Origin of the sequence: Pantoea latae (assembly GCF_002077695.1) — a bacterium.
Taxonomy (GTDB): domain Bacteria; phylum Pseudomonadota; class Gammaproteobacteria; order Enterobacterales; family Enterobacteriaceae; genus Pantoea; species Pantoea latae.
Genome location: NZ_MWUE01000012.1, coordinates 1 through 57,045 on the forward strand (window position 1 = coordinate 1; position 57,045 = coordinate 57,045).

Genomic DNA, 57,045 nt, shown 5'->3' on the forward strand with positions numbered 1-57,045 from the left:
GATGGCCGTACCCGAACGGTCCGTCCGGCACGACGTTGCAGCCGAAGGCACCGCGAAGCGGCGCGAGGACGGCCCGGCAGCAGAGGAGGTGCAGTGGCCCGCACCAGCATGCTCACACGCCTATAAGAAAAGGCCGCCATTTAGAGAAAATAGCGGCCTTACCTGACCAGCATTACGAATGAACCGGGCGTTTTTCTGTTTACAGGCCGAGCACTTCGCCGACCAGCAAATAGCCGTTCAGCGCCACCACCAGCACCACGATGGCGCGGCCGGCGTTCTGCATCAGGCGTGAATTGACCATCTCGCCCATGATGGCGCGGTTGCCGGTAAAAGAGAGCAGCGGCACCAGCGCCAGCGCAATACCGAAGCTGAGCAGTACCTGGCTCATCACCAGAATGCGCGTCGGATCCCAGCCCGCCATAATCACGATAAACGAAGGCAGCATAGTCACCAGTCGGCGCACCCACAGCGGAATATGAAAGCGGATAAAGCCCTGCATCACCACCTGCCCGGCCAGCGTGCCCACCACGGTCGAGGAGAGACCCGCCGCCACCAGGCTGAGACCGAACACCGTCGCCGCCGCATGGCCGAGCAGCGGCGTCAGCGTCAGGTAGGCCTGGTCGAGTTCGGCGATGCCGCTGTGGCCGCTAAAGTGAAACGCGGCGGCGGCGGTCGCCATCATCGCCAGATTAACAAAGCCTGCGATGGTCATGGCGATCGCCACATCCAGCTTCGTTGAGGAGTAGCGCTGGCTTTTATTGCCGCTCTCGCCACCCTGAGTCAGCGCCGAATGGAGATAGATAACGTGCGGCATAATGGTCGCGCCCAGCACGCCCGCCGCCAGGAACACCGCATCCGACGTCGGCAACGAAGGCAGCGCCATGCCGGTCACCAGTTCGCTGACTTTCGGCTGGGAAAAGAACAGCTCGACGATATAGGCCGCCGCGACAAACAGCAGCAGGCCGCCAATCACCAGCTCCAGCGGCTTCTGGCCGCGGCTCTGCAGCATCAGGATCAGAAAGGTTGCCACGCCGGTCAGCACCGCGCCCTGCAACAGCGAGATGCCGAGCAGCAGCTTAAAGCCGAGCGCCGCGCCGATAAACTCCGCCAGGTCAGTCGCCATGGCGATAATTTCCGCCTGCACCCAGTAGAACCAGACCGCCGGACGCGGAAAGCGATCGCGGATATGTTCCGCCAGGTTTTTACCGGTGGCGATGCCGAGCTTGGCGGACATCAGCTGAATGATCATCGCCATGATATTGGCCCAGACCACTACCCACAGCAGCTTATAGCCATAGGCGGCGCCCGCCTGGATATTGGTGGCGAAGTTGCCGGGATCGATATAGCCGATCGCGGCGATAAACGCCGGACCCAGCAGCGCGAGCTTGATTTTTCTGGCTCCGCGAGCGGCGCGCTCGGCGGTACGACTCTCAAACATAATTCTCTACCTGTCTGAACGCGTGTTAACCCTGCCAGATTATGGCCTGATCGCGGCAAGTGAAATGAGGTTATCGTTATCGCTGTAATAGATACTGCTATAAAGTATAGCCATTGCTATACATTGCGGTAAAGCGAGACTTGCTAAAAAATGTGCAATATCGCTTACCCTACACGGTGGACAGTTTATAGACAATAAATTTGTGGGTATTTGCTGTGAACGTTTTGTGAACAGGCTGTGACTGATGAGAGTTTTCTGAGAAAAGGGGTGATAGCGAATCCTTATAATGTGGATTTGATCTCGTTTTTAAGTAACGCGTTACATAGAATACGCAGCAAATTACAACCCTCCTCAAATCTGGAGCAAGCATGTCCCATATTTTGCACTTCCTTTTAGCACTGGTGGTGGTAGGCGTGCTGGCGTTACTCGTCAGCCACGACCGTAAAAGTATTCGTATACGCTACATTGTCCAGCTTCTGGTCATTGAAGTGCTGCTGGCGTGGTTCTTCCTGAATTCCGAGGCTGGGCTCGGGTTCGTTAAAGGCTTCGCCGGACTGTTCGACCATCTTCTCAAGTATGCCGGCGAAGGCACCAACTTCGTGTTCGGCAATATGAACGACAAAGGCCTCGCCTTCTTCTTCCTTAACGTGCTCTGCCCGATCGTTTTTATCTCCGCTCTGATCGGCATCCTGCAGCACTTCCGCATTCTGCCATGGGTGATCCGCGGCATCGGCACCGTGCTGTCGAAAGTCAACGGCATGGGCAAGCTGGAATCCTTTAACGCCGTCAGCTCTCTGATTCTGGGACAGTCAGAAAACTTTATCGCCTATAAGGATATCCTCGGGAAAATGTCGCAGCGCCGCATGTACACCATGGCCGCAACCGCGATGTCCACCGTATCCATGTCGATCGTCGGCGCCTATATGACCATGCTGCAGCCGAAATATGTGGTCGCCGCGCTGGTGCTTAATATGTTCAGCACCTTTATTGTGCTGTCGCTGATTAACCCTTACCGCGTCGACAGCGAAGAAGATCTGCAGCTGCAGGATATTCACAAAGGCCAGAGCTTCTTTGAGATGCTGGGCGAATATATCCTTGCTGGTTTCCGCGTGGCGATTATTGTCGCGGCGATGCTGATCGGCTTTATCGCGCTGATTTCCGGCCTGAACGCCCTGTTCGATTTTATCTTCGGCATCAGCTTCCAGGGCGTGCTGGGCTACGTCTTCTATCCGTTCGCCTGGGTGATGGGCGTGCCGGCGCACGAAGCGCTGCAGGTCGGCAGCATTATGGCCACCAAGCTGGTTTCCAACGAGTTCGTGGCGATGATGGATCTGCAAAAGCTGGCGGGCCAGCTGTCGCCACACTCAGAGGGCATCCTGTCGGTGTTCCTGGTCTCCTTCGCTAACTTCTCCTCTATCGGTATTGTGGCGGGCGCCATCAAGGGTCTGAACGAAGAGCAGGGCAACGTGGTGTCGCGCTTCGGCCTGAAGCTGCTCTACGGCTCAACGCTGGTCAGCGTGCTCTCCGCTGCGATTGCCGGGCTGGTACTGGCATTCTGATGAAAAAGGGCGAGACGAGTGCTCGCCCTTCTTCTTAATTATTCCTGCTTGTTATAACGCCTGCCACGCCCTCTCAGCCGCGCCGCGCCGCCCTTCCCCGTATCCCGCAAATCCTTTGCACAATATCGAATTTCATCTCGCGCTCGCTGCCCCGTAGTTTTTTCATTACTTAACATCGGGAGAAGCGTATGAGCATTCAATTCCTTGGCATGATCGGCCACCGCCTGGCCTCTGAAATCATTCCGGCCAGCGGGCCGCTGTTCGATAAAAACTACATTGCTGATTTCGCCCGCGCTCATGAAGCGGCAGGATTTGACCGCATTCTGGTGGGCTACTGGTCCGATCAACCCGACGGTTTTTTAGTCACGGCGCATGCCGCCGCCCATACCTCACGCATTAAATTTCTGCTGGCGCATCGCCCTGGCTTCGTCGCGCCGACGCTGGCCGCGCGCAAGCTGGCGACGCTCGATAACCTTACCGACGGGCGCCTGGCGGTGCATATCATCAGCGGCGGCAGCGACAGCGAGCAGCGCCGCGATGGTGACTTCCTCAGCAAAGCGGAACGCTACGCCCGCACCGACGAATTTCTCAGCGTGCTGAATAACAGCCTGACCGCCACTGAGGCGTACGACCATCAGGGCGACTTCTATCGTGCTGAACGGGCCTTCTCCGCCATTAAACCGCTGCAAAGCAAGCTGCCGGTCTACTTCGGCGGATCCTCGCCAGAGGCGATCGAAGTCGCCGCGCGCCACGCCGACGTCTTCGCGCTGTGGGGAGAACCGTTGCAGGGCGCGGCGGAAACCGTGCAAACCGTGCGCGCCGCCGCGGCGAAACGGGGCCGCGACATCAAATTCAACATCTCCTTCCGCCCGATTATCGGCAAAACCGAGAAAGAGGCCTGGGAGCGCGCAGAACATATCTATGAAACGGCGCAAAAGCAGCTGGCCGAGTCGGGCTACACCTTCGGCCTGCCCAAGCCGCAGAGCGTGGGCGCCCAGCGCCTGCTGGCGGCGGCCAACGAAAGCGACCGCCACGATAAAGTGCTGTGGACCGGCGTGGCGAAGCTGGTGAGCGGCGGCTACAACTCCACTGCGCTGGTCGGCACCGCGGACCAGGTCTCTGACGCGCTGCTGGACTACTACCACCTCGGCATCGACAGCGTGCTGATCCGCGGCTTCGATCCGCTGAACGACGCCGTAGAGTATGGCCGCGAACTGCTGCCGCTAACGCGTGAGAAAGTCGCGGCGCTGAGCCGCGGCAAAAGGAGCGCCTGATGCGCCTGGCCGCTCTGTTCGCCGGCGTCGCGCTGGCGCTCACGCTTAATTCCGCCTTTGCCGCCGAAAAAGTGACGCTGCGTCTCGGCGATGTCAAAGGGGATCGCTTCGCCTCGCTGAAAGCCTCTGGCGAGCTGGATAACCTGCCCTATGAGCTGAAGCTCACCGCATTCGACTCCGGCGCGCCGGTGCAGGAGGCGCTGAACGCGGGCGCGCTGGACCTCGGCTTTACCGGCGATCTGCCTTTTCTGTTCGTTTATGCCGCCGGCGCGCCGGTAAAAGCGGTCGGCGCGTGGCAGAACAATCCCGACAGCATCGCGCTGCTGACGCGTCCCGATGCCGGTATCCATCGCCTGCAGGATCTGAAAGGCAAGCAGATCGCCGTCAATCGCGGCGGCTGGGGACACTATCTCATCCTCGGCCTGCTGGAGCGCGCCGGGCTGAAGCCCGATGAGGTGACGCTGCGCTTTCTCGGCCCGGTGGACGGCCGCGCGGCGCTGACCTCCGGCGCGGTCTCTGCCTGGGCGCCGTGGGAACCCTATATCGCCACCTCAACCCAGGTTGACGGCACGGTGCGCGTGCCGCAGGGCGGCGGCAGCGGCATTATGTCCGGCTACTCCTATGCGCTGGCACGCAAAGAGGCGCTGGCCGATACGGAAAAACGCAAGGCGATCGCCGATCTGCTGACGCGACTGGCGAAGGCGCAGGTCTGGGCGGCGCAGCATCCAGAGCCGTTCGCACAGGCGCTGGGCAAGTCGCTCAATATGCCGACCGCCATTACGCGCAGCTGGATCGCCGACGCGCGCATTCGCCCGCTGGTGTTCGATCCCTCGCTTATCGCGACGCTGCAAAAATCCGCCGACTTCTTCCATCGCTATCAGGTGCTGCCCAAAGCGGTCGACGTCAGCGGCGCCTTTGACTTCAGCCTGGCGAGCGGCGCCAATCAGGTGGCGCAGCACTATAAGGAGAATAAATCGTGAGCGAACGTCAACACCATCGCCTGCGCGATTTTGTCGCGCAGCTCGCCGCGCTGCTGGATCAGCAGCCGGATGAGGCCGTAATTCTGGAGCGCGGCAGCGAACTGCTGCGGCCGCTGTTGCAGCATGACGACTGGCTGGATGACGCGTTTGCCCAGCCGCACCCGCAGCACTATCAGCAGTATCTGCTGTATGCCGACGCGCAGCAGCGCTTCTCGGTGGTGAGCTTTGTCTGGGGTCCCGGCCAGCAAACCCCGGTGCACGATCATCGTGTCTGGGGCTTGATCGGCATGCTGCGCGGCGCGGAAGTGTCGCAGGGCTTCAGGCTGGATAACGGTGGGCTGGTGGCGGATGGCGCGCCGGTTCGCCTGGAACCAGGCCATATCGACGCGGTCTCGCCGCGCGTTGGCGATATTCATCGCGTCAGCAACGCCTTCGACGATCGCGTCTCCCTCAGCATTCACGTCTACGGCGCCAATATCGGCGCGGTGTCGCGCGCGGTCTATGGCGAAGACGGCAGCGAAAAACCTTTTATCTCCGGCTACAGCAGCCGCTACTTACCTAACATTTGGGATCTTTCACATGGCTAAACATTTTCCTCTGCGCGACGCCGCAGAGATCCAGCAGGCGCTGCGCCAGCAGCAGGAAGTGGCGCTGGTCGACGTGCGCGATGAAGCGCGCTATGCGCAAGGGCATCCGCTATTCGCGGTCAATATTCCACTCTCTAAGCTGGAGCTGGAGTGGCTGGATCGCATTCCGCGCCGCGACACGCCAGTGACGCTGTACGACAACGGCGAGGGCCTGGCGCAGGCGGCGGCGGAACGCGCGGCCGCCTGGGGCTACAGCGATATCGCCCTGCTAAAGGACGATTTGGCGGGCTGGCGGGCAGCGGGCGGCGAGCTGTTTATCGATGTGAACTCGCCGAGCAAAGCGTTTGGCGAGCTGGTGGAGCATCATAACCAGACGCCGTCGCTGGCGGCCGAGCAGGTCGACGCGCTGCTGCGCGATAAGGCGGACGTGGTGGTGCTCGACGCGCGCCGCTTTGATGAATACCACACCATGTCGATTCCCGGCGGCATCAGCGTGCCGGGCGGCGAGCTGCTGCTGCGCGTGCGCGATATCGCGCCCTCGCCCGACACCACGGTGATCGTCAATTGCGCAGGCCGCACCCGCAGCATTATCGGCACCCAGTCGCTGGTCAACGCCGGCATCCGCAATCCGGTGTATGCGCTGCGCAACGGCACCATTGGCTGGACGCTGGCGGGCCTGTCGCTTGAGCAGCAGCAGAGCCGCCGCTATGGCGCCACCAGCGAGACCGCGCAGCGCCATGCCGTGGCGCAGGCGCGTCAGGTGGCGGATCGCGCCGGCGTGGCGCGCATCGACGCCGCGACGCTGGCGCGCTGGCAGCAGGAGGCGCGCACCACCTATCTGTTCGACGTGCGCGACGCCGAGGAGTATGCCGCTGGCCATCTGCCGGGCAGCCGTCACGTGCCGGGCGGCCAGCTGGTGCAGGAGACCGACCACTACGCCAGCGTGCGCGGCGCGCGTATCGTGCTGGTGGATAACGACGGCGTGCGCGCCAGCATGACCGCCTCCTGGCTGGCGCAGATGGGCTGGGATGTCGCGGTGCTTGACAGCCTGCAGCCGCGCGACTTTAGCGCGACAGGCGGCTGGTCGGCGCAGGTGCCCGCCGCGCCGCGCGCCGAGACGGTTTCGCCGCAGCAGCTAAGCGACTGGCTAAAACAGGGCGATACTCAGGTGCTGGACTTCACCACGCGCGCCAACCACGTCGCCAGCCATATTCCCGGCGCCGCCTGGCTGCTGCGCTCGACGCTGCAGCAGCAGGGACTGGCCGCGCTGCCCGCAGCGGAACGCTATGTGCTGACCTGCGGCAGCAGCCTGCTGGCGGGCTATGCGGTTGAACAGGTTGCGGCGCTGACCAGCAAGCCGGTTTATCTGCTGGCGGGCGGCAACAGCGCCTGGCGCAACGCCGGACTGCCGACGCAAGCCGGCGATGAGCAGCTGCTGTCGCCCGCTATCGATCGCTATCGCCGCCCGTATGAAGGCACCGATATCGATGCGGCGACGATGCAGGCCTATCTTGACTGGGAGTTTGGTCTGGTGGCGCAGCTGGATCGCGACGGCACGCACGGCTTTCGCGTGCTGCAGCCGGAGAAGCAAAGCGCAACGGCATAAACGTGCGAAAAAGGGGCGGCAGCGATGTCGCTCTTTTTTTGCGGCAGAACCAGGATTTTGAAAGGTGCCTGAGAAGTCAGGACTTAGAGAATGGTGGAGATAAGCGGGATCGAACCGCTGACCTCTTGCATGCCATGCAAGCGCTCTCCCAGCTGAGCTATACCCCCACATCTGGAATCGTTTTTTCAGTGCCAAATCGTTGGGATGCGATTTGGTGGAGCTAAGCGGGATCGAACCGCTGACCTCCTGCATGCCATGCAGGCGCTCTCCCAGCTGAGCTATAGCCCCGAACCGAAAAAACCGTCGGATGTTCTCGACGGACGGCATAATATGAAACCCCTTTCGGAGTGTCAACGTCAAATACTCAAAAGGCGGTTCGATCGCTGAAAAAGGCGGCAACTCGCGGAGTGCGCTGTTTTTAAGCCGCTTTTATCGCCAGCAACGCGCGCCGCCGACGCGTGCCTGGGTTATTCGCGTGCGCCGGCTTCTTTAAGGTTAAATTACGGTTACATAGCCTTTAGGATTTTTCTTGTTTTCCGTTAAAAGCCGTGTAAAACTTAGCCGGCTAACTAACGTGGACATCGCTGCCCACGCCTTTTTACAACACCATCCCTGTCACAACTATCAATAATATTCGAGATACTATGTCGCTGCATTCACCTAAAGAGATCGCCCAACTGGCGATTCAGGCTGGCGTCACTAAAAGCCGCGCCTCCATTCCCACTTTATTAATTCTTGGCTTTATGGCGGGCGCCTTTATCGCCACCGGCTTCCTGCTTGACCTGCACGTTATCAACTCGCTGCCGGCGGACTGGGGCTCGTTTGGCGGCCTGCTGGGCGCGGCGGTTTTCCCGGTCGGTTTGATCCTGACCGTGCTGGCGGGCGGCGAACTGCTGACCGGCAACATGATGACCATGCCGGTCGCCTGGTTCGCGCGTCGCATCAGCGGCTTTGCCGTGCTGCGCAACTGGTTCTGGGTCACTATCGCCAACTTTATCGGCAGCCTGGCTATCGCCTGGTTCTTCGGCCATATGCTCGGCATGACGGAAGGCGACTACCTGAAGAAGACCGTCGCTATCGCCAGCGCCAAAGTGCACGCGGACTTCCTGCACGCCTTTATCTCCGGCATCGGCTGCAACTGGCTGGTCTGCCTGGCGGTGTGGCTGGCGTTCGCCAGTAAAGATGTGGTGGGTAAAATCTTCGGTATGTGGTTCCCGGTCATGGCCTTCGTGGCGATCGGCTTCCAGCACGTCGTCGCCAATATGTTTATCGTGCCAGCGGCCATTTTTGCCGGTCAGCTGAGCTGGGCAGAGTATCTGCCGAATTTCGTCGCCGTGTTCCTGGGCAACGGCGTCGGCGGCGCGGTCTTTGTTGGCCTCGCCTACTTCCTCGCCTTCCGCCCTTCTGCCGAAGCCGTCGGCACCGCGCAGTAATTTTTTTGCCTTTTGTCGCGAGGCAAAAGGCAAATTCCCTCTGTGTTACTTTATCGCGTAACGATTTGCTGTAATATGTAGAACTAATGTATTAAACAGGGACAGCATCGTGAAAAAGGAATGGTTAACCCCCGAAGAACTCGCGAATGAAACGGGTTATAGTCGCCAGACGGTGAACAAATGGATCAAACGAGAGAACTGGACCACGACGCCGAAGCCCGGCGTACAAGGCGGTAAAGCGAGATTGATTCATATTGACGAGCGCGTGAAAAGCTTTATTCAGTCCATGCGCAACCTGAACGAACCCAACGCCTCGTATACTTCGCAACAGCATTCTTTACCTGCGTTACTATTAAGTTCTGTACAGCAAATGACGCAGAACGAGCAGGATCTGCTGGCGGCGATGATTTTGCGCGAAGGAATTAAAGGCGTGCTGCAACGGCTGGGGATCAGCGAAGAATAAAGAAAACCGGAAGCATCGCGCTTCCGGTTTTTGTTTGTCAGGCCTGCGCCTCGCGCTCCGCGATAAAGGCCAGCGCTTTTTCAATGCGCGCCACGCTGCGGCGCTGTCCAATCGCTTCCACGGTTACGTCCAGGCCAGGCGACTGCCCTGCGCCGGTTACAGCGACGCGCAGCGGCATGCCGACCTTGCCCATCCCAACTTCCAGCTCGTCCGCCGTGCTCTGAATCGCATGGTGCACGTTTTCCGCCGTCCAGTCGGTGATGGCGGCCAGTTTGTCGCGCACCACTTCCAGCGGCTGACGCGCCACCGGGCGCAGATGTTTCTTCGCCGCGTCGGCATCGAATGCATCGAACTCTTCATAGAAGTAACGGCAGGAAGCCGCCATCTCTTTCAGGGTCTTGCAGCGTTCGCTCAGCAGCGTCACCAGCTTCGCCAGCTCCGGGCCGGTGCGCGTGTCGATATTCTGCTGTTCAATGTGCCACTGCAGATGGGTCGCCACATATTCCGGCGCCAGGCTGTTAATGTAGTGATGGTTCAGCCACTGCAGCTTTTCCGTGTTGAACGCGCTGGCGGATTTGCTCACGGCGTCCAGCGTAAACAGCTCTTTCATCTCTGGAATTGTGAAGATCTCCTGATCGCCATGGGACCAGCCCAGACGCACCAGGTAGTTGAGCAGCGCTTCCGGCAGGTAGCCGTCGTCGCGATACTGCATCACGCCCACCGCGCCGTGACGCTTAGAGAGTTTTTTGCCGTCGTCGCCGAGGATCATCGAGACGTGCGCGTACACCGGCACCTGCGCGCCAATCGCCTTGAGGATGTTGATCTGGCGCGGCGTGTTGTTGATATGGTCTTCGCCGCGGATCACATGGGTGATGCCCATGTCCCAGTCATCGACGACGACGCAGAAGTTATAGGTGGGCGAACCGTCGGTGCGGCGGATAATCAGGTCGTCGAGTTCCTGGTTGCTGAACTCGATGGGGCCGCGGATCTGGTCGTCGAAAATGACCGAGCCTTCCTGCGGGTTGCGGAAGCGCACCACGCACGGCTCATCCGCCGCGTGATGTTCGTGACTGTCGCGGCAGCGGCCGTCGTAACGCGGCTTTTCGCCGTTGGCCATTTGGGTTTCGCGCAGCTGCTCCAGACGCTCTTTCGAGCAGTAGCATTTATAGGCGGTGCCGGCGTCCAGCATCTCGTCAATGACCGCGTTGTAGCGATCAAAGCGTTTGGTCTGGTAGTACGGGCCTTCGTCCCAGTCCAGGCTCAGCCAGTTCATGCCGTCCATAATGGCTTCGATAGCTTCCGGCGTCGAACGCTCGAGGTCGGTGTCTTCGATGCGCAGGACGAATTCGCCCTGGCTGTGACGAGCGAAGAGCCAGGAGTAGAGCGCGGTACGTGCGCCGCCGACATGCAGGTAGCCGGTTGGGCTGGGCGCGAAGCGAGTTTTGATTTTCATTCAGCAGTGCCTTAGATGCGCGGGTTCGTTGTCTGGATGACAAAAAACGGGTTAGACGCGAAAAACAGTGCGCACATTCTAGCACCTGGCGTTGAATCCTCAATGACTGCGCGTCGGCGCAAAGGGGTAAAGAGGCGGGTTTCTGCTAATAAAACCAGCACATTGGCTAAAAGCAGTGCGGGATGCCTAATTTTGAAGCGAACGCGCATTTTAGTTTTAAAAAGCGTTGACTCACTTCGAAGGATCCCTATAATGCGACTCCACACAGCGGGGGTGATTAGCTCAGTTGGTAGAGCATCTCCCTTACAAGGAGGGGGTCGGCGGTTCGAGCCCGTCATCACCCACCACTCTAAAGGTGGCCCGCAGTGAACAAGAGATAAGATATGGGTGATTAGCTCAGTTGGTAGAGCATCTCCCTTACAAGGAGGGGGTCGGCGGTTCGAGCCCGTCATCACCCACCATATCTTAGTCAGATGACGCTCTTGTTAAGCAGTACCGAAGTGGGTGATTAGCTCAGTTGGTAGAGCATCTCCCTTACAAGGAGGGGGTCGGCGGTTCGAGCCCGTCATCACCCACCACTTCGGGTCGTTAGCTCAGTTGGTAGAGCAGTTGACTTTTAATCAATTGGTCGCAGGTTCGAATCCTGCACGACCCACCAATTCAGAGAAAAGCGCCTTTAAGGCGCTTTTCTCGTTTCTGCGCGCTGTGGGTTAGTGCCTTTCAGGCGCACGGGATGGGCCGTTACGTAAAGTCGGCGTGAACACGTCCGTGTGGCCTCGGCCGCCGCTTCCCTGCGGCGGACGCTTTACTTCACGGCCCATCCTGCGCGCCTTTATGTGGCATCGTGCGGCGTTTGAGAAAAAACAGGGTTCGACTGAATCGCCCGGAGCGATTCAGGCTGATGCGCAGCATCACCCGCAGGGCGAGGCCCCGGACGGGCCGAGGCTAATCCTGCACGACCCACCCATTCAGAGAAAAGCGCCTTCCAGGCGCTTTTTTCGTTTCTGCGCGCTGTGGGTTAGTGCCTTTCAGGCGCACGGGAGGGGCCGTTACGTAAAGTCGGCGTGAACACGTCCGTGTGGCCTCGGCCGCCGCTTCCCTGCGTCGGACGCTTTACTTCACGGCCCCTCCCGCGCGCCTTTATGTGGCATCGTGCGGCGTTTGAGAAAAATCAGGAGTAGCTTTCCCAATCTTTTCCAAACCTTAACGCTTTCCTGCCTCAAGCGTTTTTCTCCCGAACCGATAACGATCATGTCTATTTGCAAGGAGAAAGACCATGTCATCAATATCCGCTTTATCAGCCAGTACAGGCAGTAGCGCCGGCAGCAGCAGCGCCAGCGTATCGTCGCAGATTTCTGCGCTCAACAAGCAGATCCAGAGCATCACGAAGCAGGTCAAAGAGCTGTCGGATAATCAGGATCTGACCGACGAGCAGAAGTCCGAAATGGAGCAGATGTACCAGTCGCAGATCGCCATGCTCGAAGCGCAGATCGCCCAGCTTGAGCAGAAGCAAACTGAGCAGGCGCAGCAGAACAGCGAACCGGCAAAACAGGTGAGCGGCGTGCAGGCTGCTGACGGCGTTAACCGCCCCACAGAAACCAACAAGATTAACGTCTATATCTAAAACGCCGGATTGATCGCGCGTTGTTGCGTCAGCAGCGTCGCCTGCTGACGCGCTTCCTGCCAGATCGCCTGCGCCGCTGGCGTCAGCGAACGGTTTTTCCGCTTGACCAGCACCAGGCTGCGGTTGATTTCCGGATAGAGCCGCCGCACAGTCAGCGCCCTGCCCGCTGGAAGCGGCAACGCCAGCGCCGGCAAGATACTGATGCCGATGCCCGCATCGACCATGGGAAACAGCGTTGCCGGATGGCCGATATCCTGCACCACGTTAATCTCAACCTCCTGCTGACGCAGCGCCGCGTCAATCAACACCCGACTGCCCGATGCGTAATCCTGCAGCACCATGTCGCGTCCCGCCAGCATGCGCCACTGCGCCTTAGCCACGGCGGCCAGCGGATCGTCGCTGCGGCACAGCAGCAAAAAAGGCTCGTCCAGAATCGGCTGACAGTCGAGATCGCTGCTGTTAAGCGGCCCGATAACGATGCCGAAATCGACCTCGGCATTGCGTACGCTCTGCAACACTACCTGCTGCATCCGGTCATGCAGAATCACCCTGATGTCGGGATAGCTTTGCTGGCTGGCGGCGAGGCACTGCGGCATCAGGTGCGCGGAGATGGTCTGGCTGGCGGCGATGCGCACCGTGCCGCTGCGCTGCTCGCCATAGCTACGAATATCGAGCAGCGTAGAGTTCATCTCCTCCAGCAGGCTCGCCATGCGCGACGCCAGCTGCTGCCCCGCCTCCGTCAGCATCACCTCGCGCGTGGTGCGGTCCAGCAGCCGTACGCCGATGGCCGCCTCCAGCTCTTTAATACTGTGGCTGACCGCTGACTGACTTAGCCCAATCGCCTGCCCGGCCTGACTAAATCCGCCGTGATGGGCGACGGCGACAAAGGTGCGCAGCTGACGTAGCGTGTAATTCATCTAAATAGCTCATAGATTAATGCAATAAATCAATTTTATTTCTAAACCCGCTTCGCGCACAATCACTGCATGTAATTTTTAACCGGATTTTAACAATGGGATTTCTGCGACTCGATCCGATGATGATCAAACTGATCATCACGGTGCTGCTGGCCACCTTCTTGCCCGCTAAAGGCGTCTTTGTCGACATCTTTGAATACCTGACCACGGCCGCTATCGCCCTGCTCTTTTTTATGCACGGCGCCAAACTGTCGCGCGAAAAGATCATTGCGGGCAGCAGCCACTGGCGGCTGCACCTGTGGATTATGTTCAGCACCTTTGTGCTCTTCCCGATAATCGGCCTGCTGATCGTCTGGTGGCATCCGGTGAACGTCAGCGCGGAGATCTATACCGGCTTTATCTATCTCTGCATTCTGCCCGCCACCGTGCAGTCCGCTATCGCCTTTACCTCCATGGCGGGCGGCAACGTCGCGGCGGCAGTGTGCAGCGCCTCGGCCTCTAGCCTGCTGGGCGTCTTTATTTCGCCGCTGCTGGTGAATCTGGTGATGGACGTGCACAGCAGCGCGCCGACCAACGGGCTTGAGCAGGTCGGCAAGATTATGCTGCAGCTGCTGGTGCCTTTCGTGCTGGGTCATCTGTCGCGTCGCTGGATTGCCGGCTGGGTGGAAAAACATCGCGGCCTGATCGGCAAAACCGACCAGACCTCGATTCTGCTGGTGGTCTACTCCGCCTTTAGCGAAGCGGTGGTCAACGGCATCTGGCATCGCGTCGGCATCGATACGCTGCTGTGGATTCTGGCGGGCTGCGTGCTGCTGCTGGCGCTGGTGCTGGCGATCAACATCGCCGCCTCGCGCCTGTTCGGCTTTAACCGCGCCGATGAGATCGTGGTGCTGTTTTGCGGCTCGAAAAAGAGCCTGGCGAACGGCGTGCCGATGGCCAATATTCTGTTTCCAGCCAGCGCGGTGGGGATTATCGTGCTGCCGCTGATGATCTTCCATCAGGTGCAGCTGATGGTCTGCTCCTATATCGCCCAGCGCTATAAAGCCAGCCACGACAAGCAGCTGGCGCAGCAGGTGAAGCCAACCGTGGTCGAGTCGCAGAAGTAACAAAAAGCCCGCCGAAGCGGGCTTTTTTACGTCGTGCGTTTAAGCGGTTTTACCAGGCCTTCCAGCCCTTCCACCTTGATGGCAAGCGTAAGCTGCATCAGCTCGCCTAAGCGCCCTGAGGGAAACTCCGCCTTGCGCGCAAACCACAGCAGATAGGGCTCCGGCAGATCGATCAGCAGGCAGCCTTTATATTTGCCGAACGGCATCGCCGTATTGGCGATTTCAACCAGCTGTGCCTTGTCCATATCAGGCGTCCAGCAGGCGGATCATTTCGGCTTCGTCGATCACCTCAATGCCCAGCTCCTGCGCTTTGACCAGCTTAGAGCCCGCCGCTTCGCCCGCGATAACCAGGTCGGTTTTTTTCGATACGCTGCCGCTGACCTTCGCGCCCAGCGCGGTCAGGCGATCTTTCGCCTCGTCGCGCGTCAGCTGGGTCAGCGAGCCGGTCAGCACCACGGTTTTGCCGGCGAAGGGGCTGTCGATCTCCTCCGCCTTCACCACCTCAATAGCCGGCCAGTGCACGCCGATCTCCTCCACCAGCTGGCGAATGATTTCGCGGTTGCTCTCCTCGTCCATAAAGTTACGCACGTGAGTGGCGACAACGGTGCCGACGTCCTGCACCGCGATCAGCGCCTCCAGATCGGCATCCATCACTTTTTGCAGCTCGCCGAAGTGGTTCGCCAGGTTGGCAGCGGTCGCCTCGCCCACTTCGCGAATGCCGAGCGCATAGAGGAAACGCGCCAGGGTGGTCGACTTCGCCTTCTCCAGCGCGTTCACCACGTTCTGCGCCGATTTCGGTCCCATACGATCGAGGCCAAGCAGCTTCTCCGGCGTCAGCCGGAAGAGATCCGCCGGGGTTTTGACATATTCGGTCTCGACCAGCTGGTCGATAATTTTGTCGCCCAGCCCCTCAACGTCCATCGCGCGGCGCGACACAAAGTGCTTCAGCGCCTCTTTGCGCTGTGCGCCGCAGATTAGCCCGCCGGTGCAGCGGGTAACCACTTCGCCCTCGACGCGCTCAACGTCCGATCCGCACACCGGACAGTGGGTAGGAAACACCACCTCGCGCGCGTCTGCCGGACGCTCAGAGAGCACCACGTTCACCACCTGCGGGATAACGTCACCGGCGCGGCGGATCACCACTTTGTCGCCGATACGCAGCCCCAGGCGCGCGATCTCATCGGCGTTGTGCAGCGTGGCGTTGCTCACCATTGCGCCCGCTACCAGCACCGGCTCCAGCCGCGCCACCGGCGTCACCGCGCCGGTGCGGCCCACCTGAAACTCGACGTCGCGCACCACGGTCATCTGCTCCTGCGCCGGAAACTTGAAGGCCACCGCCCAGCGCGGCGCGCGCGCCACAAAGCCGAGCCGCTCCTGCAGCGCCTGCGAGTCGACTTTAATCACCACGCCGTCGATATCGAAGCCCAGGTCGGGACGCGTCTCCTCGACATGGCGGTAGAAGGCCAGCGCCTCTTCCGCGCTGTGCACCAGCCTGATGCGGTCGCTCACCGGCAGGCCCCAGGCTTTGAACTGCTGCAGACGCGCATAGTGGCTGCCCGGCAGTTCGCCGCCTTCCAGCAGGCCGAAGCCGTAGCAGAAAAAGGTCAGCGGACGCTTCGCGGTAATGCGCGGATCGAGCTGGCGCAGCGAGCCGGCCGCGGCGTTGCGCGGGTTGGCGAAAATTTTGCCGTCGGTGCGGCGCGCTTCGGCGTTTAGCTTCTCGAAGCCGCGCTGCGTCATAAAGACTTCGCCGCGCACTTCCAGCCGCGCAGGAAAGTCATCGCCCTTCAGGCGCAGCGGGATGGCGCCAATAGTGCGGACGTTGGTGGTGATGTTCTCGCCGGTGGTGCCGTCGCCGCGGGTGGCGGCGCGCGTCAGCAGGCCGTTTTCATACAGCAGGCTCACCGCCAGGCCGTCCAGCTTCAGTTCACAGCAGTAGGCGATATCGTCGCCTGTTTTCAGGCGATCCTGCACGCGCTTGTTAAAGGCGAGGAAGCCGGCTTCGTCGAAGGTATTATCGAGCGACAGCATCGGCACCTCATGGCGCACCTGCTCGAATACCGTTAGCGGCGCGGCGCCGACGCGCTGGGTCGGCGAGTCGGCGGTGATCAGCTCGGGATGCTGCTCTTCCAGCGCGCGCAGTTCGCGCATCAGGCGGTCATATTCAGCGTCCGGTATCTCGGGCGCGTCCATAACGTGGTAGAGGTACTCATGATGGCGCAGCGTGGTGCGCAGTTCGGTGATTTGGTCCTGAACGGATTTCATATTGCCCCATCAGATAAAAAACCCCCGACAGGCGGGGGTTTGGTGAATCAGGATTAACGGTCTGGCTTATTCTCGGGATTCGATCACGTCGCGAATGCGGTTTTTATAGGTTTCCAGCTTCTGCGGCGTCATCATGCGGCGCTCATCATCCAGCACCACGCCGCCAACATCATCGGCGATACGCTGTGCGGACTGCAGCATCAGCTTAAAGTTTTGGTTCGCATCACCGTAGGAAGGCACCATCATAAAGATGGAGATGCCTGGCGTGGCGAAATCGGACATTTCATCCGGGTTAAACGAGCCTGGCTTCACCATATTGGCGAGGCTGAACAGCACCGGGCCGCTGCCCGCCGGGCTGAGATGACGATGGAAAATATTCATTTCGCCGAACTGGAAGCCCGCCTGCAGAATGCCCTGCAGCAGCGCTTCACCGTTCAGCGTGCCGCCCGCGTGAGCCGCAACGTGCAGCACCAGCACCGTCTCTTTCGGCTTGCCTGGCGCTTTCGGCGCGTCCTGATGCACCGGCTCAGCAGGCTGCGGCGCAGCATGCTCATGCGGGTGAGAAACGGGCTGCTGCGGCTCTGCCTGGTACTCTGGCTCTGGCTGGGCCGCTTCCAGCGGATCTAAATCGAGCAGCGGATCGGCCTGAATCGGCTGAGCGGGCGCAAAGCGCGGCGCGGGCTCCTGCGGCGCTGGGGGGCGAACCGGCTGAGGTTGCGCACGCGGCGGCTGAGACGGCTGGCGCGGCGGTTGCGGCGCCAGCAGCGGATCGTTTTCCGGCTGCGGCTGAGACTGCGGACGCGCGGCGGGCTGACGCGGCGTCTCCGCCGTGGCGCTAAACACCGGCGCATCGTCCTGCTGCTCGTCCTGGAAAGTGTCGATGCGCGGCTCCTGATGCGGTCGCTCATGACGCACGCGAACGTCGCCGACGCTCTCTTCGTCGTCGGTCAGACCCTCTTCATCGTCGCGCTGGTCGCGCTGTTTGAGCCTTTTGTGCGGGCGATCGCGGAACACTGACGAACGCTCTTTACGGCTGGTCCACAGCCCGTGAAGAAGGAGCGCTATAATGGCGATCGCGCCAACAACGATTAATATCAGACGCAAATCCTGCATCATTGTATTCTCTGTTGTTCCAATACCTTGCCACCGCGGCAAACTTTATCCTCTAACTGTATTTGCCCAGCTAAACAAGTGCAAGCTCGTGCAGTATTTTCTGACAAATAAGATAGTCACCCCACGTTTTTTTGCTGTTTTTTCACACAATCGCCTCATGGTCAGGAGAAAAAGCCAGGTTATCATGGTCTCGCCTGATTATTTCCTGGAGAGTTGCCTGTATGGCCCGAGAGAACACTGTCTCACGTTACAACGGCGTGCACTATTTTAGCGAGGGCTGGAGACTGGTTCGTCTGCCAGGTATCCGGCGTTTCGTGATTATTCCGCTGCTGGTCAATATCCTGCTGCTGGGCGGCGCTTTCGTCTGGCTGTTTTACCAGCTGGGCAGCTGGATCCCGCGGCTGATGGCGCAGATCCCCGACTGGCTGCAGTGGTTGAGCTATCTGCTCTGGCCGCTGTCGGTGATCTCTATCGTGCTGGTGTTCAGCTACTTCTTTTCTACTATTGCCAACTGGATCGCCGCGCCTTTTTGCGGCCTGCTGGCAGAGCAGCTGGAGGGCCGTCTGACGGGCAAACCGCTGCCGGACAGCGGCTGGCTGGCGATGATGAAAGATTTGCCGCGCATCATGAAGCGCGAACTGCAAAAGCTCGGCTACTATCTGCCGCGCGCGCTCGGCCTGCTGCTGCTCTATTTTATTCCTGGCTTCGGCCAGACGGTGGCGCCGGTGCTGTGGTTTCTGTTTAGCGCCTGGATGCTCTCCGTGCAGTACTGCGACTATCCGTTCGATAACCATAAGGTCAGTTTTCAGCAGATGCGCGGCGCGCTGCGTCGCCATAAAACGGCCAATATGCAGTTCGGCGCGCTGGTGAGCCTGTTCACTATGATCCCCATCCTTAACCTGGCGATTATGCCGGTGGCGGTGTGCGGCGCGACGGCGATGTGGGTCGATCGCTATCGCGGGCAACTGGGGCGCACTGAGCTACGCTAGTACTCTTCAGAGCGCCTTATGCAATTTTTAGCAGGGCTTATTGCGCGGGGACATATAGATATGCGTTTTCTTTCCTTCCGCGCGAAGACAGAAAGGGTATGCTCAGTGGGTTCCCAATAATTCATACAGTTAAGGACAGGCCATGAGTAAGATCTATGAAGATAACTCGTTGACAATTGGTCATACGCCACTGGTTCGACTGAACCGCATCGGTAACGGCCGCATTCTGGCGAAGGTAGAATCCCGTAACCCGAGCTTCAGCGTAAAATGCCGTATCGGTGCCAATATGATTTGGGACGCAGAAAAACGCGGTATTCTGAAACCTGGCGTTGAGCTGGTCGAGCCGACCAGCGGCAATACCGGCATCGCGCTGGCCTATGTCGCCGCCGCGCGCGGCTACAAGCTGACCCTGACCATGCCGGAAACCATGTCCGTCGAGCGTCGCAAGCTGCTGAAGGCGCTGGGTGCTAACCTGGTGCTGACCGAAGGGCCGAAAGGCATGAAAGGCGCTATCGCTAAGGCGGAAGAGATTGTCGCCAGCGATCCCGACAAATATGTGCTGCTGCAGCAGTTCAGCAATCCGGCCAACCCGGAAATTCACGAGAAAACCACCGGTCCTGAAATCTGGGAAGATACCGACGGCGCGGTAGACGTGTTTATCGCCGGCGTCGGCACCGGCGGCACGCTGACCGGCGTCTCGCGCTACATCAAAAATACCAAAGGCAAGAAAGAGCTGATTACCGTGGCGGTGGAACCGACCGATTCACCGGTGATTGCTCAGGCGATCGCCGGTGAAGAGATTAAACCGGGTCCCCACAAGATTCAGGGTATCGGCGCCGGCTTTATTCCCGGCAACCTCGATCTCGACCTGGTTGACCGCGTAGTGGCGATCACCAACGAAGAGGCGATCAGCACGGCGCGTCAGCTGATGGAAGAAGAAGGCATTCTGGCGGGCATCTCTTCCGGCGCAGCCGTCGCCGCAGCGCTCAAGCTGCAGGAAGATGAAGCCTTCGCTAACAAGAACATTGTGGTCATCCTGCCCTCCTCTGGCGAGCGCTATCTCAGCACCGCGCTGTTTGCCGATCTTTTCACCGAGAAAGAGCTGCAGCAGTAACGCCAGATTCCGAAAACGTTGAAAAAAGCACCCAAATGGGTGCTTTTTTGTGGCGTAGATCGCACTTTCACCACCGCCCAGATTGATTTCAGTGACTCAGCTCTGGTATTTAAGCTGCCAATTATTTCGGTGCCTGAAATTAATCCGCCCTTGAAGTGGATCAAGCTGAATCGATTTACGCATTTGGCGAAACGGCGAATCACGGCATAATTAGCAGCTGAAGCGCTCGACAGGGATTTTGACCCTTCAACTGGAATGACACACTCATTCAAGCGCATTTAATGGTCAGCGTAACGCTATACCCGCGCACCTACACAGGCTAAAGTTACGGCTCCAGGCTAGACTTTAAGTCCATAACACCAAACCTGATAACGTTGGGGAAACAGAATGTTCCAGCAAGAAGTTACTATCACCGCGCCTAATGGTCTTCACACTCGCCCTGCCGCGCAGTTTGTTAAGGAAGCGAAAGCGTTCCAGTCAGAAATCACCGTCACCTCTAACGGTAAATCCGCCAGCGCCAAGAGCCTGTTTAAACTGCAGACGCTGGGCCTGACTCAGGGCACGGTTGTGACGCTCTCCGCAGAAGGCGAAGATGAGCAGCAGGCCGTTGAGCATCTGGTTAAACTGATGGCTGAACTGGAGTAATCCGCTCAGCTTTAGCGTTATACCGACTCCTTTGCCCCATTGAGTGCAAACATCTTGATCGCGGACAACTCGTCCGCGTTATCACATCCGTAGAGTACAGCTCCCGCGACAATGGCAACGCATTGGGTCAAAGAGCCATCGTGATTAAAAGGTAGGGTTATGATTTCAGGCATTTTAGCATCACCAGGTATCGCTTTCGGCAAAGCTCTGCTGTTGATTGAGGATGAGATCGTCATCAACCGCAAGAAGATTTCTGATGACCAGGTTGATCAGGAAGTAAAACGCTTCCTTGATGGCCGCGCCCAGGCTGCGCAGCAGCTGGAAGCCATCAAAGTGAAAGCGGGTGAAACGCTTGGTGAAGAGAAAGCAGCCATCTTCGAAGGCCACATCATGTTGCTGGAAGACGAAGAGCTGGAGCAGGAAATCATCGACCTGATCAAGAAAGATCACGCATCGGCCGACGCCGCCGCCTACTCCGTTATCGACGGTCAGGCGAAAGCGCTGGAAGAGCTGGACGACGAATACCTTAAAGAACGCGCGGCTGACGTACGCGACATCGGCAAACGTCTGCTGCAAAACATTCTCGGTCTGCATATTGTCGACCTGAGCGCCATCCAGGACGAGTCGATTCTGGTAGCGAAAGATTTAACCCCGTCGGAAACCGCACAGCTGAACCTGAAAAAGGTGCTGGGTTTTATCACCGATCTCGGCGGCCGTACCTCGCACACCTCGATTATGGCGCGCTCGCTGGAGCTGCCGGCGATTGTCGGCACCGGCAGCGTTACCGCGACGGTGAAAAACGGCGATTTCCTGATCCTCGACGGCGTGAACAACAAAGTGTACGTCAACCCGTCAGAGAGCGAGCTGGAAGAGCTGAAAGCGGTACAGAGCCAGTATCTGAGCGAAAAACATGAGCTGGCCAAGCTGAAAGATCTGCCGGCGATTACGCTCGACGGCCATCAGGTTGAAGTGTGCGCCAACATCGGCACCGTGCGCGACGTCGCGGGCGCCGAGCGCAACGGCGCGGAAGGCGTTGGCCTCTACCGCACCGAGTTCCTGTTTATGGACCGCGACTCGCTGCCGACCGAAGATGAGCAGTTCCAGGCGTACAAAGCTGTGGCTGAAGCCGTCGGCTCGCAGGCAGTAATTGTGCGCACTATGGATATCGGCGGCGACAAAGATCTCCCCTACATGAACCTGCCGAAAGAAGAGAACCCGTTCCTCGGCTGGCGCGCGATCCGTATCGCCATGGACCGTAAAGAGATCCTGCATGCCCAGCTGCGCGCGATTTTACGCGCCTCCGCCTTCGGCAAGCTGCGCATTATGTTCCCGATGATTATCTCTGTTGAAGAGGTGCGTAGCCTGAAAGCTGAGCTGGAGCTGCTGAAAGCGCAGCTGCGCGAAGAGGGCAAAGCGTTCGACGAGACGATTGAAGTGGGCATTATGGTGGAAACCCCAGCTTCTGCCGTGATCGCTCGTCACCTGGCGAAAGAAGTCGACTTCTTCAGCATTGGGACAAACGACCTGACGCAGTATACTCTGGCGGTGGATCGTGGTAATGATTTGATTTCTCACCTCTACAACCCGATGACGCCTTCCGTTCTGGGCTTAATCAAGCAGGTTATCGACGCCTCTCACGCCGAAGGTAAGTGGACCGGCATGTGCGGTGAGCTGGCGGGTGATGAACGTGCTACACTACTGTTACTGGGTATGGGGCTGGACGAATTCAGCATGAGTGCCATTTCAATCCCAGGCATTAAGAAAATCATTCGCAATACTAATTTCGAAGATGCGAAGGCTCTGGCGGAGCAGGCTCTGGCTCAACCTACAGCGGAAGAACTGATGAATCTGGTCAACAAGTTCATCAAAGAGAAAACACTCTGCTGATCCACGAGACGCTGGCCCAACAATACTGTTTAGGAGAAGAATATGGGTTTTCTTGACAAGCTTTTTGGCAATAAATCAGAAAGCACATCTGGGACGATTGATATTGTTGCGCCTCTGTCAGGCGAGATCGTAAACATTGAAGACGTACCGGATGTGGTGTTTGCCGAGAAGATCGTTGGCGACGGTATCGCTATCAAGCCAACCGGCAACAAAATGGTTGCGCCGGTTGATGGCACCATCGGTAAGATTTTCGAGACCAACCACGCGTTTTCAATCGAGTCTGACAACGGCATCGAGTTGTTTGTGCACTTCGGCATCGACACGGTTGAGCTGAAAGGTGAAGGCTTTAAGCGCATCGCGGAAGAAGGCCAGAAGGTTAAGAAAGGCGATGTGGTTATCGAGTTCGATCTGCCGCTGCTGGAAGAGAAAGCCAAATCCACGCTGACGCCGGTGGTGATCTCTAACATGGACGAGATTAAAGAGCTGGTGAAGCTCTCTGGTCAGGTTACCGTGGGCGAGACGCCGGTGATCCGCATCAAGAAGTAACGGATTTAGCGAAGAAAAACGGCACCCACTGGGTGCCGTTTTTGTTTCTGTTCTGTGCGGTGACGACGCGGGTGAAAAATATTACTCAGACACCCCTATCCTGCGCCTGCCAGCGCGGCAGACGAATTGTCAGCTCCAGCCCGCCTTCGGGCCGGTTAATCGCCTGCACCTCGCCGTGGTGCGCCAGCACCACCTTACGCACGATCGCCAGCCCCAGACCATAGCCTTTGCCCAGCAGCGGCGAGTTAACCCGCACAAAGGGATCGAAGATGCTGGAAAGCTTCTCTTCGTCGACTCCCGGCCCCTGATCGCGCACGCGGATCGCCAGCCACTGCTGCTCGGCCTTGAGCCGCACCTGAATATGCTGACCGGGCAGCGAGAAGCGCAGCGCGTTGCGCAGCACGTTCTCAATGCCGCGCCGAATCAGCTCGGCGTTGCCGCGCACCGTGTAATCGGCATTTTCATCCACGTGAAAATCGACCTTCACGCCAGGGATCTGCGCCTCGTAGCGCACGTCGGTAACCACCGCGTGCACCAGACCGGTGAGGTCGAAATATTGTTCGTCCGGGATGCTCTCATGCTCGGCGCGCGACAGCGTCAGCAGCTCGCCGATCATCTTATCCAGCCGCCGCGCCTCTTCGTCGATGCGATCCAGCGACGCGTTAACGCTTTCCGGCGTCTGGCGCGCCAGGCCGGTCGCCAGCTGCAGGCGCGCCAGCGGCGAACGCAGCTCGTGGGAAATATCGTGCAGCAGCTCTTCGCGCGCGCGCACCAGGGTGTCGAGCCGCTCCACCATGGCGTCGAACGCCTCAGCGACGGTAGAGAGTTCGTCATGGCGCTTGCGCATCATCGGATAGAGCCGCACGCTGAGGTCGCCGTTCGACACGCGCGAAAAGCCCTCGCGCAGCTGACGCATCGGCCGCGTCAGGTTCCACGCCAGCAGCAGGCTGAACAGCAGCCCCACCGAGCCAGCGAAAACAAACATCGGCTCGGGGATATTCAGAATGCGCCGCGGTCCGTCCATGCCCATCGAACTGTCTTCGCGCAGCCCTTTCACGTTGTAGCGCAGCTCATACTCTTTGCCGTCCGCGCCTTTCACCCAGCGCACGATCACATCCGGAAATTTGCCCTGAAACGGCGGATTGAAGGTTTCCGGCAGCGGCTCGGAGTTCGCCGGCCGCGTATGCTGGATGACAGAAAAGAACTGACGGTCGTTAGGCTCCCAGTCCGCCATCATATCGTCGAGCGAGCTGGGCCCGCCGCGCTCCAGCACCGACACCGCCGACGCCATCTGCAGGTTAACGATGCGGCGCGTGGCGATGATCTCCGGCGGCTCGTGGCGATTACCGGCGATGCTAAAGCCGAGCCAGAGCAGCTGGCTGATAATGACGAACACGATCCAGAAGCCGATCAGGATCTTCCAGAACATGCGGCCGCGATAGGTCTGTCTCATCGAATGCGATAGCCGATGCTGCGAACCGTTTCAATATTGACGCTGTCGGCGGTGAGCGCCGCCAGCTTCTGACGGATATTGCTGATATGCACATCCACGCTGCGATCGTACGCCTCGCGCGGGCGGCCCAGCCCTTTTTCCGACAGCTCATCTTTTGACACCACGCGATCCGGCGCGCGCATCAGCAGATCCAGCAAATTGAACTCTGACGCGGTGAGGTCGAAGGCTTTGCCCTGCCACTCGGTGATGCGGGTAGCGGGATTAAGCGTCAGCTCGCCCCAGCGCAGCAGCTCTTTTTTATCCGGCAGCGGCACCTGCTCTTCGAAGCGGCGCAGCACAGCGCGCAGACGCGCCACCAGCTCGCGCGGATAGCAGGGCTTCGGCACGTAGTCGTCGGCGCCCATCTCCAGGCCGATAACGCGATCGATGTTGTCGCCTTTGGCGGTCAGCATAATCACCGGCAGGCGGCTGTTCTGCCGCACCTGGCGCAGCACGTCGATGCCGCTCATATCGGGCAGCATAATATCGAGGATCATGGCGGTGTACTGCCCGGAAAGCGCCCCTTCGATGCCTGCGCTGCCGGTTAATACCAGTTGGGTTTCAAAGCCTTCCGCAATAAGGTACTGGCTGAGCATGGTGCCCAGCTCAAGGTCGTCGTCAACTAACAAAATTTTCATGGTGTTCTCTCGCCTGAATTGCCGCTATTTTGTCCTGAGCGGGCGCCGGACGCAGCCGATTTTACGCGTTCCTTACAGATTCGACGTCAGACGATGCTCAGGGAGACTATAGACAAAAATGGCCCGCAGGCACCAGCGGGCCGTTTGCGAGAGGAATTAACGGTAGACGCCGGTGGAGAGATAGCGATCGCCGCGATCGCAGACGATCGCCACGATCACGCTGCCGGGCTGCGCCTGTGCGATGCGCAAGGCGCCCGCCACCGCGCCGCCGGAGCTGACGCCGCAGAAGATCCCTTCGCGCCGCGCCAGCGCGCGCATCGTCTCCTCCGCCTCCGCCTGGCCCATATCCATCACCTCGTCCACCAGTTCGGGCCGATAGATGCCCGGCAGATAGGCCTGCGGCCAGCGGCGGATGCCGGGAATGGCGCTGCCCTCTTCCGGCTGCAGGCCGATGATATTGACGCGATCGCTCTGCTCTTTCAGATAGCGGCCGACGCCGGTAATGGTGCCGGTGGTGCCCATGCTGGAGACGAAATGGGTCAGGCGGCCGGCGCTCTGCTGCCAGATCTCCGGGCCGGTGGTCTGGTAGTGGCCGAGCGGATTGTCTGGATTGTTGAACTGGTCGAGCACATGGCCTTCGCCGCGCGCCATCATCGCCAGCGCCCTGTCGCGCGCGCCCTCCATGCCCTGCTCGCGGCTCACCAGCACCAGCTCGGCGCCGTAGGCGCGCATCGCGTCCTGTCGCTCCTGGCTCATATTTTCCGGCATCAGCAAGCGCAGCGCATAGCCTTTCATCGCGGCGATCATCGCCAGCGCGATGCCGGTATTGCCGCTGGTGGCCTCAATCAGGCGATCGCCTGGGGCGATGTCGCCGCGCAGCTCGGCCTGATGGATCATCGACCAAGCGGCGCGATCCTTGACGGAGCCGGCGGGATTGTTGCCTTCCAGCTTGAGCCAGATTTCGCTGCCGTTGGCAGGCGTCAGGCGCTGAAGTCGGATCAGCGGCGTATTGCCGATGGTGTTGTGCAGTGTGGTCAAGGTGCGTTTCCCGGCGAAGCAAAGCGAACAAAAAAAGGGCGGGAAAACTCCCGCCCGCTGTCGCATGAGAAAATATCAGGCGCTTTCGGCAAAGGCAACCGGGCGCAGCGGCGTCGCACCCTGATAGAGCCGCGCCTGCTGCAGGCCGACGAACAGACGTTCGCCGCGCACCGGCGCGCTTCTGCCGCCGTCGAACACCAGCGAGAAAGGCTCGCTCTGCCAGCCGCTCGGCTGAACCACCAGCTGCCAGAAGTGGCCGCGCGGGCTCACCTCAAGGATCTGCACCGGCAGCGGGGTTTCCAGGCTGCTCTGACGGGAAACGTCAATTTCCCACGGACGCAGGAAGAGTTCGACCGCGCCCTGATGCGCTGGCGTATAGCCCAGCGGCCAGTGATGCGCGCCGACGTGGAACTGCGAGCCGTGGATCGCGCCGTCGAAGCGGTTGACCTCGCCGAGGAACTCCAGCACGAAGCGCGTGGCGGGATCGCGCCACACCTCGTCCGGCGTGCCGACCTGCTCGATATTACCCTGGCTCATCACCACCACGCGATCGGCCACTTCCATCGCCTCTTCCTGGTCATGGGTCACGAAGACGCTGGTGAACTTCAGCTCTTCATGCAGCTGACGCAGCCAGCGGCGCAGCTCTTTGCGCACCTGCGCGTCCAGCGCGCCGAAAGGTTCGTCGAGCAGCAGGATCTGCGGTTCGACCGCCAGCGCGCGCGCCAGCGCCACGCGCTGCTTCTGGCCGCCCGACAGCTGCGCCGGGAAGCGGTTCGCCAGATGCGCCAGCTGCACCATCTCCAGCAGACGCGTCACGCGCTGTTTGATTTCCGCGGAAGAAGGACGCTCGCGGCGCGGCAGCACCGTCAGGCCGAAGGCGATATTGTCGAACACCGTCATATGGCGGAACAGCGCGTAGTGCTGAAACACGAAGCCGACCTGGCGGTCGCGGGCGTGCAGCGCGCTGACGTCTTTATTATGAAAGCGGATCTGCCCGCTGTTCTGATGCTCCAGCCCGGCGATAATACGCAGCAGCGTGGTTTTCCCGGAGCCGGACGGGCCCAGCAGCGCCACCATCTGGCCAGAAGGAATATCCAGAGAGATATCGTTCAACACCGGGGTGCGGCCGAAAGATTTGTTGATCTGGTTAATCTCAATGCTCATGATTTTCCTCCTGTTGCAGGCGATGCTGCTGTTGCTCTAAACGCCACTGCAGCATGCTTTTCAGAAACAGCGTGACAATAGCCATCAGCGTCAGCAGCGCGGCGGCGGTAAAGGCGCCGACCACGTTGTAATCCTGATGCAGTAATTCAATTTGCAGCGGCAGCGTATAGGTTTCGCCGCGAATCGATCCCGAAACCACCGAGACCGCGCCGAACTCGCCAAGGGTGCGCGCATTGGTCAGCACCACGCCGTAGAGCATCGCCCAGCGAATATTGGGCAGCGTGACGCGGCGGAACATCTGCCAGCCGGAGGCGCCCAGCAGCACCGCCGCCTCATCTTCGTGGCTGCCCTGGCTCAGCATTACCGGCACCAGCTCGCGCACCACAAAGGGACAGGTGACGAACACGGTCGCCAGCACCATGCCGGGCCAGGCGAACATCACCTGAATGTTGTGCGCGTCCAGCCAGCTGCCTGCCGGGCCGTTAACGCCCCAGAACAGCAGATACATCAGGCCAGCCACCACCGGCGACACGGCAAACGGAATGTCGAACAGCGTCAGCAGCAGCTGGCGGCCAGGAAAGTTAAAGCGCGTCACCAGCCAGGCGAGCAGCGTGCCGAACACCAGATTGACGGGCACGGTGATCAGCGCCACCAGCACCGTCAGCCAGATGGCGTGCAGCATGTCGCTGTCGCCCAGGTTCTGAAAGGCGACGCCCAGCCCCATCTTTAGCGCTTCGTAGAAGATAGAGATCATCGGCACCACCAGCAGCAGCAGCGACACCAGCACGCCGATGCCGATTAGCAGCCACTTGCCCCAGTTGACCGGCTGGCGGTCGGCGGCGTTGAGATGCGAAATATCCGCCATTAGTGACCTCCCAGGCGACGGCCGAAGCGGCTCTGCAGGGTGTTGATGGCAAACAGCAGCACCAGCGACGCGGCGAGGATCACCGAGGCGATGGCGCTGGCGGCCGGGTAGTCGAACTCCTGCAGACGCACAAAAATCATCAGCGAGGTGACCTCGGTTTTCCAGGCGATATTGCCGGCGATGAAAATTACCGCGCCGAACTCGCCGATGCTGCGGGTAAAGGAGAGCGCGGTGCCCGCCAGCAGCGCAGGCGCCACCTCCGGCAGCACCACGCGGCGAAAGCTCTGCCAGGGCGTGGCGCCCAGCGTCTGCGCCGCCTCTTCATATTCCGGCCCCAGCTCTTCCAGCACCGGCTGAACGGTGCGCACCACGAAGGGAATGCTGGTGAAAGCCATGGCGACGGCGATACCGAGCCAGGTATAGGAAACTTTGATGCCGAAGGCGTTGTAGATCCACTCGCCGTACCAGCCGTTTACCGAGAAGAGACCGGCCAGCGTCAGGCCCGCCACCGCCGTTGGCAGGGCGAACGGCAGATCCACCAGGCCATCCAGCAGCGTGCGGCCAGGAAACCGATAGCGCGTCAGGATCCACGCCATAATCATGCCGAACACCGCGTTGAACAGCGACGCCACGGCCGCCGACAGCAGCGTGACCTTATAGGCCGCCACCAGCTGCGGGTTACTGATCACCTCCCAGTACTGCGCCAGCGTCATCTTCGACAGCTGCATCAGCAGCGCGCTGATTGGCAACAGCAGAATCAAACAGGTAAACAGCAGGCTGGTGCCGAGGCTTAGACCAAACCCTGGCAATACGCGTTTCTGACCTAACGCAAACATTATCCACGCCCCGCTGATAACAGTTTATCCAGCTCGCCGCCGCTGGCGAAGTGCGCTTTCATCGCCTTATCCCAGCCGCCGAACTGATCTTCCACGCGGAACAGCTGCGTCTGCGGGAAGCGATCTTTATGCTCGCCCATCAGCTGCGGGTTATTTACGCGGTAGTAGAAGTCGGTGACAATTTGCTGCGCCTGCGGCGTGTAGAGATAGGTGAGATAGGCCTTCGCCGCCTCTTCGGTGTGATTGTGCTCGACGTTTTTATCCACCCAGGCCACCGGGAATTCGGCGAGAATATCCGTTTTTGGCACCACGACTTCATACTCATCTTTGCCGTACTGATTACGGATATTGTTCACTTCAGATTCAAAGCTAATCAGCACATCGCCCAGCCCGCGCTCGGCGAAGGTGGTGGTCGCGCCGCGTCCGCCGGTATCGAACACCTCGACGTTCTTGATAAATTTCGCCATAAAGGCGCGGGTTTTCGCCTCGTCGCCGCCGTTGGCTTTGCTGGTCGCACCCCAGGCCGCCAGCCAGGTGTAGCGGCCGTTGCCAGAGGTTTTCGGATTCGGGAACACCAGCTTCACGCCGTCGCGGCCGAGATCGGCCCAGTCGTGGATCTGCTTTGGATTACCTTTGCGCACCAGGAACGCCATGGTGGAGTAAAACGGCGAACTGTTGTTGGGCAGACGGCTCTGCCAGTCGGCCGCCACCAGGTTGCCTTTATCGTGCAGCACCTGCACATCGGTAACCTGGTTGTAGGTCACCACGTCGGCGCGCAGACCCTGCAGGATCGCCAGCGCCTGCTTCGAAGAGCCGGCGTGCGACATCTTGATAGTGAGCTTGTCGTCAGGATGGCTGGCATCCCACTGCTGTTCAAACGGCGCATTCAGGGCGACAAACAGCTCGCGCGCGACGTCGTACGAGCTGTTGAGCAGTTCGGTGGCATTGGCCGCGCCCGCAAGGCTGAGCGACAAGGCGATACCGCCAACGATATTTTTCATCGTTCTTTTGGTCATTGGGCACCCTGAGAAAACAAGAGATCCGGCTTACGCCAGCCGTTCGCCCAGTGTATTTATAACCCCATGAAAAGCAGTAGCGGTTTTATATATCGTTTGATGATTTCAAAGTCGAAAATGGCATAAGCCAGCGCAAGAGTTTATGCGCCAGTTGGGAAAGCGACCGGCGCAAAACCGCTTAACGCTGCCAGATAATTTTGCTCAGTTTCCAGCTTTTCAGCACGTCGTCCGACGGCATCAGCCCGTCCGGGCCGTGCCAGTCGCCGCTGTAGACATAGGAGAGATGCTGGCTGCCGGGCGCGCGGCACTGGACGTCGTGATTGCTCACACCGCCCGCCAGCTTGCAGTTATTAAAGGCCTTGCTGAACGTGTCGCTGAAGGCGTCGCCGATTTTGCTGCCGTCCTGCGCGGCGATATCGCTGTCTGTTACCTCAATACGCTCTACGCTGCTGCGCCCGCTGATCTGCAGTTTCACTTTGCCGTCGTCCAGCGCCTGCCAGAAGGCGATAACGTCGCCGTTCTCGCTGCGCATGCCCTGACGCAGCTTGTAGTTGCCTTTCAGGCCGTCGCTGATGGCGCTTTCGCTCATCGCAGTGGCGCCGCCGACGCCGCCAACGCCCTGCTCGGTGGCGGTCAGCGACGATCCAAACCAGTTCCACGGCAGCGCCGAGGACCAGTGATAGCTCAGCGGGTTATACCAGCTGACGTCAGAATCGGACGAGGAACCGGACCCCGAGCTGGCGCAGCCGCTCAGCAGCGCGGCGGCCACCAGCAGCGAAGTGGGTAAAGCTTTCATGAAAACTCCTGTTAACACTGTGCCAATCGGCAGAACTCCTTGGAGTCGCCGACGGCGAAAAAGTTTATTCCGCCAGCTGCTGTTCCGGCAGAAAGCAGTCGCGCAGCCTGGCGTTCGCCAGCAGCCACAGCAGCGCCAGGCCGTCGAACAGCGTCAGCAGCAGCGGCCAGGGCGAGGCGAGCAGATTGCCCGAGGCGAAGGTCGCGCCCTGCCACGCCAGGTTCACCGCCAGCGACAGCGCCAGCACCCAGCGCCACGCCTGCCACAGCCGCGGCCAGCGCGCGCGATAGCCGGTCAGCAGCAGGCCAGTCAGCGCCGGCGCGCCGAGCGCCAGCCCGAGCCAGAACGCCTGGCGATCGGGATAGAAAAGCGCCAGCAGATCGTTGCCCTGCTGGCGCGACGCGCCCGCCATCACCAGCAGGATCCAGGTGCGCGCCAGCAGCAGGAGCAGCAGCCAAAAAAGAAACGGCAGCCGCAGCTGCCCTTTCGCATCATATTCGTCCGGCAGATATTTCACCGCATTAATACTCCCGGTCTTCGATCAGCCGCTTGCCGAGCAGCACCGAATCCACCGGCTCGTAATCGAGCTTCTCATAGAACGCCACCACCTGATCGTTCTCTTCACGCACCATCAGGTTGATTTTGGGGCAGCCGCGCGCGATCAGCTTTTTCTCCAGTCGGTTCATCAGCGCGTTAGCGAAGCCGCGGCCCTGATAGTCGGGATGCACCGCCAGATAGTAGGCGGAGCCGCGATGCCCGTCGTAGCCGCCCATCAGCGTGCCGACCACCTCGCCGCCGACTTCAGCCACCAGAAAAAGGTCCGCGTCGTGGTGCATTTTGCGTTCGATATCCAGTTCCGGGTCGTTCCACGGACGTAACAAATCGCAACGCTCCCAGAGCGTAATCACCTCTTCAAAATCTTCCTGGCGGAAGGCGCGAATTTCCATCGTCTTTACCTTGCAAATAAGCACAATTCGCTGATTATCACGCATTCGCCGCCGCGTGCAACCCTGGTTAGCGCAGCGTGGAACAAAAAGCGGCAAATTTCCTGTTAGCAACCTGACATACAAAGTAAAGCCCTGAAAGGGTTCCGCTCTCGCGGTGAACAAAATGTTACGATATAACACTCTGCACAATTTCCGCTAATGGACCAGCCTATGCCCACACTTTCTCTGCTCAAGCGCCTTACCAATCGTCGTCAGCTGCTGCTCTCCGGCCTGGCGCTGGCCGTGCTCTCCCCGCGCGCGATCCAGGCGAAAGAGGAAAATGCCCCGCTACGCGCCAGCCCGCGCCATGCGCCGCCCGCCCCGCCGCAGAAAAACGGCAAACGCATCGTGATGATCGATCCCGGTCACGGTGGCATCGACTCCGGCGCCGTCGGCAGCGAAGGCTCGGAAGAGAAGCATGTGGTGCTGGAGATTGCCCACACCGTGCGCCAGCTGCTGCAGGACCATTCCCATATTGAGGTGCGCCTGACGCGCGACAGCGACCACTTTATTCCGCTCTACCAGCGCGTCGAGATCGCACACCAGCACGGCGCCAGCTTGTTTATGTCGATCCACGCCGACGGCTTTACCAGCCCCGACGCCAACGGCGCCTCGGTGTTCGCCCTGTCGAACCGCGGCGCCAGCAGCGCCATGGCGCGCTACCTGTCGGACAAAGAGAACGCGGCGGATAAAGTGGGCGGCGCGCAGGTCGAACAGCAGGATCACTATCTCAATCAGATCCTGTTCGATCTGGTGCAAACCGACACCATCCGCAATAGCCTGACGCTGGGCAAGCATGTGCTGGATCAGATCCGCCCGGTGCACCATCTGCACAGCGAGCACACCGAACAGGCGGCCTTCGCGGTGCTGAAATCGCCGTCGATTCCGTCGGTGCTGGTGGAGACCTCGTTTATCACCAACCCGCGCGAAGAGCAGCTGCTCGGCACCGACGCCTTCCGCCATAAAATCGCCACGGCGATCGCCAGCGGCATTACCCGCTACTTTGATGAGTACGATCGCCGCAATGGTCAGGTATAATCGCGCCACTTTTTTGCAATGAGTTTGATGTCATGCCCGATATTTCCCGCGTTAAAGCCTTTCTGCTGAACCTGCAGGAGACAATCTGTAATCAACTGGCGGCGGCCGACGGCGGCGCGCAGTTTATCGAAGACAGCTGGCAGCGGCCGGGCGGCGGCGGTGGGCGCAGCCGGGTGCTGCGCGACGGCGCGGTGTTTGAGCAGGCGGGCGTCAACTTCTCCCACGTGCATGGCGATCAAATGCCCGCGTCGGCCACGGCGCACCGCCCGGAGCTGGCGGGCCGCAGCTTCGAAGCGATGGGCGTGTCGCTGGTGATCCATCCGCACAGCCCCTATGTGCCGACCAGCCACGCCAACGTGCGCTTTTTTATTGCTGAAAAGCCGGGCGCCGATCCGGTGTGGTGGTTTGGCGGCGGTTTCGATCTGACGCCCTACTACGGCTTCGAGGAGGATGCGGTGCACTGGCATCAGACCGCGTTCGATCTCTGCCAGCCGTTTGGCAGCGAGGTCTACCCGCGCTACAAAAAATGGTGCGACGACTACTTTTACCTGAAACACCGCGACGAGCAGCGCGGCATCGGCGGGCTCTTTTTCGACGATCTCAACGCGCCGGACTTCGACACCAGCTTCGCCTTTATGCAGGCGGTGGGCAACGGCTTCCTCGACGGCTATCTGCCGATCGTCGAGCGGCGCAAAGCGCTGCCCTGGGGTGAGCGCGAACGTCAGTTCCAGCTCTACCGCCGTGGACGCTACGTCGAGTTCAACCTGGTGTGGGATCGCGGCACGCTGTTTGGTCTGCAGACCGGCGGCCGCACCGAGTCGATTTTGATGTCGATGCCGCCGCTGGTGCGCTGGGAGTATGACTATCAGCCGGAACCTGATTCGCCGGAAGCCGCGCTGACGCGCGACTTTTTACCGGTGCGCGACTGGCTATAGCGGCGCGGTCTGCGCCTCGACCACCGCCAGCGCCACCATATTGACGATGCGCCTGACCGACGCGATGCGCGTCAGCACATGCACCGGCTTGCTGATCCCCATCAGCACCGGGCCGACGGTGACGCCCTCTGAGCTGGAGACGCGAAGTAGGTTGTAACTAATTCGCGCCGCCTCGACGTTGGGCATGATCAGCAGATTCGCCGCGCCTTTCAGCGGACTGTCCGGCATCTGCTCGCGGCGGATGCTCTCTATCAGCGCCGCGTCGCCGTGCATCTCGCCGTCGACCTCCAGCTCCGGCGCGCGGCGCTGGATCATCGCCAGCGCCTCGCGCATTTTGCGCGCCCCCGGCGCGTCAGAGGTGCCGAAGCTGGAGTGCGACAGCAGCGCGACGCGCGGCTCAATGCCAAAGCGGCGTACCGTTTCCGCCGCCAGCAGCGTCAGGTCGGCCAGCTGTTCCGCCGTGGGATCCTCATTGACGTAGGTGTCGGCGATAAAGGTATTGCCGCTCGGCAGCAGCAGCGCGTTCATCGCGCCGGCGACCTTGACGTCGTCGCGCAGGCCGAACACCTTCTCCACCACGTCGTAGTGCTCCTGATAGTCGCCGATGGTGCCGCAGATCAGCGCGTCCGCCTCGCCGCGATGCACCATAATGGCGCCAATCAGCGTCGGGTTGCCGATCACCGCGCGCTGCGCCTGCTCGGGCGTCACGCCGCGCCGCTTCATCATCTGGTAATACTCGTTCCAGTACGCCTTGAAGCGCGGATCTGACTCATTGTTGACCACGTCGAAATCCTTGCCGGCTTCGATCTTCAGCCCCTGCTTCTGCAAACGCATGGCGATAACGTTGGGGCGACCGATCAGGATCGGCCGCGCCAGGCCAAGCGTCACCAGCTCTTGGGTGGCGTGCAGCACGCGCACCTCTTCCCCTTCCGCCAGCACCACGCGCTTCGGCGCCTTGCGCGCCTGGGAGAAGATCGGCTTCATAAACAGGTTGGTTTTATAGACGAACTCGGTGAGCTTCTCGCGGTAGGCGTCGAAATCGTCAATGGGCCGGGTCGCCACGCCCGACTCCATCGCGGCGCGCGCTACCGCTGGCGCGATCTGCACGATCAGGCGCGGATCGAAAGGTTTGGGGATCAGATAGTCCGGCCCGAAGCTGAGATCCTGGTCGTCATAGGCGGAGGCAACCACGTCGCTCTGCTCCGCCTGCGCCAGCGCGGCGATGGCGTGCACCGCCGCCAGCTTCATCTCCTCGTTAATGGTGGTCGCGCCAACGTCGAGCGCGCCGCGAAAAATAAACGGGAAGCAGAGCACGTTGTTAACCTGGTTAGGAAAATCAGAGCGACCGGTGCAGATAATCGCGTCTGGCCGCACCGCTTTCGCCAGCGGCGGCATAATCTCCGGCTCGGGGTTGGCCAGCGCGAGGATCAGCGGATCGCGCGCCATCTTCTGCACCATCTCCGGTGTCAGCACGCGCGGCCCGGAGCAGCCGAGGAAAATATCCGCCTGCGCGATCACCTCTTCCAGCCTGCGCGCGCCGTTATCCTCAATCGCGTAGGCGGCCTTGGTCGGCGCCATATCCGCTTCGCGATCGCGGTAGATCACTCCTTTCGAGTCGCACACCACGATATGGCGCTTTTGCAGCCCGAGCGCCACCAGCAGGTTGAGGCAGGCGATGGCCGAAGCGCCTGCGCCAGAGACCACCAGCCGCACCGCGTCGATCGCTTTATCGACGATGCGCAGCCCGTTGAGCACCGCCGCCGTGCAGATAATCGCGGTGCCGTGCTGATCGTCGTGAAACACCGGGATTTTCATGCGCTGGCGCAGCTGCTGCTCAATGTAGAAGCACTCCGGCGCCTTGATATCCTCAAGGTTAATGCCGCCGAAGGTCGGCTCCAGCGCGGCGATCACGTTGATCAGGCGCTCGGGATCCTGCTCGTCGATCTCGATATCGAAGACGTCGATGCCGGCGAATTTTTTGAACAATACCCCTTTTCCCTCCATCACCGGCTTGCCCGCCAGCGCGCCGATATTGCCGAGTCCCAGCACCGCGGTGCCGTTGGAGATCACCGCCACCAGATTGCCGCGCGCGGTGTATTTGTGCGCCGCCAGCGGATCCTGCGCGATTTCCAGACAGGGCGCGGCAACGCCAGGGGAGTAGGCCAGCGCCAGATCGCGCTGGGTGGCGAGAGGTTTAGTCGGGGAAACCTGGATTTTTCCCGGCGTGGGAAACTGATGAAAATCCAGCGCGCTCTGCTTAAGTTGGTCGTCCATTGTCGGTTCCTTTTTCAGCTTCAGTGCGCTGGCAGTATAAAAGGCTGCTGACAAGGAAAACCTCGGGGCGATCGCGATCGAGGCGTTCGGTGCCGCTGGCGACACCGTTTTGCACGCTACTGCGTCATGCTGAGGATGGTGCGGATGTTCTGCGCCGAGGTGGCGACGATATCGATAGCGCCGGTGCGCAGCGCGCCGAGCAGCGCCATCGCTTTGGTGTTTTCCGCGGCGATGGCGATAACGCAGGGAATTTTACGCAGCTCGTCGATGCTCAGGCCGATGACGCGGTCGTTCATCACCGTGTCCACGTGCTGGCCCTGCGCGTTGAAAAAGTCGTAGCCCGCCACGTCGCCGGTGACGCCCTGATTGACGCTGGCGTCGATAATTTCGTGCGGGGTAAACCAGCCGAGTTTGACCATATAGCTGTTTTCATTCATATCGCCGATGCCCACCAGAGCGATATCCGCCTTACGCGCGCGATCCAGCGTCTCTTTGATGGTGCCGTTCTGCATAAACGCCTCTTTCAGCGCGCGGTTTTCCACATAGGCGGGCGCATAGAGCGTTTCGCTAAAGCCGCCGAACTTTTTCGCCAGCCGACGGCTAATGTGATCGGCGTTGATGGCGTCGCCTGGGCGATGGGTGCCGCCGATGCCGCAGATAAAGTGACAGTTGCGCAGTGGCACCGCGCCGGGATGATCGGCCACCGCCGCGACGTTCCGACCCTGGCCTACCGCCACCACGGTGTTCTCTTTGAGATTTTGCGCCAGATGCGCCGAGACCAGCGCCGCCACCTGACGGCGCTGCTCGTCGCCATCCTGCTGGTCGAGCGCGATCAGCGCGCGCTGCAGCTGTGGAAAGCGATCCAGCAGCTGCTGCTCCAGTCGGGTGCTGAAAACCGGATGGTAGCGAACATTGATTTCAACAATGCCCTCTTCTTTCGCCCGTTTCAGCAGTCGTCCGACCTTAATGCGCGAGATGCCGAACTTGCGCGCGATCTCTTCCTGCGTGATCTCATCCTGATAGTAAGCGACGGCGATTTCCGTCAGCAGTTCCGTGTCCGGAGCGAGGGTATGTTTTTCCATCGTGACCTGATTGAGCGTTGCCGTTAACTGCCGGGATTTATAACACTGATGCGGCTCACTTAGCCAGGCGTGCGCCCGCGAGCCGCTTTCGTCATCACAGATCAGCGGCGGATGGCGTCAATTTTCAGCATGCGCGCAATCACGATATCCAGCTCTTTTTGATCGAAGATCTGCTTCCAGTCCGGCTTGACGATCTTCTCGCGGCCATACTCCATGGCGATCATGCAGGCGTCCGAGAAGGGGTTGGTGGCGCGGAAGGCGACCGCCAGCGCGATCTGGATATGGCCGTAGAGCATCGCTTTCGCCGCCTCTTCCGGCACGCCGCTGTGCTTCACCGTCTCGTCCAGCGCCTCTTTCATAAAGGCGCCGACCATGCAGGCGACGGTTTCCACCAGCGTCGGCTCCAGATAGGCGAGCTGCGTCACCGTCACCCAGTGCACCTGATCCACCGGGCCATACATCACGTTGATCACCTGCGCCAGCTCCGCTCTCTGCGCGTCGCTGCCGTTCTCCCAGGCCGCCGCGATATGCTGGATCGCCGCCACGCCGCCGAAGGCATCCTCATGCTCCTCTTTGGTGTAGCGCTGCAGGAACACCGACGGATGGCAGGGATGCGCCACCGCATACTCGATATCGTCACGCTGGGCGATCAGATTGGCGTAGGCCGCCGCCGGATCGAGCGTCAGCAGCACCGCGCCGCGCTTCATCTGCGGCACCACCGTTTCCGAGACCTTGCCCAGCACGATATCGGGCACGGCGAGGATCACCACATCGCTCAGCGGCACCACAGAGGCGGCGTCGGAAATTTCGCGGCCCTGGGCGCCGATTTGCGCCTGCGCCTGCGGCGAGTTTTCGCAGTAGAAGACCTGATAGTCGCTGCGCTGCAGGTTGGCGGAGATGCGCATGCCCATTTTGCCGCCTGCGCCAATAACAGTAATGGTTTTCAGTTGATTGCTCATGGTGTTACTCCTGATCTTGTTTACGACGTAAGAATTCGACACAGCGCTGCGTCCACTGCGCTTCCAGCTGGCAGGTGCGCTCTGCGCTCTCCTGCCACGGCAGCCAGTGCTCGATAATCTGGTTAATGCCTTTTTCAGCTGGCCGCACGCTAGCAATCAGCGCGTCGTAATCCAGCAGCCCTTCGCCAAGCGGCACGCCCGCCAGGGTAAAGCCGACCCAGCCGTCGCGGCGCGAAAAGGCGAAATCTTTGATGTGCAGATTGCCGACGCGCGCGGCGGTGTTGGCGATAACCTGCTGCGGCAGCTCCAGTCCCGCCACGCAGTTGGCCGGATCGAGACAGATCGCCAGCCACGGCGACGGGAAAAGATCGATCAGCGCCATTAGATCGGTGCTGGAGAGTTGCTCATAGGTTTCGAGGCAGAGTTTCACCTGCTGACGTTCAAAAGCGGGCAGCACCTCGGCGATAAGCTGCTGCGCCTCGGCAGGCGACGGACGATGTGTGGCGGTAAAGCACATCGAGCGGATCACTTTCGTCTCCAGCAGCGCCGCCATATGTAGATAGCGCTGCAGATGGGCAGTGGCGAGGCCGCGCGTGCCCAGCTCCAGCGTGATGCCGAGAGCGTCGGCCTGCTGCTTCAGCTCACGCAGCTGCGCGTCGCTCCAGCTCTCTATCGCCGGGTAGTCGCAAATCTGAAACACCGGCACGTCGAGGTCGGCGGTTTGCTGCAGCATTTGCGCCAGCGTCAGCGGCTGCGGCGCGCGATCCGACAGGCGCCAGAAAAAGGCGTAGGTGCTTAATCCAATCCGGCTCATACGCTCTCCCTCGCCAGCAGCGCGGCGGCTTCATCAACTATCTGCGCCAGCGCGGCGGGATCGTGGGCGAAGCGGCCGAGAAACAAGCCGTCGACGCTCTCTTCCAGCCGGCTCAGCAGACCCGGACCGGCGCTGCCGCCGTAGATCACCTGCAGCGCAATGCCTGGCGGCAGCGGCTGCTGGCGCAGGGCGCGGCACACCGCGCGGATATGATCTTCCGGCGCGGGCTGCGGCGCGCCAATCGCCCACTGCGGCTCGTAGGCGAGCAGCAGGCTGCCGTGCAGCGACTGCGACTCAGCCAGCGCGCGCGAAAGCTGGAGGGCGCACGCCTCTGCCGCCGCGTCGGGCGTATCCTGCTGCGCCTCGCCGAGGCACAACACGGGCGTCAGCCGGGACTGCAGTGCCAGCGCGACCTTCGCGGCGATCTGCGCATCGCTTTCCGCAAAGTAGCGGCGGCGTTCCGCATGGCCGATCTCCGCCAGCGTTCCGCCCAGCTCCTGCACCATGCTGGCGCTCACCTCGCCGGTCCAGGCGCCGCTGGCGGCGGGCGCGATATTTTGCGCGCCGACGCGCACCGGCGTATCGGCAAACAGCGCCTTCACCGCCGGCAGCGCCGGAAAAGCGGGCAGCACAAACAGGCCGACGCGTCCCTCGCGCACCGCGGGGTGCTGGCGCGCAATCTGCGCCACCGCGCGGCACCATGTCAGCGTCTGCGCGTAGCTGAAATACATTTTCAGGCTGGTTCCCAGCCAGATAGCGGGCTGCGTCATACCGAGGCTCCCTGCGGCTGATTTTCGCGCAGGCGCTCCGCCACCGTGGCGACAATCAGCGCCAGCGACACCGCGCCGGCGTCTGGCGTGCCGAGGCTTTTTTCCGCCAGCGGACGGGCGCGGCCCATCTTGGGCAGCAGCTCAGCAGTGGCCTGCGCGGCGGCCTGCGCCGTTTCCGCCGCCTGCTGCCAGGCGTCAGCCAGCGACGCGCCGCGCGCCACCGCCGCGCTCAGGCTGTCGCTGAACGGCACCAGCACATCCACCATCGTTTTGTCGCCGGGTTTGGCTTTGCCGAAGTGCATAATGCCCTCTTTGGCCTGCTTTACGCCGTCGGCGACGCGCTGCGCGTCGGGTTTGCGCTCGTCGCCCAGCGCGGTGCCGATGGCGGTCAGCGCCACGCCCCACAGCGCGCCCGAGGTGCCGCCCGCCTTATCCGCCCAGGCGTCTGCGGCCCGGCACAGCAGCGTGCCCGCGCCCGCGCCCTGCGCGGCAACGTCGCGCGCCTGCGCCAGCGCGCCCAGCACGCCGCGCTCCATGCCGATGCCGTGGTCGCCGTCGCCGGCAACGGCGTCGATGCGCCCGAGCTGCTCAGCGTTACGCTGTATCACAGCGGCGATGGCGTCGAGTATCGCCAGCACGCGCTGCGCACTCTGCTGCGATGCGGCGCTGGCGGCGGGGATCGCGCTCTGCGTCGTCTGCTCGCACGCGCTCGCCTCCAGCGGTTCGGCAACGATCACGCTGCCTTTGCGAAAGGCCGGCGCGTTGGCCGGCGCGCGCCAGCACCTTTCCAGCGCCTCATCCAGCCACATCAGCGTCAGCGACGCGCCCGCCATATTAAAGCTGGTGACGAACTCGCCAACTTCCGGCTCGACGATCTCCAGCTGCTGTTCACGCAGCAGCTGCGCCACGCGGCGATAGACCACGAACAGCTCTTCATATTTCACCGATCCCAGCCCGTTGAGGATCGCCGCCACGCGCGTGCCTGGCTGCAGTGTGACGCCCGGCGGCAGTTCGCTCAGCAGGTTGTCGACGAAAATTTCCGCCAGCACGTCGGCGCGCGGCACGTCGCTTTCGCTGATGCCCGGCTCACCGTGAATGCCCATGCCAAGCGCCATGCGTCCGGCGTCAATGCTGAACAGCGGCTGCGTCGCCCCAGGCAAGGTGCAGCCGGAGAACGCGACGCCGAAGGAGCGCGTGCGCTGGTTGGCATGGCGCGCCAGCGCGGCCACCTGCGCCAGGCTGTGGCCCGCTTCCGCCGCGGCGCTGGCGACTTTGAACACGGTTAAATCGCCGGCGACGCCGCGGCGCTTTTCAATCTCTTCCAGGCTGGCGCTGGAGATATCGTCGGTGACCGTTACCACTTCGCAGGCGATGCCCTCGGCCCGCAGACGCTCGCACGCCTGGCCAAAATGCAGCACGTCGCCGGCGTAGTTGCCGAAGGTGAGCAGCACGCCGCCGCCGTTGTGCGCCGCACGCGCTACGTTAACGATCTGCTGTGCCGACGGCGAAGCGAACAGATTGCCCATGGCGGCGCCGTGCGCCATGCCCTGCCCCACCAGTCCGGCAAAGGCGGGATAGTGGCCGGAGCCGCCGCCCACTACCACCGCCACCGTGCCGGGCTGGCTGCGCGTGCTGCGCACCACGCCGCCAGGCACCTGGCGCACTTTATCCGCGTTGGCCGCGACAAAACCTTCGATCAGCTCTGCCGCAAACGCAGAGGGCTGGTTGTAGAGATACGTCATGATTAATGCTCCTGAGCAAGAGAGGAGGCCAGCGGTTCAGCGCGGCGGCGGTTCAGCAGCAGCATCAGCAGCGCTGACAGCAGCATAAAGCCGCCCACCACCATCATCGGCAGCGTGTAACTTTGCGTGGCGTCGTGCAGCGCGCCGGTGATATAGCCTGCCGAGAAGCCCGCCACGTTGCCCAGCGTATTGATCAGGGCGATGGCGGCGGCCGCCGAGGCGCCGGACAGAAACTGCGTCGGCAGGGTCCAGAAGTTGGGCAGCGCGGCGAAGATGGAGCTGGCGGTAACGGCGATAACCAGCATGGTGCTGAGCGGCGAGTTCATATAGAGCGCCAGCGGCACGCTGATGCCGCCCGCCAGCGCAGGCAGCGCGATATGCCAGGTTTTACAGCCGCGGCGTGAGGCGTCGCGCGACCAGAAAAACATCACCACGGCCGCCACCAGATAGGGCGCGCCGGTGATTAGCCCTTTCTGCATCACGTTAAAGGTGGTGCCGAACTGCTGCTGAAAGCCGCCGATGATGGTCGGCAGGAAAAAGGCGAGCGCGTAAAGGCCATAGATAAAGCCGAAGTAGATCAGGCAGAGCAGCCAGACGCGGCCGTTGCCCAGCACGGTGCGCACGCCAGGATGCGCGTTTTGCTTGGCGGCGTGCTCGCTCTCCAGCTCGCGCGTCAGCCACTGTTTCTCTTCGCGGGTGAGCCAGCGCGCGTCACGTGGCGCGTCCACCAGCCAGAACAGCGTCACGACGCCGATCAGAATGGCGGGCACCGACACGCCGATAAACATCAGCCGCCAGCCTTCCATGCCAAACAGGCCGTGCTGCTCGATCATGCCTGCCGCCAGCGGCGCGCCGAACACCACCGTCAGCGGCTGCGCCAGATAGAACAGCGAAAGAATTTTGCTGCGATGGCGCGCCGGCACCCAGAGGCTGAGGTAGAGGATCGCGCCGGGGAAGAAACCTGCTTCCGCAATGCCGAGCAGCAGCCGCAGCGTATAGAGGCCCTCGACGCTGCTGACCCAGGCGAACAGCAGCGACACGATGCCCCAGCTCACCATAATGCGCGCCAGCCATTTGCGCGCGCCGAAGCGGTGCAGCGCAAGGTTGCTCGGCACCTCCAGCAGGATATAGCCGATAAAGAAGATGCCCGAGGCGAGCCCAAACTGCGCGGCGCTCAGCCCCAGATCCTGCGTCATGCCGTTCGGCCCGGCGAAGGAAATAGCGGTACGGTCGAGAAAGTTGATAAAGAACATCAGCGCCACGAACGGCACCAGTCGCCAGGAGATTTTGCGAATGGTGGACTGTTCGATCTGCGCCTGCGTCTGTTGCGTCATGTTGCGCCTCCACAGCGCGACGAGGCGCGCTGGTTTCCTGGTAAGCGCGCCGCAGGGCGCGCAGTCGGGTCGGTAAGTGTCATGGTGATGTCCTCAACGGATCTTATTGTTGCTGGCCTGCATGAACAAATGAACACTAAACGATTAAATGAACATGTCTCAAGCGCAGTTTGCAAAAATGTGATCGCTCTCAAATGAAACGTCTCTCGGTTAAATTTAAGAAAAATACCCGGCAGGCGCGCCTCTTGCGGGTGCGCAGCGCCATCCCGGAGCCGCGTATCCGCACAAAACAAATGAAACATACTTGAACATATGAACAAAACTATGGCAGGCTAAAACCGAGCATGACTTTCTGCCCGGCTTGCGGGCCCTGTTAAATAGCTGGAGAGAACCGGATGAGCACCATTGCGATTGGCGCCGATGACGCGGCGCTGGAACTGAAAAACCTGATCAAACGCCACCTTGAATCACTGCACTACGAAGTGGTGGATTACAGCAACGACGCGCGCCGGGACCTGCCGATCTATCCCGACATCGCCTGGAGCCTGGCGAACGCCATCAGCGACGGTCAGTTTGCCCGCGGCATTCTGGTGTGTGGCACCGGCATCGGTATGGCGATCGTCGCCAACAAGGTGCCAGGCATTCGCGCGGCGCAGTGTCACGACACCTACTCCGCCGAACGCGCGCGTAAAAGCAACAATGCGCAGGTGATGACGCTGGGCGCACGCGTGGTCGGGCCGGAACTGGCGAAATCGATCGTCAACGCCTGGCTGGCGTCAGAGTTTGAAGGCGGCGGATCGACGGAAAAAGTGGAAAAGATCGGCTTCTACGAGCAGACGGCGCACAACGCCTGCCGCTGAGGCGCCTGACCGGGCGGAAAGTGCGGTTCATCCGGCAGAACCTGTCAGTTCTGCTAACCTTTGTGATGCGCGATTTTCGCCCCCCGGCTGGCTGACAGGATGTTGCAGCTCGCTCTCCCTGTTTGACGTCACGCTGTTTTCGCCGTGCGGGGCCTCGATGAGTTCAACCCATCGCAATAATCAGAAAAAGAGTATTTTCATCACCGAACGCCTGATGCACTGTGTTGCAGGGTGAAATCATTCGCAATAAAGAATTGCTCATCAAGGAGTTAAAAGATGAACCAGCTAGACGCATTAAAACAGTTCACCACGGTCGTGGCGGACAGCGGCGATATCGAATCCATTCGCAACTACCATCCTGAAGACGCCACCACCAACCCGTCTCTGATCCTGAAAGCCGCAGGCCTCGAGGGCTACAAGCACCTGATCGACGACGCCATCGACTATGCGAAAAAGCAAGGCGGCAGCAAAGAGACGCAGATCATCAACGCCAGCGACAAAGTGGCGATTAACCTCGGTATGGAGATCCTGAAAAGCGTACCGGGCCGTGTTTCGACCGAAGTAGATGCGCGCCTCTCTTTCGATCGTGGCATGTGTGTGACCAAAGCGGAAAAACTGGTTCGCCTCTATGAAGAGCACGGCATCGACCGTTCGCGCATCCTGATCAAACTCGCCTCCACCTGGGAAGGGATCAAGGCGGCTGAAGAGCTGGAGAAAAACGGCATCCACTGCAACCTGACGCTGCTCTTCTCCTTCGCCCAGGCGCGCGCCTGCGCCGAAGCGGGCGTTTACCTGATCTCGCCGTTCGTCGGCCGCATCTACGACTGGTACAACAGCCGCAAACCGCTCGACCCGTACGTGGTGGATGAAGATCCAGGCGTGAAATCGGTGCGTCGCATCTATGACTACTACAAAAAGCATCGCTACAGCACCATCATCATGGGCGCGAGCTTCCGTAAAGTAGAACAGATTATCGCGCTGGCGGGCTGCGACCGTCTGACCATCTCCCCGAACCTGCTGGAAGAGCTGCAGAACAGCGACGCGCCGGTTGAGCGCAAGCTGGAGCCGTCAACCGAAGGTTTCCATCAGCCCGCCTCGCTCTCTGAAGCGGAGTTCCGCTGGGAGCACAACCAGGATCCGATGGCGGTAGAGAAACTTTCCGACGGCATCCGTCAGTTCGCCGTGGATCAGCAGAAACTCGAAGACGTGCTGGCCGCGCGCCTGTAGTTTTTTGCCTGTTTAACTTTGTCGGGCGGGTTTCCCGCCCGCACTTCTGCTCAACGAAGGGAGAACCCTATGTCATCACGCAGAGAGTTGGCGAACGCGATTCGTGCGTTAAGTATGGATGCGGTACAGAAAGCAAATTCCGGACACCCCGGCATGCCGATGGGCATGGCGGACATCGCCGAAGTGCTGTGGCGCGATTACCTGAAGCACAACCCGACCAACCCCGCCTGGGCCGACCGCGACCGTTTTATCCTCTCTAACGGCCACGGGTCGATGCTGCTTTACAGCCTGCTGCACCTCACCGGCTACGATCTGCCGATGGAAGAGCTGAAAAACTTCCGTCAGCTGCACTCCAAAACCCCAGGTCACCCGGAGATCGGCTACACCCCAGGGGTGGAAACCACCACCGGCCCGCTGGGCCAGGGTCTGGCCAACGCCGTGGGTCTGGCGATCGCCGAGCGCACGCTGGCCGCGCAGTTCAACCGCCCGGGTCACGATATCGTCGACCACTTCACCTATGTGTTTATGGGCGACGGCTGTTTGATGGAGGGGATCTCTCATGAGGTCTGCTCGCTGGCGGGCACGCTGGGTCTCGGCAAGCTGATCGGCTTCTACGACCACAACGGCATCTCTATCGATGGCGAAACCGAAGGCTGGTTTACCGACGACACCCACAAGCGCTTCGAAGCCTATGACTGGCACGTCGTCGGCGAAATCGACGGCCACGACGCCGAGGCGGTGAGCCGCGCGATTAAAGAGGCGCAGAGCGTCACCGACAAGCCGTCGCTGATTATTTGCCGCACCGTTATCGGCTTCGGTTCCCCCAACAAAGCGGGCAAAGAGGAGTCGCACGGCGCGGCGCTGGGCGAGGCGGAAGTGGCGCTGGCGCGCAAAGAGCTGGGCTGGACCTCGGCACCGTTTGAAATCCCACAGGACATTTATCAGCAGTGGGACGCCAAAGCGGCGGGCGCCGAGCGCGAGCAGGCGTGGAACGACAAGCTGGCGGCCTATAAGCAGGCGCATCCCGAGCTGGCTGAAGAGTACCAGCGTCGTATGAACGGCGAAATGCCGTCGACCTGGGAGAGCGAAACTCACAAATTCATTAGCGACCTGCAGGCGAATCCGCAGAAGATCGCCAGCCGTAAAGCGTCGCAAAACACCCTGGAGCATCTCGGCTCGCTGCTGCCGGAGCTGCTGGGCGGCTCTGCAGACCTTGCGCCGAGCAACCTCACCATCTGGTCCGGCTCTAAGCCGATCAAAGAGGATCCGGCGGGCAACTATATTCACTATGGCGTGCGCGAATTTGGTATGACCGCTATCGCCAACGGCATCGCCCATCACGGCGGCTTCGTGCCCTACACCGCCACCTTCCTGATGTTCGTGGAGTATGCGCGCAACGCCGCGCGTATGGCGGCGCTGATGAAAGCGCGTCAGATCATGGTCTACACCCACGACTCCATCGGCCTGGGCGAAGATGGCCCGACGCACCAGCCGGTCGAGCAGCTGGCGAGCCTGCGTCTGACGCCAAACTTCAGCACCTGGCGCCCGTGCGATCAGGTCGAAACGGCGGTGGCGTGGAAAGCCGCTATCGAACGCCATCACGGCCCGACCGCGCTGATCCTGTCGCGTCAGAACCTGCTGCAGCCGGAGCGCTCCCCGGCACAGGTCGAGAATATCGCGCGCGGCGGCTACATCCTGAAGGACAGCGACGGCACGCCGGATATCATCCTGATCGCCACCGGTTCCGAAGTGGAGATCACGCTGGACGCGGCGGCGAAGCTGACCACCGACGGCCACAAAGTGCGCGTGGTGTCACTGCCGAGCACCGACGTGTTCGACAAGCAGGATAGCGCCTATCGTGAATCGGTGCTGCCGTCGACGGTGCGCGCGCGCGTCGCGGTGGAAGCGGGTATTGCGGACTACTGGTTCAAGTATGTCGGCATCGACGGCAAAATTGTCGGCATGACCACCTTCGGCGAATCCGCGCCGGCGGGCAAACTCTTCCCGGCCTTCGGCTTTACGGTAGAGAACGTTGTGGCGCAGGCGGAGTCGTTACTCAAGCCAGCGTAATGCTTCTGGCCCTTCCCTTTTCTGCGGGAAGGGCCACTTCCCTTCACAGCCTGAAACAGAAAAAAATCTTTTCCGCCCCCTTCACCGCTTACGCAAACCCATTACTATAGGGTCTTCTCCGTTCCCTCTCGCTGGATGCTTTTCCGTTGAAAAAACGTACACCCTGGTTACTCGCCCTAATGGTTTCGCTGATGCCATTGGCAGGCAAAGCGCAGATCGCGCCCGATCCGCTGCTCTCATCTCAGATTGTCGATCGCTACGCTGAACATATTTTTTACGGCAGCGGCGCCACCGGCATGGCGCTGGTCGCCATCGACGGCAATCAGCGCGTCTTCGCCAGCTTTGGCGATACCCGACCGGGCAACAACGTGCGGCCGCAAAAAGACTCCCTGATCCGCATCGCCTCGCTCAGCAAGCTGCTGACCAGCGAGGTGATGGTGAAGATGGCGGAGCGCGGCCAGCTTCGCCTTGACGATCCGCTGAGCAAATATGCGCCGCCGGGCGCGCGCGTCCCGAGCTACGCCGGCCAGCCGATTCGCCTGATCAACCTTTCGACCCACACCAGCGGCCTGCCACGCGAACAGCCCGGCGGCAAGCCGCATCGTCCGGTCTTTGTCTGGCCAACGCGCAGCGACCGCTGGGCGTGGCTGGCGGGCGCGAAGCTGAAAGCCGCGCCGGGCACCGACGCCGCCTACTCCAATCTGGGCTATGACCTGCTGGGCGACGCGCTGGCGCGCGCCGCGGGCACGCCCTATCCGGCTCTGCTGCAGCAGCTGATCACCCGGCCGCTCGGCATGAAAGACACCACCTTTACCCCGTCGCCAGAGCAGTGCGACCGCCTGATGGTGGCGGAGAAAGGCGCCAGCCCCTGCAACAACACGCTGGCGGCCATCGGCAGCGGCGGCGTCTACTCGACGCCTGAAGATATGGGCCGCTGGATGCAGCAGTTCCTGAACTCGTCGGTCAGCCCGCGTTCACCGCAGGTCGATCGCATGCAGACGCTAATCTACCGCCGCGACCAGCTGGTGAAAGTCGAGGGCATGGACGTGCCGGGCAGAGCAGACGCCATCGGCATGGGCTGGGTCTATATGGGTCCGAAAAACGGCCGTCCCGGCATTATCCAGAAAACCGGCGGCGGCGGCGGCTTCATCACCTATATGGCGATGGTGCCGCAGAATAACGTCGGGGTGTTTGTGGTGGTGACGCGCTCGCCGCTGACGCGCTTTAGCGCCATGAGCGATGGCGTCAACGATCTGCTGGCCGAGCTGGTCGGCAATCAGAACGGCTCGCCGATGATGGTGCAGGCGATCCGCTAGGGCGCGCTGGCGGGCGACGGCTGGGAGACCCACAGGGTCGGCCAGTCGTCGCTGCTGTGCCAGGCGTCGCAGGTGGACTCTTCCGCATACTCCGCCAGGGTAAAATCGGTGCCGTTAAAGCGCCAGCGCGTGGCGGAGCCGCAGTCCCCTAATCCTCGTCCCTTGGCAAAAGTGTAGAGCTGACCGGTGCTGGCGTCGTAGTCGGCGTTGATCAGCTCAACCTGACGCTCGCCGCGCGGCGGCGTAAAGGGCAGCGTCAGGCTGATGCCGCGCGCCACGTAGGGCGCGGCGCGCGTCACCTCAAACGCCAGATCGATGACGTTATAGGCGCCCATTTCGCAGCTCACCATCAGCAGCGCTTTGCTGTCGGTCAGCGGCGCGACGTTGACCTCGCGCCGCATCGGATCGAGTGAACAGCTGTCGGCGCTCAGGCGCCAGGTGCCGTAGTCGAGCAGTCCGCTGGTCTCCTCGCGGGTCAGCGCGGCAGGCGGCGCGCCTCTGTCGGGCAGCGACGGCAGCGGCGGCTGTGGCGGCACATCCCACAGCGCGCGCGAACCGCGCTTTATCCAGGCGCTCATGCCGTTTACCCTGCCCTGCACGTCGTCCATCAGCAGCAGCGCCGCCTTCAGGCCGTGCAGCGAAATTGCGGCCTGCGCGTTATAGGTAAGCTGGATGGCGTCCGCGTCGAGGATCTGCGCGAGAAATTCATCAATGGCGATGGCGTGGCTGGTGGCGAGATGATGCGGCTCGACCGTCCAGTGCTTGAGGTCGGGACGCAGGCGGCGCTGATCGAGCAGCAAATTATCCTGCAGCGGCGCGCCGGGCACTTCCCCGCTGTAGGCGCTGCCGTAGTCGATACGCAGCAGCGGCCGATCGTTGACGCCGGCATGGCGCGCGATGGTCATCACCAGCCCTTTATCGCCCGGGATATTGCGTGCCACGCAATATCCGACGTTATTGCAGGTCACCTGCCAGTCGGAAAACGACTTTTGCAGTGGATCGGCTTTTACGCAGGCAACGAAAAGGAAAGGCAACAGCAGCAGTGACTTCGTCCAGGTCGACATCAAGAAAAACGGTCCCCAAAATCTCAGAGTGGAGATGATAGCGCAACGACCGGGCATCGGGTGGGCTGAAACTGTGACCCCGTCCGGAAAGCGCACTTAACTGCTGAAAAAGCATACGATAATGAGGCGCGGCGCCAGTGAAATCACCGCTCTCATCATCGGTAGCGCGCGCGCTTAGCTCAATCGGATTTATCGGACAATGGGGCGCCTTAGCCTTTCAGCCAGCCCGCCAGCTGCGCGTGCTGTAGCAGCATAATGGTTTTGCCGTCGCGAATGCGGCCATCTTTGACCATCGCCAGCGCCTCCGGGAAGGGGATCTCCAGCACGTCGATATCTTCATCTTCGACGCCGCCGCCGGCGTTGTCGCGCAGCGATTCGTTATATTCAGCGGCGAAGAAGTGGATCAGCTCGGTTACGCCGCCCGGCGACATATAGGCTTCGTAGAGTTTTTCCACCTCGCCCACCGCATAGCCGGTCTCCTCAATCGCCTCTTTGCGAATGCAGACCTCTGGCGAGTCGTTGTCCAGCAGGCCGGCGCACGCCTCAATCAGCATGCCGCTGGCGTTGCCGTTGACCCAGGTGGCGATACGGAACTGGCGCGTCAGCACCACGCTGTTTTTCTCGCGGTTGTAGAGCAGGATAGTGGCGCCGTTGCCGCGGTCGTAGACTTCGCGCTTGTGACGCACCACGTCGCCGTTGCGGGTGGTGAGTTCATAGGTGAAGTTGCGCAGGATAAAGTAATTTTCGGAGAGCAGTTTATCTTTGATGATGTTGATCTTGAACGACATGATGGCTCCGCTACAGCTTTAGAGGAGTTTGCCATCATAGGCGCAAGCGCGCGGGAAAACTATACGCGGCGGGAAGAAAAAAAGCCTGCCGTTAGCGGGCAGGCTTTTCAGGAGGCAGCAGCGCGGGTTAGCGTGCGGCGTCGTCCGCCAGCGTCTGCGCGCTGTCGTCGTCGTGCAGGTGGTCATGCTCGGTCTGGGCGATAGCCGCAACGCGCTTGCGCACGCCGAACCAGCCCAGCACCAGGATCACCGCCAGCACCGGGATGGCGGCGATGGTGTAGGTGCCGTTCGGATAGTCGAACGCCATCAGCACCAGCACGCTCAGCAGGAACAGCAGCGTCAGCCAGGAGGTGACTGGCGCGCCCGGCAGCTTAAAGCTGACGTCGTCCGCTTTGCCCTCTTTGATCGCTTTACGCAGGCGCATCTGGCAGATCACGATAAAGCCCCACGAGGCGATAATGCCGAGCGACGCGACGTTGAGCACGATCTCGAACACCTGCGAAGGCACGTAATAGTTCAGCACCACGCCGATCACATAGACCGCGATGGTGACCAGAATGCCGGCGTAGGGCACCTGCTGGCCGCTCATTTTCGCCATGAACTTCGGCGCCGAACCGCCCATCGCCATCGAGCGCAGAATGCGGCCGGTGGAGTAAAGGCCGGAGTTAAGGCTGGAGAGCGCCGCACTCAGCACCACGATGTTCATGATGCTGCCAACGTAGGGCACGCCCAGCTTCGAGAAGAAGGTCACGAACGGGCTCTGTCCCGCCTGATAGGCGTTCCACGGCAGCAGCAGCACCAGCAGCACTACCGACCCGACGTAGAACAGGCCGATACGCCAGATTACGCTGTTGATCGCCTTCGGCAGCATGGTCGCCGGATCTTTACACTCGCCGGCGGCGGTGCCCACCAGTTCGATAGAGGCGAAGGCGAACACCACGCCCTGCACCAGCACCAGTGCTGGCAGCAGGCCGTGCGGGAACAGGCCACCGTTATCGGTCACCAGATGGAAGCCGGTGGCGTTGCCGTCCAGCGGCTTGCCGGTGCCGAGGAACACCACGCCCACCACGAGGAAGATGGCAATCGCCAGCACTTTAACCAGCGCGAACCAGAACTCCATCTCGGCGAACCACTTAACGCCGATCATGTTCATGGTGCCGACGATGGCCAGCGCGCCCAGCGCGAAGACCCACTGCGGCACGTCGCCGAACGCGCCCCAGTAGTGCATATAGAGCGCCACCGCAGTGATATCGACGATGCCGGTCATCGCCCAGTTGACGAAGTACATCCAGCCCGCAACGTAGGCGGCTTTTTCACCGAGGAATTCACGCGCGTAGGAGACGAAGCTGCCGCTGGAGGGACGGTGCAGCACCAGTTCGCCCAGCGCGCGCAGAATAAAGAACGAGAAGATGCCGCAGACCAGATAGATGATCGCCAGCGCCGGTCCCGCCGCCTGCAGACGGCCGCCTGCGCCAAGGAACAGGCCGGTGCCGATGGCGCCGCCGATAGCAATCATCTGAACGTGACGATTGCCCATCGCCTTGTGGTAGCCGGTGTCATGTGAGTTCAGCCAGCGTCTTTTCGCAGCACGCATTTCGGCTGCGGTTTTTTTAGTAGATTTCATAGCCTTCCTGTTTGTCCTGACCATCAATCACGGCGATCACAAACGATTGCGTACGCCATGCGAAATGGGGTAATGACCCTGTTATCTGCCTGTGAGTTATTAGTAAAAAGGCAGGGGAAATTACGGCGATGAATCCTACCCGTTCTGCGTGAACGAAGCAAAAGATACCGGTGAGGCGCACAAAGTGTTTTGTAATAATCGGGTTTGTTGCACAAAAAAACCGGCCATTGGCAGGCCGGTAAGTGCTACAGGGATGGAAGGGTATGGCTGAGGGCTAGCGGTAAATCTCTGCGGTGCCGCGCCACAGGCTGGAGTCACCTGGGTTTTCGACGCCGATAACGCGGTAATGGCGGGCGCCCATCTCTTCAGCTTTCTGCGACAGCTGGCGCGTCGCGTCATCCAGCGAGCCGCGCGCGTTAGAGACGGAAACGCTGCCGATGCTTTGCAGATTCTGCGCCTGTTGCTGGTCTACCGGCGTCGCCGCCAGCGAGGAGAACGACGCGCTGGCTAGCAGGGCGCCAGCCAGTATCACGGTCAGTTTTTTCATTAGATACTCCTTCAGTCGCGTTGCAGGTGATTAGCTTGATTCCGGATTGAATTATTAACGCCCTAATGAAAGGCTACATCTGGCCGATGTAAAGCTGTCTGCTTTTTACACGCCTGGCTGAGCGCTCTCCTGGGAAGTGTCAGAAGAGGTCATTTTTTGTGCAGGATGTAACCCGTCGTGTCCTCTCTCATCGATGCGCGTGGCGGCTCGCCCTTCTCTTCTCTATAATGCCCGCACCAAAAACAGGGATATCGCCGTGATAGTGAAACGATCCGTGACCCGCAGCATCGCCCAGGCGCTGAGCGCTATCGTCCTGCTGGCGCTGCTGACCACCGGGCTGGCGCTGATGACGCTCTCCAGCAGCCTGCGCGACGCCGAGGCCATTAACCTGGCCGGTTCGCTGCGCATGCAGAGCTACCGTCTGGCCTGGGACAGCACCAGCAACCCGCAGCGGCTGCAGCAGCACCTGCTGGAGTATGCGCAGACGCTGGACAAACCGGCACTGCGCGATCTCGATCGCCCCTGGGTGCCGCAGGAGGTGGTCAGCCGCTACCAGCATCTGCGTCACGCCTGGCCGGCGCTGCAGCAGCAGCTGCAGCGCGGCGACGCGGACCTCTATCAGCAGCAGGTGGCGAACTACGTCGGCGAGATTGACCGCTTTGTCATGGGGCTGCAGCGCTACAGCGAGCGAAAAATGGAGCTGGTGGCGGCCAGCAGCCTGCTGGGCGTGATCGCCATCGTGGCGCTGGCGTTAGCCACCATCCGCTTTAGCCGTCGTCAGGTGGTGCGTCCGCTTAATGCGCTGGTGACCGCCAGCCGCTACGTGGAAAGCGGCAATTTCGCCTTTCCGCCGCTGGTGGTTGAGCAGAATAACGAGCTGCGCGTGCTGGCACAGACTTTCAGCGCCATGGCGGCGCGTCTTGAATCGCACCATCAGGCGCTGGCCAGCGCGGTAGAGGAGAAAACGCGCGACCTGCAGGAAGCCAACCGCACCCTGTCGCTGCTGTATGAGAGTTCGCAGCTGCTTACCGCCAGCCCGCTCAGCGCGACGCTGTTCGAGCGCGTGATGGCGCAGGTGCGCGAGCGCGAAAACCTGCATGTGCTGGTGCTGGAGAGCGCGCACGGTCGCTTCTGCGTCGGCAACAGCGACCGTGCGCTGCGCTGGCACAGCGTGCCGCTGCCGCAGGACGACGAAGAGGCTGGCGCGCTGCGCTGGCAGAGCGAGCGCGACGCGCCGCGCGAGGCGCTGATGCAGAGCCTGGGCAATATGCTGTCGCGCGCCATCTGGATCTGGCAAACGCAAAAGCAGGTGCAGCAGATGCTGTTAATCGAGGAGCGCGCCACCATCGCCCGCGAGCTGCACGACTCGCTGGCGCAGGCGCTCTCTTTTATGCGCATCCAGCTGACGCTGCTGCGCCGCGCGCTCGACAATCCGAACGCGGCGGCGCAAAACATTATTGCCGACTTTGACCGCACGCTCTCCGACGCCTATCGCCAGCTGCGCGAGCTGCTGGCGACCTTTCGTCTCACCATCGAGCAGGCCGATCTGGTGGCAGCAATGCAGGCGATGATCGCCTCGTTGCAGGAGCAGGTTACGGCTAAGATTAGCTTTAGCTGTCAGCCTGGACTGGAGACGCTGGATGCGCAGCAGCAGGTGCATCTGCTGCAGATTGCGCGCGAAGCGCTGCTCAACGCCATTCGCCACGCCGAGGCGCGCAGCATCGCGGTGCGTTATGAGCGCAACGCGGAAGGCGAGCATTTGCTGACCGTGACCGACGACGGCATCGGCATCGCCAGCACCGACGAGCCGCCAGGGCATTATGGCCTGACCATTATGTCGGAACGCGCTGCGCGGCTGGCGGGCGAGCTGACGATTCAGGCGCAGGCGCGCGGCACTCAGGTGGCGCTGCGTTTTCCGCCGCAGACCGACGCCCAGACATCGCGTTGATCCTCAACGCCCTTTTATTGATAAAACAGGCATTTTTCTTTATTCGCCGGGAGTAGACATGCAACAACCTGTGCTGACGGTCATGATTGTGGACGACCACCCGCTGATGCGGCGCGGCATTCGCCAGCTGCTGGCGCTGGAGCCGCGCCTGGCGGTGATTGCCGAGGCCAACAACGGCACCGAAGCGCTGGCCGAGGCGCGCCACCTGACGCCCGATATCATCCTGCTCGATCTCAATATGAAGGGCATGTCGGGGCTGGATACGCTGAAGGCGCTGCGCCACGAAGGGATCGCGTCGCGCATTGTTATCTTTACCGTCTCGGACGCGCGCAGCGATATCGACGCCATGATCGACGCCGGCGCGGACGGCTACCTGCTGAAAGATGGCGATCCGGCGCTGCTGCCCGATCAGCTGCTGGAAGCGGCGCGCGGCGAGAAGATTTTCAGCGACGCGGTGCGCGACTACCTTGCCACGCGCCAGCACAGCGCCAGTCCGTTCCGCCAGCTTACCGAACGCGAGCGCGACGTGCTGCAGGAGGTGGCGCGCGGGCTGTCAAACAAAGAGATCGCCGCCGCGCTGCATATTTCGGAAGAGACGGTAAAAGTGCATATCCGCAATCTGCTGAAAAAGCTCGACGTGCGTTCACGCGTCGCGGCGACCGTGCTGTGGTTAGAGAGCCGCAACAGCTGACCTGACGCGGTATTTACACTTTCTCCACAATTTCTCCACGATGTCCTAATTTGCGCCACGTAGAGTAAGGTCCGGCAGGAAATTCACCTTTTTCTCTGCCTGCTCGGCCCGCCTCTGCCGTGGGCCGCATTCTGATAATAAAAGCGAAACGCTGCTGAGGAGTGTCGATTCGATGTCGAATTTTTTCATCGACCGTCCCGTTTTTGCCTGGGTGCTGGCGATTTTAATCTGCCTGTGCGGCACGCTGGCGATTATTTCCCTGCCTGTGGAGCAATATCCCGACCTGGCGCCGCCTAACGTGCGCATTACCGCCAACTATCCGGGCGCCTCGGCGGAAACGCTGGAGAACACCGTCACCCAGGTTATCGAGCAGAACATGACCGGCATCGACAACCTGATGTATATGTCCTCCAACAGCAGCAACACCGGCCAGGCGCAAATCACCCTCACCTTTTCCGCCGGCACCAATCCCGACGAGGCGCGCCAGCAGGTACAGAACCAGCTGCAGTCGGCGCTGCGCAAGCTGCCGCAGGCGGTGCAGTCGCAGGGCGTGACGGTGAATAAAACCGGCGACAGCAATATTTTGATGCTCGCCTTCGTCTCGACTGACGGCAGCATGGATAAGCAAGATATTGCCGACTATGTCGCCAGTAATATCCAGGATCCGCTGAGCCGTATCGACGGCGTCGGTCAGGTGGACGCCTACGGCTCGCAGTATGCGATGCGCATCTGGCTCGATCCCGCCCGGCTGATCGCCTATTCGCTGACCACCGACGACGTGGTGAGCGCCATCGAGGCGCAAAACGCCCAGGTCGCGGTCGGCCAGGTAGGCGGCCTGCCCTCGGTGGATAAGCAGGCGCTGAACGCCACGGTCAATGCGCAGTCGCTGCTGCAAACGCCAGAGCAGTTCAAAGCCATCACCCTGAAGAGCAACCCCGACGGCTCGGTGGTGACGCTAAGCGACGTGGCGCAGGTGGCGCTGGGCGCGGAGAAATATGATTATCTCAGCCGCTACAACGGCCAGCCCGCCTCCGGGCTCGGCATCAAGCTCGCCTCTGGCGCCAACGAGATGAACACCGACAAGCTGGTGCGCCAGCGGGTGGAAGAGCTGTCGCACTTTTTCCCGCACGGGCTGGAAGCCAAAGTCGCCTATGAAACCACGCCGTTCGTCAAAGCCTCGATTATCGACGTAGTGAAAACCCTGCTCGAGGCGATCGTGCTGGTGTTCGGCGTGATGTATCTGTTTATGCAAAACTTTCGCGCCACGCTGATCCCGACCATCGCGGTGCCGGTGGTGCTGCTCGGCACCTTCTCGGTGCTCTACGCCTGCGGCTTCAGCATCAACACCCTGACGATGTTCGCCATGGTGCTCGCTATCGGCCTGCTGGTGGACGACGCCATCGTGGTGGTGGAGAACGTCGAGCGCATCATGAGCGAAGAGGGTCTGTCGCCGCGCGCCGCGACGCGCAAGTCGATGGGGCAAATTCAGGGCGCGCTGGTGGGCATCGCGCTGGTGCTGTCGGCGGTGTTCGTGCCGATGGCCTTTTTCGGCGGCACGGTCGGCGCTATCTACCGCCAGTTCTCGATTACCATCGTCTCGGCGATGGTGCTGTCGGTGCTGGTGGCGATGATCCTCACGCCGGCGCTGTGCGCCACGCTGCTGAAGCCGCTGCCGCCCGACGGGCATCACCAGCGTCGCGGCTTCTTCGGCTGGTTCAACCGCCACTTCAACCGCAACGCCGACCGCTATGAGCGCGGCGTGGCGCGCATCCTGCTAAAGGGCGGCCGCTGGCTGCTGCTCTATCTCGCCATTATCGGCCTGATGGCGTTCCTGTTTATCCGCCTGCCGACCTCGTTTCTGCCGCTGGAAGATCGCGGCGTTTTCCTCACCCAGGTGCAGCTGCCGCCGGGCGCCACGCTGCAGCAAACCTCCAGCGTGGTGGCGCAGGTGGAGAACTACTATATGACCCAGGAGAAAGAGAACGTGCTGTCGGTGTTCTCTACCATCGGCTCAGGGCCGGGCGGCAACGGTCAGAATGTGGCGCGCCTGTTTGTGCGCCTGAAAGACTGGGAGGAGCGGTCGGGCGCGGATCGCACTTCGTTCGCGATTATCGACCGCGCCACCAAAGCCT

At 60.9% G+C, this 57,045-nt stretch carries 50 protein-coding genes and 6 tRNA genes (1 of these 56 only partly in view); 27 read left to right on the top strand and 29 right to left on the bottom strand.

What is annotated here, in order from left to right; genetic code table 11:
* Positions 1-199 precede the first annotated feature (199 nt).
* Entirely contained in the window at positions 200-1,438 is a 1,239-nt protein-coding gene (locus tag B2J69_RS08370) for an Nramp family divalent metal transporter (protein WP_081138232.1), read from the bottom strand.
* Between the two features lie 368 nt (positions 1,439-1,806).
* On the opposite strand from B2J69_RS08370, the gene B2J69_RS08375 reads away from it, so the two are divergent.
* The 5 genes from B2J69_RS08375 to B2J69_RS08395 all read left to right on the top strand — a co-directional run bounded on the left by B2J69_RS08375 (position 1,807) and on the right by B2J69_RS08395 (position 7,444).
* Positions 1,807-2,997 (top strand): NupC/NupG family nucleoside CNT transporter, encoded by a 1,191-nt coding sequence (locus tag B2J69_RS08375; protein ID WP_081138234.1) that lies wholly within the window; start codon positions 1,807-1,809, stop codon positions 2,995-2,997.
* 188 nt (positions 2,998-3,185) lie between these two features.
* Positions 3,186-4,271: an LLM class flavin-dependent oxidoreductase gene (locus B2J69_RS08380; RefSeq protein WP_081138236.1), complete on the top strand. Its 1,086-nt coding sequence runs from the start codon at positions 3,186-3,188 to the stop codon at positions 4,269-4,271.
* Positions 4,271-5,251, top strand: coding sequence for an ABC transporter substrate-binding protein (locus B2J69_RS08385; RefSeq protein WP_081138238.1), 981 nt, complete (start codon positions 4,271-4,273; stop codon positions 5,249-5,251). Before B2J69_RS08380 ends, B2J69_RS08385 begins: the two co-directional genes overlap by 1 nt.
* The gene (locus tag B2J69_RS08390) at positions 5,248-5,838 is read left to right on the top strand and encodes a cysteine dioxygenase family protein (protein WP_081138240.1); all 591 of its coding nucleotides are present in this window, start codon (positions 5,248-5,250) and stop codon (positions 5,836-5,838) included. Before B2J69_RS08385 ends, B2J69_RS08390 begins: the two co-directional genes overlap by 4 nt.
* On the top strand, positions 5,831-7,444 hold the full coding sequence (locus B2J69_RS08395) for a rhodanese homology domain-containing protein (protein WP_081138242.1): 1,614 nt from the start codon (positions 5,831-5,833) through the stop codon (positions 7,442-7,444). Before B2J69_RS08390 ends, B2J69_RS08395 begins: the two co-directional genes overlap by 8 nt.
* Positions 7,445-7,535: 91 nt before the next feature.
* On the opposite strand, the gene B2J69_RS08400 is transcribed toward B2J69_RS08395, so the two are convergent.
* Together B2J69_RS08400 and B2J69_RS08405 are read right to left on the bottom strand one after the other, a co-directional pair.
* A tRNA-Ala gene (locus tag B2J69_RS08400) sits at positions 7,536-7,611 on the bottom strand.
* Between the two features lie 45 nt (positions 7,612-7,656).
* Positions 7,657-7,732: transfer RNA gene (locus B2J69_RS08405), tRNA-Ala, on the bottom strand.
* A gap of 356 nt (positions 7,733-8,088) precedes the next feature.
* Between B2J69_RS08405 and B2J69_RS08410 the strand changes: the two genes are divergently transcribed.
* Together B2J69_RS08410 and B2J69_RS08415 are read left to right on the top strand one after the other, a co-directional pair.
* Positions 8,089-8,877: a formate/nitrite transporter family protein gene (locus B2J69_RS08410; RefSeq protein WP_033753670.1), complete on the top strand. Its 789-nt coding sequence runs from the start codon at positions 8,089-8,091 to the stop codon at positions 8,875-8,877.
* Positions 8,878-8,986: 109 nt separating this feature from the next.
* Positions 8,987-9,340, top strand: coding sequence for a YfeC-like transcriptional regulator (locus B2J69_RS08415; protein WP_081138244.1), 354 nt, complete (start codon positions 8,987-8,989; stop codon positions 9,338-9,340).
* A gap of 37 nt (positions 9,341-9,377) precedes the next feature.
* On the opposite strand, the gene gltX is transcribed toward B2J69_RS08415, so the two are convergent.
* Positions 9,378-10,793, bottom strand: coding sequence for a glutamate--tRNA ligase (gene gltX / locus B2J69_RS08420; protein ID WP_081138246.1), 1,416 nt, complete (start codon positions 10,791-10,793; stop codon positions 9,378-9,380).
* Between the two features lie 271 nt (positions 10,794-11,064).
* Here gltX and B2J69_RS08425 point away from each other — a divergent pair.
* From B2J69_RS08425 to B2J69_RS08445, 5 genes are all read left to right on the top strand, one after another.
* Positions 11,065-11,140 (top strand) — tRNA-Val (locus tag B2J69_RS08425).
* Positions 11,141-11,178: 38 nt separating this feature from the next.
* Positions 11,179-11,254, top strand: a tRNA-Val gene (locus B2J69_RS08430).
* Between the two features lie 41 nt (positions 11,255-11,295).
* Positions 11,296-11,371 (top strand) — tRNA-Val (locus tag B2J69_RS08435).
* A gap of 4 nt (positions 11,372-11,375) precedes the next feature.
* A tRNA-Lys gene (locus tag B2J69_RS08440) sits at positions 11,376-11,451 on the top strand.
* A 618-nt stretch (positions 11,452-12,069) separates the two neighbouring features.
* Positions 12,070-12,417: a FlxA-like family protein gene (locus tag B2J69_RS08445; RefSeq protein ID WP_081138248.1), complete on the top strand. Its 348-nt coding sequence runs from the start codon at positions 12,070-12,072 to the stop codon at positions 12,415-12,417.
* Here the strand turns inward: B2J69_RS08445 and B2J69_RS08450 are convergent.
* Positions 12,414-13,334 carry a LysR family transcriptional regulator gene (locus tag B2J69_RS08450; RefSeq protein ID WP_081138250.1) on the bottom strand — a complete coding sequence of 307 codons (921 nt, stop codon included), beginning with the start codon at positions 13,332-13,334 and terminating at the stop codon, positions 12,414-12,416. The genes B2J69_RS08445 and B2J69_RS08450 overlap by 4 nt on opposite strands.
* 95 nt (positions 13,335-13,429) lie before the next feature.
* On the opposite strand from B2J69_RS08450, the gene B2J69_RS08455 reads away from it, so the two are divergent.
* Positions 13,430-14,440 (top strand): bile acid:sodium symporter family protein, encoded by a 1,011-nt coding sequence (locus B2J69_RS08455; RefSeq protein ID WP_081138252.1) that lies wholly within the window; start codon positions 13,430-13,432, stop codon positions 14,438-14,440.
* A gap of 26 nt (positions 14,441-14,466) precedes the next feature.
* Here the strand turns inward: B2J69_RS08455 and B2J69_RS08460 are convergent, their stop codons facing one another.
* From B2J69_RS08460 to zipA, 3 genes are all read right to left on the bottom strand, one after another.
* Positions 14,467-14,685 (bottom strand): DUF3820 family protein, encoded by a 219-nt coding sequence (locus B2J69_RS08460; RefSeq protein WP_081138254.1) that lies wholly within the window; start codon positions 14,683-14,685, stop codon positions 14,467-14,469.
* A 1-nt stretch (position 14,686) separates the two neighbouring features.
* Positions 14,687-16,705: an NAD-dependent DNA ligase LigA gene (gene ligA / locus B2J69_RS08465; RefSeq protein WP_081138256.1), complete on the bottom strand. Its 2,019-nt coding sequence runs from the start codon at positions 16,703-16,705 to the stop codon at positions 14,687-14,689.
* Between the two features lie 66 nt (positions 16,706-16,771).
* Complete coding sequence (gene zipA, locus B2J69_RS08470) at positions 16,772-17,821, bottom strand: cell division protein ZipA (RefSeq protein ID WP_081138258.1); 1,050 nt, start codon at positions 17,819-17,821, stop codon at positions 16,772-16,774.
* 218 nt (positions 17,822-18,039) lie between these two features.
* Here zipA and cysZ point away from each other — a divergent pair, with 218 nt between their 5' ends.
* The 5 genes from cysZ (at position 18,040) to crr (ending at position 22,999) form a co-directional block, all read left to right on the top strand.
* Entirely contained in the window at positions 18,040-18,807 is a 768-nt protein-coding gene (gene cysZ / locus B2J69_RS08475; RefSeq protein WP_081138260.1) for a sulfate transporter CysZ, read from the top strand.
* 142 nt (positions 18,808-18,949) lie between these two features.
* Positions 18,950-19,921 (top strand): cysteine synthase A, encoded by a 972-nt coding sequence (gene cysK, locus B2J69_RS08480; RefSeq protein ID WP_033791739.1) that lies wholly within the window; start codon positions 18,950-18,952, stop codon positions 19,919-19,921.
* A 387-nt stretch (positions 19,922-20,308) separates the two neighbouring features.
* A complete protein-coding gene (ptsH, locus tag B2J69_RS08490) occupies positions 20,309-20,566 on the top strand; it encodes a phosphocarrier protein Hpr (protein WP_007889063.1) in 258 nt (85 codons plus the stop codon).
* Between the two features lie 159 nt (positions 20,567-20,725).
* The gene (gene ptsI, locus B2J69_RS08495; protein ID WP_081138264.1) at positions 20,726-22,453 is read left to right on the top strand and encodes a phosphoenolpyruvate-protein phosphotransferase PtsI; all 1,728 of its coding nucleotides are present in this window, start codon (positions 20,726-20,728) and stop codon (positions 22,451-22,453) included.
* A gap of 42 nt (positions 22,454-22,495) precedes the next feature.
* Positions 22,496-22,999 (top strand): PTS glucose transporter subunit IIA, encoded by a 504-nt coding sequence (crr, locus tag B2J69_RS08500; protein ID WP_033753703.1) that lies wholly within the window; start codon positions 22,496-22,498, stop codon positions 22,997-22,999.
* Positions 23,000-23,084: 85 nt separating this feature from the next.
* Here crr and B2J69_RS08505 read toward each other — a convergent pair whose 3' ends face one another.
* From B2J69_RS08505 to B2J69_RS08550, 10 genes are all read right to left on the bottom strand, one after another.
* A complete protein-coding gene (locus tag B2J69_RS08505; RefSeq protein ID WP_081138266.1) occupies positions 23,085-24,452 on the bottom strand; it encodes an ATP-binding protein in 1,368 nt (455 codons plus the stop codon).
* Positions 24,449-25,129: a response regulator transcription factor gene (locus tag B2J69_RS08510; RefSeq protein WP_081138268.1), complete on the bottom strand. Its 681-nt coding sequence runs from the start codon at positions 25,127-25,129 to the stop codon at positions 24,449-24,451. The genes B2J69_RS08505 and B2J69_RS08510 overlap by 4 nt, the downstream gene beginning before the upstream one ends.
* A 156-nt stretch (positions 25,130-25,285) precedes the next feature.
* Positions 25,286-26,167: a cysteine synthase CysM gene (gene cysM / locus B2J69_RS08515; RefSeq protein WP_081138270.1), complete on the bottom strand. Its 882-nt coding sequence runs from the start codon at positions 26,165-26,167 to the stop codon at positions 25,286-25,288.
* A 75-nt stretch (positions 26,168-26,242) separates the two neighbouring features.
* A complete protein-coding gene (gene cysA, locus B2J69_RS08520) occupies positions 26,243-27,331 on the bottom strand; it encodes a sulfate/thiosulfate ABC transporter ATP-binding protein CysA (protein ID WP_081138272.1) in 1,089 nt (362 codons plus the stop codon).
* Positions 27,321-28,196, bottom strand: a complete 876-nt coding sequence (gene cysW, locus B2J69_RS08525; protein WP_081138274.1) for a sulfate/thiosulfate ABC transporter permease CysW — start codon at positions 28,194-28,196, stop codon at positions 27,321-27,323. The genes cysA and cysW overlap by 11 nt, the downstream gene beginning before the upstream one ends.
* Complete coding sequence (gene cysT / locus B2J69_RS08530) at positions 28,196-29,032, bottom strand: sulfate/thiosulfate ABC transporter permease CysT (protein WP_081138276.1); 837 nt, start codon at positions 29,030-29,032, stop codon at positions 28,196-28,198. Before cysT ends, cysW begins: the two co-directional genes overlap by 1 nt.
* The gene (locus B2J69_RS08535) at positions 29,032-30,048 is read right to left on the bottom strand and encodes a sulfate ABC transporter substrate-binding protein (RefSeq protein WP_081138278.1); all 1,017 of its coding nucleotides are present in this window, start codon (positions 30,046-30,048) and stop codon (positions 29,032-29,034) included. The genes cysT and B2J69_RS08535 overlap by 1 nt, the downstream gene beginning before the upstream one ends.
* 178 nt (positions 30,049-30,226) lie before the next feature.
* Positions 30,227-30,844, bottom strand: coding sequence for an RpoE-regulated lipoprotein (locus B2J69_RS08540; RefSeq protein ID WP_081138280.1), 618 nt, complete (start codon positions 30,842-30,844; stop codon positions 30,227-30,229).
* A gap of 64 nt (positions 30,845-30,908) precedes the next feature.
* Positions 30,909-31,370 carry a DUF2919 family protein gene (locus B2J69_RS08545; RefSeq protein WP_081138281.1) on the bottom strand — a complete coding sequence of 154 codons (462 nt, stop codon included), beginning with the start codon at positions 31,368-31,370 and terminating at the stop codon, positions 30,909-30,911.
* Positions 31,366-31,791 (bottom strand): GNAT family acetyltransferase, encoded by a 426-nt coding sequence (locus B2J69_RS08550; RefSeq protein WP_081138282.1) that lies wholly within the window; start codon positions 31,789-31,791, stop codon positions 31,366-31,368. The genes B2J69_RS08545 and B2J69_RS08550 overlap by 5 nt, the downstream gene beginning before the upstream one ends.
* A gap of 210 nt (positions 31,792-32,001) precedes the next feature.
* Between B2J69_RS08550 and amiA the strand changes: the two genes are divergently transcribed.
* Together amiA and hemF are read left to right on the top strand one after the other, a co-directional pair.
* Positions 32,002-32,868 carry an N-acetylmuramoyl-L-alanine amidase AmiA gene (gene amiA, locus B2J69_RS08555; protein ID WP_081138283.1) on the top strand — a complete coding sequence of 289 codons (867 nt, stop codon included), beginning with the start codon at positions 32,002-32,004 and terminating at the stop codon, positions 32,866-32,868.
* Positions 32,869-32,900: 32 nt separating this feature from the next.
* Positions 32,901-33,803 (top strand): oxygen-dependent coproporphyrinogen oxidase, encoded by a 903-nt coding sequence (gene hemF / locus B2J69_RS08560; protein ID WP_081138284.1) that lies wholly within the window; start codon positions 32,901-32,903, stop codon positions 33,801-33,803.
* Here hemF and maeB read toward each other — a convergent pair.
* The 7 genes from maeB to B2J69_RS08595 all read right to left on the bottom strand — a co-directional run bounded on the left by maeB (position 33,798) and on the right by B2J69_RS08595 (position 42,778).
* Complete coding sequence (maeB, locus tag B2J69_RS08565; RefSeq protein ID WP_081138285.1) at positions 33,798-36,077, bottom strand: NADP-dependent oxaloacetate-decarboxylating malate dehydrogenase; 2,280 nt, start codon at positions 36,075-36,077, stop codon at positions 33,798-33,800. The genes hemF and maeB overlap by 6 nt on opposite strands.
* A gap of 116 nt (positions 36,078-36,193) precedes the next feature.
* Positions 36,194-37,159, bottom strand: a complete 966-nt coding sequence (locus B2J69_RS08570; protein WP_033753739.1) for a sugar-binding transcriptional regulator — start codon at positions 37,157-37,159, stop codon at positions 36,194-36,196.
* 101 nt (positions 37,160-37,260) lie between these two features.
* On the bottom strand, positions 37,261-38,118 hold the full coding sequence (locus tag B2J69_RS08575) for a phosphogluconate dehydrogenase C-terminal domain-containing protein (RefSeq protein WP_081138286.1): 858 nt from the start codon (positions 38,116-38,118) through the stop codon (positions 37,261-37,263).
* Positions 38,119-38,122: 4 nt separating this feature from the next.
* Entirely contained in the window at positions 38,123-38,932 is an 810-nt protein-coding gene (locus tag B2J69_RS08580) for a sugar phosphate isomerase/epimerase family protein (RefSeq protein WP_081138287.1), read from the bottom strand.
* Positions 38,929-39,702, bottom strand: a complete 774-nt coding sequence (locus B2J69_RS08585) for a triose-phosphate isomerase family protein (RefSeq protein ID WP_081138288.1) — start codon at positions 39,700-39,702, stop codon at positions 38,929-38,931. The genes B2J69_RS08580 and B2J69_RS08585 overlap by 4 nt, the downstream gene beginning before the upstream one ends.
* On the bottom strand, positions 39,699-41,444 hold the full coding sequence (locus B2J69_RS08590) for a dihydroxyacetone kinase family protein (RefSeq protein ID WP_081138289.1): 1,746 nt from the start codon (positions 41,442-41,444) through the stop codon (positions 39,699-39,701). Before B2J69_RS08590 ends, B2J69_RS08585 begins: the two co-directional genes overlap by 4 nt.
* A gap of 2 nt (positions 41,445-41,446) precedes the next feature.
* Entirely contained in the window at positions 41,447-42,778 is a 1,332-nt protein-coding gene (locus B2J69_RS08595) for an MFS transporter (protein ID WP_081138290.1), read from the bottom strand.
* Between the two features lie 395 nt (positions 42,779-43,173).
* On the opposite strand from B2J69_RS08595, the gene rpiB reads away from it, so the two are divergent.
* From rpiB to ampH, 4 genes are all read left to right on the top strand, one after another.
* The gene (rpiB, locus tag B2J69_RS08600; RefSeq protein ID WP_081138292.1) at positions 43,174-43,638 is read left to right on the top strand and encodes a ribose 5-phosphate isomerase B; all 465 of its coding nucleotides are present in this window, start codon (positions 43,174-43,176) and stop codon (positions 43,636-43,638) included.
* Positions 43,639-43,914: 276 nt separating this feature from the next.
* Positions 43,915-44,865 (top strand): transaldolase, encoded by a 951-nt coding sequence (tal, locus tag B2J69_RS08605; protein ID WP_081138294.1) that lies wholly within the window; start codon positions 43,915-43,917, stop codon positions 44,863-44,865.
* Positions 44,866-44,934: 69 nt separating this feature from the next.
* A complete protein-coding gene (gene tkt / locus B2J69_RS08610; RefSeq protein WP_081138296.1) occupies positions 44,935-46,935 on the top strand; it encodes a transketolase in 2,001 nt (666 codons plus the stop codon).
* 146 nt (positions 46,936-47,081) lie between these two features.
* Positions 47,082-48,251, top strand: coding sequence for a D-alanyl-D-alanine-carboxypeptidase/endopeptidase AmpH (gene ampH / locus B2J69_RS08615; protein WP_081138298.1), 1,170 nt, complete (start codon positions 47,082-47,084; stop codon positions 48,249-48,251).
* Here the strand turns inward: ampH and B2J69_RS08620 are convergent.
* The 4 genes from B2J69_RS08620 to B2J69_RS08635 form a co-directional block, all read right to left on the bottom strand.
* Positions 48,248-49,315 (bottom strand): DUF1176 domain-containing protein, encoded by a 1,068-nt coding sequence (locus tag B2J69_RS08620; RefSeq protein WP_081138300.1) that lies wholly within the window; start codon positions 49,313-49,315, stop codon positions 48,248-48,250. The two genes, ampH and B2J69_RS08620, sit on opposite strands and share 4 nt — an antisense overlap.
* Before the next feature lie 209 nt (positions 49,316-49,524).
* Positions 49,525-50,103: a GDP-mannose pyrophosphatase NudK gene (gene nudK, locus B2J69_RS08625; RefSeq protein WP_081138302.1), complete on the bottom strand. Its 579-nt coding sequence runs from the start codon at positions 50,101-50,103 to the stop codon at positions 49,525-49,527.
* A gap of 127 nt (positions 50,104-50,230) precedes the next feature.
* Positions 50,231-51,727 (bottom strand): L-asparagine permease, encoded by a 1,497-nt coding sequence (gene ansP / locus B2J69_RS08630; protein WP_081138304.1) that lies wholly within the window; start codon positions 51,725-51,727, stop codon positions 50,231-50,233.
* Positions 51,728-52,001: 274 nt separating this feature from the next.
* Entirely contained in the window at positions 52,002-52,274 is a 273-nt protein-coding gene (locus tag B2J69_RS08635) for a YdgH/BhsA/McbA family protein (protein ID WP_081138306.1), read from the bottom strand.
* A 256-nt stretch (positions 52,275-52,530) separates the two neighbouring features.
* On the opposite strand from B2J69_RS08635, the gene narQ reads away from it, so the two are divergent.
* From narQ to acrD, 3 genes are all read left to right on the top strand, one after another.
* On the top strand, positions 52,531-54,222 hold the full coding sequence (narQ, locus tag B2J69_RS08640; RefSeq protein ID WP_081138372.1) for a nitrate/nitrite two-component system sensor histidine kinase NarQ: 1,692 nt from the start codon (positions 52,531-52,533) through the stop codon (positions 54,220-54,222).
* Between the two features lie 58 nt (positions 54,223-54,280).
* Positions 54,281-54,913, top strand: coding sequence for a response regulator (locus B2J69_RS08645; protein ID WP_081138308.1), 633 nt, complete (start codon positions 54,281-54,283; stop codon positions 54,911-54,913).
* Positions 54,914-55,085: 172 nt separating this feature from the next.
* Positions 55,086-57,045, top strand: the 5' portion of a protein-coding gene (gene acrD, locus B2J69_RS08650) for a multidrug efflux RND transporter permease AcrD (RefSeq protein WP_081138310.1). Its footprint extends 1,157 nt past the window's final position; 1,960 of the gene's 3,117 nt are visible here — the first part of the coding sequence; it begins with the start codon at positions 55,086-55,088; its stop codon lies beyond the right edge, outside the window.

Bases quoted from the DNA above. Each gene is read 5' to 3' on its own strand.
- B2J69_RS08370 (WP_081138232.1), bottom strand. From the start codon at position 1,438: ATGTTTGAGAGTCGTACCGCCGAGCGCGCCGCTCGCGGAGCCAGAAAA.
- B2J69_RS08375 (WP_081138234.1), top strand. From the start codon at position 1,807: ATGTCCCATATTTTGCACTTCCTTTTAGCACTGGTGGTGGTAGGCGTG.
- B2J69_RS08380 (WP_081138236.1), top strand. From the start codon at position 3,186: ATGAGCATTCAATTCCTTGGCATGATCGGCCACCGCCTGGCCTCTGAA.
- B2J69_RS08385 (WP_081138238.1), top strand. From the start codon at position 4,271: ATGCGCCTGGCCGCTCTGTTCGCCGGCGTCGCGCTGGCGCTCACGCTT.
- B2J69_RS08395 (WP_081138242.1), top strand. From the start codon at position 5,831: ATGGCTAAACATTTTCCTCTGCGCGACGCCGCAGAGATCCAGCAGGCG.
- B2J69_RS08410 (WP_033753670.1), top strand. From the start codon at position 8,089: ATGTCGCTGCATTCACCTAAAGAGATCGCCCAACTGGCGATTCAGGCT.
- gltX (WP_081138246.1), bottom strand. From the start codon at position 10,793: ATGAAAATCAAAACTCGCTTCGCGCCCAGCCCAACCGGCTACCTGCAT.
- B2J69_RS08445 (WP_081138248.1), top strand. From the start codon at position 12,070: ATGTCATCAATATCCGCTTTATCAGCCAGTACAGGCAGTAGCGCCGGC.
- B2J69_RS08450 (WP_081138250.1), bottom strand. From the start codon at position 13,334: ATGAATTACACGCTACGTCAGCTGCGCACCTTTGTCGCCGTCGCCCAT.
- B2J69_RS08455 (WP_081138252.1), top strand. From the start codon at position 13,430: ATGGGATTTCTGCGACTCGATCCGATGATGATCAAACTGATCATCACG.
- B2J69_RS08460 (WP_081138254.1), bottom strand. From the start codon at position 14,685: ATGGACAAGGCACAGCTGGTTGAAATCGCCAATACGGCGATGCCGTTC.
- ligA (WP_081138256.1), bottom strand. From the start codon at position 16,705: ATGAAATCCGTTCAGGACCAAATCACCGAACTGCGCACCACGCTGCGC.
- zipA (WP_081138258.1), bottom strand. From the start codon at position 17,821: ATGATGCAGGATTTGCGTCTGATATTAATCGTTGTTGGCGCGATCGCC.
- cysZ (WP_081138260.1), top strand. From the start codon at position 18,040: ATGGCCCGAGAGAACACTGTCTCACGTTACAACGGCGTGCACTATTTT.
- cysK (WP_033791739.1), top strand. From the start codon at position 18,950: ATGAGTAAGATCTATGAAGATAACTCGTTGACAATTGGTCATACGCCA.
- ptsH (WP_007889063.1), top strand. From the start codon at position 20,309: ATGTTCCAGCAAGAAGTTACTATCACCGCGCCTAATGGTCTTCACACT.
- ptsI (WP_081138264.1), top strand. From the start codon at position 20,726: ATGATTTCAGGCATTTTAGCATCACCAGGTATCGCTTTCGGCAAAGCT.
- crr (WP_033753703.1), top strand. From the start codon at position 22,496: ATGGGTTTTCTTGACAAGCTTTTTGGCAATAAATCAGAAAGCACATCT.
- B2J69_RS08505 (WP_081138266.1), bottom strand. From the start codon at position 24,452: ATGAGACAGACCTATCGCGGCCGCATGTTCTGGAAGATCCTGATCGGC.
- B2J69_RS08510 (WP_081138268.1), bottom strand. From the start codon at position 25,129: ATGAAAATTTTGTTAGTTGACGACGACCTTGAGCTGGGCACCATGCTC.
- cysA (WP_081138272.1), bottom strand. From the start codon at position 27,331: ATGAGCATTGAGATTAACCAGATCAACAAATCTTTCGGCCGCACCCCG.
- cysW (WP_081138274.1), bottom strand. From the start codon at position 28,196: ATGGCGGATATTTCGCATCTCAACGCCGCCGACCGCCAGCCGGTCAAC.
- cysT (WP_081138276.1), bottom strand. From the start codon at position 29,032: ATGTTTGCGTTAGGTCAGAAACGCGTATTGCCAGGGTTTGGTCTAAGC.
- B2J69_RS08535 (WP_081138278.1), bottom strand. From the start codon at position 30,048: ATGACCAAAAGAACGATGAAAAATATCGTTGGCGGTATCGCCTTGTCG.
- B2J69_RS08540 (WP_081138280.1), bottom strand. From the start codon at position 30,844: ATGAAAGCTTTACCCACTTCGCTGCTGGTGGCCGCCGCGCTGCTGAGC.
- B2J69_RS08550 (WP_081138282.1), bottom strand. From the start codon at position 31,791: ATGGAAATTCGCGCCTTCCGCCAGGAAGATTTTGAAGAGGTGATTACG.
- amiA (WP_081138283.1), top strand. From the start codon at position 32,002: ATGCCCACACTTTCTCTGCTCAAGCGCCTTACCAATCGTCGTCAGCTG.
- hemF (WP_081138284.1), top strand. From the start codon at position 32,901: ATGCCCGATATTTCCCGCGTTAAAGCCTTTCTGCTGAACCTGCAGGAG.
- maeB (WP_081138285.1), bottom strand. From the start codon at position 36,077: ATGGACGACCAACTTAAGCAGAGCGCGCTGGATTTTCATCAGTTTCCC.
- B2J69_RS08570 (WP_033753739.1), bottom strand. From the start codon at position 37,159: ATGGAAAAACATACCCTCGCTCCGGACACGGAACTGCTGACGGAAATC.
- B2J69_RS08575 (WP_081138286.1), bottom strand. From the start codon at position 38,118: ATGAGCAATCAACTGAAAACCATTACTGTTATTGGCGCAGGCGGCAAA.
- B2J69_RS08580 (WP_081138287.1), bottom strand. From the start codon at position 38,932: ATGAGCCGGATTGGATTAAGCACCTACGCCTTTTTCTGGCGCCTGTCG.
- B2J69_RS08585 (WP_081138288.1), bottom strand. From the start codon at position 39,702: ATGACGCAGCCCGCTATCTGGCTGGGAACCAGCCTGAAAATGTATTTC.
- B2J69_RS08590 (WP_081138289.1), bottom strand. From the start codon at position 41,444: ATGACGTATCTCTACAACCAGCCCTCTGCGTTTGCGGCAGAGCTGATC.
- B2J69_RS08595 (WP_081138290.1), bottom strand. From the start codon at position 42,778: ATGACGCAACAGACGCAGGCGCAGATCGAACAGTCCACCATTCGCAAA.
- rpiB (WP_081138292.1), top strand. From the start codon at position 43,174: ATGAGCACCATTGCGATTGGCGCCGATGACGCGGCGCTGGAACTGAAA.
- tal (WP_081138294.1), top strand. From the start codon at position 43,915: ATGAACCAGCTAGACGCATTAAAACAGTTCACCACGGTCGTGGCGGAC.
- tkt (WP_081138296.1), top strand. From the start codon at position 44,935: ATGTCATCACGCAGAGAGTTGGCGAACGCGATTCGTGCGTTAAGTATG.
- B2J69_RS08620 (WP_081138300.1), bottom strand. From the start codon at position 49,315: ATGTCGACCTGGACGAAGTCACTGCTGCTGTTGCCTTTCCTTTTCGTT.
- nudK (WP_081138302.1), bottom strand. From the start codon at position 50,103: ATGTCGTTCAAGATCAACATCATCAAAGATAAACTGCTCTCCGAAAAT.
- ansP (WP_081138304.1), bottom strand. From the start codon at position 51,727: ATGAAATCTACTAAAAAAACCGCAGCCGAAATGCGTGCTGCGAAAAGA.
- B2J69_RS08635 (WP_081138306.1), bottom strand. From the start codon at position 52,274: ATGAAAAAACTGACCGTGATACTGGCTGGCGCCCTGCTAGCCAGCGCG.
- B2J69_RS08645 (WP_081138308.1), top strand. From the start codon at position 54,281: ATGCAACAACCTGTGCTGACGGTCATGATTGTGGACGACCACCCGCTG.